General features: G+C 38.4%; 48 protein-coding genes (1 of these 48 running past the window's edge). 22 read left to right on the top strand and 26 right to left on the bottom strand.

The annotated features are described in order from the left end of the window. The 9 genes from V6260_RS14505 to dnaK all read right to left on the bottom strand — a co-directional run. Positions 1 to 635: the 5' portion of a sigma-54 dependent transcriptional regulator gene (locus tag V6260_RS14505; protein WP_341594858.1), read on the bottom strand. The gene continues 730 nt to the left of window position 1, outside the view; only the first 635 of its 1365 coding nucleotides appear in the window; it begins with the start codon at positions 633 to 635; its stop codon lies beyond the left edge, outside the window. Then, a complete protein-coding gene (locus tag V6260_RS14500) occupies positions 628 to 2364 on the bottom strand; it encodes an ATP-binding protein (protein WP_341594857.1) in 1737 nt (578 codons plus the stop codon). The genes V6260_RS14505 and V6260_RS14500 overlap by 8 nt, the downstream gene beginning before the upstream one ends. A gap of 192 nt (positions 2365 to 2556) precedes the next feature. Further along, complete coding sequence (locus tag V6260_RS14495) at positions 2557 to 2820, bottom strand: CBU_0592 family membrane protein (protein ID WP_341594856.1); 264 nt, start codon at positions 2818 to 2820, stop codon at positions 2557 to 2559. Between the two features lie 159 nt (positions 2821 to 2979). After that, positions 2980 to 3231, bottom strand: coding sequence for a hypothetical protein (locus tag V6260_RS14490; protein ID WP_341594855.1), 252 nt, complete (start codon positions 3229 to 3231; stop codon positions 2980 to 2982). 56 nt (positions 3232 to 3287) lie between these two features. Continuing rightward, positions 3288 to 3659 carry a response regulator gene (locus tag V6260_RS14485; protein WP_341594854.1) on the bottom strand — a complete coding sequence of 124 codons (372 nt, stop codon included), beginning with the start codon at positions 3657 to 3659 and terminating at the stop codon, positions 3288 to 3290. A gap of 137 nt (positions 3660 to 3796) precedes the next feature. Then, positions 3797 to 4201: a DUF1761 domain-containing protein gene (locus V6260_RS14480; RefSeq protein ID WP_341594853.1), complete on the bottom strand. Its 405-nt coding sequence runs from the start codon at positions 4199 to 4201 to the stop codon at positions 3797 to 3799. Between the two features lie 122 nt (positions 4202 to 4323). Then, positions 4324 to 4785: a Cys-tRNA(Pro) deacylase gene (ybaK, locus tag V6260_RS14475; RefSeq protein ID WP_341594852.1), complete on the bottom strand. Its 462-nt coding sequence runs from the start codon at positions 4783 to 4785 to the stop codon at positions 4324 to 4326. Between the two features lie 106 nt (positions 4786 to 4891). Then, a complete protein-coding gene (gene dnaJ / locus V6260_RS14470; protein ID WP_341594879.1) occupies positions 4892 to 6034 on the bottom strand; it encodes a molecular chaperone DnaJ in 1143 nt (380 codons plus the stop codon). A 188-nt stretch (positions 6035 to 6222) separates the two neighbouring features. Then, positions 6223 to 8142, bottom strand: a complete 1920-nt coding sequence (dnaK, locus tag V6260_RS14465; RefSeq protein WP_341594851.1) for a molecular chaperone DnaK — start codon at positions 8140 to 8142, stop codon at positions 6223 to 6225. 239 nt (positions 8143 to 8381) lie between these two features. On the opposite strand from dnaK, the gene V6260_RS14460 reads away from it, so the two are divergent. The 4 genes from V6260_RS14460 (at position 8382) to V6260_RS14445 (ending at position 12803) form a co-directional block, all read left to right on the top strand. Continuing rightward, positions 8382 to 9194 (top strand): thioesterase family protein, encoded by an 813-nt coding sequence (locus V6260_RS14460; protein WP_341594850.1) that lies wholly within the window; start codon positions 8382 to 8384, stop codon positions 9192 to 9194. A 119-nt stretch (positions 9195 to 9313) separates the two neighbouring features. Beyond that, complete coding sequence (locus tag V6260_RS14455) at positions 9314 to 10543, top strand: PqiA/YebS family transporter subunit (RefSeq protein ID WP_341594849.1); 1230 nt, start codon at positions 9314 to 9316, stop codon at positions 10541 to 10543. Beyond that, a complete protein-coding gene (gene pqiB / locus V6260_RS14450) occupies positions 10540 to 12195 on the top strand; it encodes an intermembrane transport protein PqiB (protein WP_341594848.1) in 1656 nt (551 codons plus the stop codon). The genes V6260_RS14455 and pqiB overlap by 4 nt, the downstream gene beginning before the upstream one ends. After that, positions 12195 to 12803 carry a PqiC family protein gene (locus V6260_RS14445; RefSeq protein ID WP_341594847.1) on the top strand — a complete coding sequence of 203 codons (609 nt, stop codon included), beginning with the start codon at positions 12195 to 12197 and terminating at the stop codon, positions 12801 to 12803. Before pqiB ends, V6260_RS14445 begins: the two co-directional genes overlap by 1 nt. Here V6260_RS14445 and V6260_RS14440 read toward each other — a convergent pair. Then, positions 12800 to 13237, bottom strand: a complete 438-nt coding sequence (locus tag V6260_RS14440; RefSeq protein ID WP_341594846.1) for a GNAT family N-acetyltransferase — start codon at positions 13235 to 13237, stop codon at positions 12800 to 12802. The two genes, V6260_RS14445 and V6260_RS14440, sit on opposite strands and share 4 nt — an antisense overlap. Before the next feature lie 379 nt (positions 13238 to 13616). Here V6260_RS14440 and V6260_RS14435 point away from each other — a divergent pair, with 379 nt between their 5' ends. Next, positions 13617 to 14999 carry a Na+/H+ antiporter NhaC family protein gene (locus V6260_RS14435; protein ID WP_341594845.1) on the top strand — a complete coding sequence of 461 codons (1383 nt, stop codon included), beginning with the start codon at positions 13617 to 13619 and terminating at the stop codon, positions 14997 to 14999. A gap of 70 nt (positions 15000 to 15069) precedes the next feature. Here V6260_RS14435 and V6260_RS14430 read toward each other — a convergent pair whose 3' ends face one another. Further along, positions 15070 to 17952 carry an insulinase family protein gene (locus tag V6260_RS14430; protein ID WP_341594844.1) on the bottom strand — a complete coding sequence of 961 codons (2883 nt, stop codon included), beginning with the start codon at positions 17950 to 17952 and terminating at the stop codon, positions 15070 to 15072. A gap of 238 nt (positions 17953 to 18190) precedes the next feature. Between V6260_RS14430 and V6260_RS14425 the strand changes: the two genes are divergently transcribed. Beyond that, positions 18191 to 18607, top strand: a complete 417-nt coding sequence (locus tag V6260_RS14425; protein ID WP_341594843.1) for an MAPEG family protein — start codon at positions 18191 to 18193, stop codon at positions 18605 to 18607. 70 nt (positions 18608 to 18677) lie between these two features. Here V6260_RS14425 and V6260_RS14420 read toward each other — a convergent pair whose 3' ends face one another. Then, positions 18678 to 19415, bottom strand: a complete 738-nt coding sequence (locus V6260_RS14420) for a peptidylprolyl isomerase (protein WP_341594842.1) — start codon at positions 19413 to 19415, stop codon at positions 18678 to 18680. Positions 19416 to 19663: 248 nt separating this feature from the next. On the opposite strand from V6260_RS14420, the gene V6260_RS14415 reads away from it, so the two are divergent. Then, positions 19664 to 19846 (top strand): hypothetical protein, encoded by a 183-nt coding sequence (locus tag V6260_RS14415; protein WP_341594841.1) that lies wholly within the window; start codon positions 19664 to 19666, stop codon positions 19844 to 19846. Positions 19847 to 19934: 88 nt separating this feature from the next. Then, positions 19935 to 21566 carry a bifunctional UDP-sugar hydrolase/5'-nucleotidase UshA gene (gene ushA, locus V6260_RS14410; RefSeq protein WP_341594840.1) on the top strand — a complete coding sequence of 544 codons (1632 nt, stop codon included), beginning with the start codon at positions 19935 to 19937 and terminating at the stop codon, positions 21564 to 21566. Positions 21567 to 21595: 29 nt separating this feature from the next. Here the strand turns inward: ushA and V6260_RS14405 are convergent, their stop codons facing one another. After that, a complete protein-coding gene (locus tag V6260_RS14405; protein ID WP_341594839.1) occupies positions 21596 to 22540 on the bottom strand; it encodes a hypothetical protein in 945 nt (314 codons plus the stop codon). Continuing rightward, positions 22533 to 23411: a hypothetical protein gene (locus V6260_RS14400; RefSeq protein ID WP_341594878.1), complete on the bottom strand. Its 879-nt coding sequence runs from the start codon at positions 23409 to 23411 to the stop codon at positions 22533 to 22535. Before V6260_RS14400 ends, V6260_RS14405 begins: the two co-directional genes overlap by 8 nt. 237 nt (positions 23412 to 23648) lie before the next feature. Between V6260_RS14400 and V6260_RS14395 the strand changes: the two genes are divergently transcribed. From V6260_RS14395 to V6260_RS14385, 3 genes are all read left to right on the top strand, one after another. Continuing rightward, positions 23649 to 24506, top strand: coding sequence for a S1/P1 nuclease (locus V6260_RS14395; RefSeq protein ID WP_341594838.1), 858 nt, complete (start codon positions 23649 to 23651; stop codon positions 24504 to 24506). Between the two features lie 171 nt (positions 24507 to 24677). Then, a complete protein-coding gene (locus tag V6260_RS14390; RefSeq protein ID WP_341594837.1) occupies positions 24678 to 27884 on the top strand; it encodes a TonB-dependent receptor in 3207 nt (1068 codons plus the stop codon). 332 nt (positions 27885 to 28216) lie between these two features. Beyond that, entirely contained in the window at positions 28217 to 31366 is a 3150-nt protein-coding gene (locus tag V6260_RS14385; protein ID WP_341594836.1) for a TonB-dependent receptor, read from the top strand. Positions 31367 to 31418: 52 nt separating this feature from the next. Here the strand turns inward: V6260_RS14385 and V6260_RS14380 are convergent, their stop codons facing one another. Then, on the bottom strand, positions 31419 to 31850 hold the full coding sequence (locus V6260_RS14380) for a MarR family transcriptional regulator (protein WP_341594835.1): 432 nt from the start codon (positions 31848 to 31850) through the stop codon (positions 31419 to 31421). A gap of 152 nt (positions 31851 to 32002) precedes the next feature. Between V6260_RS14380 and hmgA the strand changes: the two genes are divergently transcribed. Continuing rightward, the gene (gene hmgA, locus V6260_RS14375; protein ID WP_341594834.1) at positions 32003 to 33304 is read left to right on the top strand and encodes a homogentisate 1,2-dioxygenase; all 1302 of its coding nucleotides are present in this window, start codon (positions 32003 to 32005) and stop codon (positions 33302 to 33304) included. A gap of 2 nt (positions 33305 to 33306) precedes the next feature. After that, a complete protein-coding gene (gene maiA / locus V6260_RS14370; protein ID WP_341594833.1) occupies positions 33307 to 33936 on the top strand; it encodes a maleylacetoacetate isomerase in 630 nt (209 codons plus the stop codon). Positions 33937 to 33947: 11 nt separating this feature from the next. On the opposite strand, the gene V6260_RS14365 is transcribed toward maiA, so the two are convergent. After that, the gene (locus V6260_RS14365) at positions 33948 to 34181 is read right to left on the bottom strand and encodes a TIGR02647 family protein (RefSeq protein ID WP_341594832.1); all 234 of its coding nucleotides are present in this window, start codon (positions 34179 to 34181) and stop codon (positions 33948 to 33950) included. Between the two features lie 125 nt (positions 34182 to 34306). On the opposite strand from V6260_RS14365, the gene V6260_RS14360 reads away from it, so the two are divergent. Both V6260_RS14360 and V6260_RS14355 read left to right on the top strand, forming a co-directional pair. Continuing rightward, positions 34307 to 34609: a DUF1496 domain-containing protein gene (locus tag V6260_RS14360; protein ID WP_341594831.1), complete on the top strand. Its 303-nt coding sequence runs from the start codon at positions 34307 to 34309 to the stop codon at positions 34607 to 34609. Between the two features lie 54 nt (positions 34610 to 34663). Further along, positions 34664 to 34972 (top strand): VF530 family protein, encoded by a 309-nt coding sequence (locus tag V6260_RS14355; RefSeq protein ID WP_341594830.1) that lies wholly within the window; start codon positions 34664 to 34666, stop codon positions 34970 to 34972. Between the two features lie 50 nt (positions 34973 to 35022). Here the strand turns inward: V6260_RS14355 and V6260_RS14350 are convergent, their stop codons facing one another. Next, positions 35023 to 36642: a diacylglycerol kinase family protein gene (locus V6260_RS14350; protein WP_341594829.1), complete on the bottom strand. Its 1620-nt coding sequence runs from the start codon at positions 36640 to 36642 to the stop codon at positions 35023 to 35025. A 517-nt stretch (positions 36643 to 37159) separates the two neighbouring features. Between V6260_RS14350 and V6260_RS14345 the strand changes: the two genes are divergently transcribed. Further along, the gene (locus V6260_RS14345) at positions 37160 to 38272 is read left to right on the top strand and encodes a HupE/UreJ family protein (protein ID WP_341594828.1); all 1113 of its coding nucleotides are present in this window, start codon (positions 37160 to 37162) and stop codon (positions 38270 to 38272) included. A gap of 67 nt (positions 38273 to 38339) precedes the next feature. On the opposite strand, the gene V6260_RS14340 is transcribed toward V6260_RS14345, so the two are convergent. From V6260_RS14340 to V6260_RS14315, 6 genes are all read right to left on the bottom strand, one after another. Next, on the bottom strand, positions 38340 to 38966 hold the full coding sequence (locus V6260_RS14340; RefSeq protein ID WP_341594827.1) for a TetR/AcrR family transcriptional regulator: 627 nt from the start codon (positions 38964 to 38966) through the stop codon (positions 38340 to 38342). A gap of 96 nt (positions 38967 to 39062) precedes the next feature. Next, positions 39063 to 40481 carry an efflux transporter outer membrane subunit gene (locus tag V6260_RS14335; protein ID WP_341594826.1) on the bottom strand — a complete coding sequence of 473 codons (1419 nt, stop codon included), beginning with the start codon at positions 40479 to 40481 and terminating at the stop codon, positions 39063 to 39065. After that, a complete protein-coding gene (locus tag V6260_RS14330) occupies positions 40478 to 43612 on the bottom strand; it encodes an efflux RND transporter permease subunit (protein WP_341594825.1) in 3135 nt (1044 codons plus the stop codon). The genes V6260_RS14335 and V6260_RS14330 overlap by 4 nt, the downstream gene beginning before the upstream one ends. 12 nt (positions 43613 to 43624) lie before the next feature. Continuing rightward, positions 43625 to 44794: an efflux RND transporter periplasmic adaptor subunit gene (locus V6260_RS14325; RefSeq protein WP_341594824.1), complete on the bottom strand. Its 1170-nt coding sequence runs from the start codon at positions 44792 to 44794 to the stop codon at positions 43625 to 43627. Between the two features lie 281 nt (positions 44795 to 45075). After that, positions 45076 to 46377 (bottom strand): hemolysin family protein, encoded by a 1302-nt coding sequence (locus V6260_RS14320; protein ID WP_341594823.1) that lies wholly within the window; start codon positions 46375 to 46377, stop codon positions 45076 to 45078. Positions 46378 to 46655: 278 nt separating this feature from the next. Then, a complete protein-coding gene (locus V6260_RS14315; protein ID WP_341594822.1) occupies positions 46656 to 47765 on the bottom strand; it encodes an arginase family protein in 1110 nt (369 codons plus the stop codon). Between the two features lie 454 nt (positions 47766 to 48219). On the opposite strand from V6260_RS14315, the gene udp reads away from it, so the two are divergent. Beyond that, positions 48220 to 48975: a uridine phosphorylase gene (gene udp, locus V6260_RS14310; RefSeq protein ID WP_007375563.1), complete on the top strand. Its 756-nt coding sequence runs from the start codon at positions 48220 to 48222 to the stop codon at positions 48973 to 48975. Positions 48976 to 49073: 98 nt separating this feature from the next. Here udp and cdd read toward each other — a convergent pair whose 3' ends face one another. Beyond that, positions 49074 to 50000 (bottom strand): cytidine deaminase, encoded by a 927-nt coding sequence (gene cdd / locus V6260_RS14305; protein ID WP_341594821.1) that lies wholly within the window; start codon positions 49998 to 50000, stop codon positions 49074 to 49076. A 136-nt stretch (positions 50001 to 50136) separates the two neighbouring features. Then, complete coding sequence (gene ppc, locus V6260_RS14300) at positions 50137 to 52782, bottom strand: phosphoenolpyruvate carboxylase (protein WP_341594820.1); 2646 nt, start codon at positions 52780 to 52782, stop codon at positions 50137 to 50139. Positions 52783 to 52902: 120 nt separating this feature from the next. On the opposite strand from ppc, the gene V6260_RS14295 reads away from it, so the two are divergent. From V6260_RS14295 to V6260_RS14275, 5 genes are all read left to right on the top strand, one after another. Continuing rightward, a complete protein-coding gene (locus tag V6260_RS14295) occupies positions 52903 to 53301 on the top strand; it encodes a DUF393 domain-containing protein (RefSeq protein ID WP_341594819.1) in 399 nt (132 codons plus the stop codon). Then, positions 53298 to 54020, top strand: coding sequence for an SDR family NAD(P)-dependent oxidoreductase (locus V6260_RS14290; protein WP_341594818.1), 723 nt, complete (start codon positions 53298 to 53300; stop codon positions 54018 to 54020). The genes V6260_RS14295 and V6260_RS14290 overlap by 4 nt, the downstream gene beginning before the upstream one ends. A gap of 9 nt (positions 54021 to 54029) precedes the next feature. Beyond that, entirely contained in the window at positions 54030 to 54641 is a 612-nt protein-coding gene (locus tag V6260_RS14285) for a flavin reductase family protein (protein ID WP_341594817.1), read from the top strand. A gap of 73 nt (positions 54642 to 54714) precedes the next feature. Continuing rightward, complete coding sequence (locus tag V6260_RS14280) at positions 54715 to 55935, top strand: Xaa-Pro peptidase family protein (RefSeq protein WP_341594816.1); 1221 nt, start codon at positions 54715 to 54717, stop codon at positions 55933 to 55935. Positions 55936 to 56045: 110 nt separating this feature from the next. After that, positions 56046 to 56705 carry a DsbA family oxidoreductase gene (locus V6260_RS14275; protein ID WP_341594815.1) on the top strand — a complete coding sequence of 220 codons (660 nt, stop codon included), beginning with the start codon at positions 56046 to 56048 and terminating at the stop codon, positions 56703 to 56705. A 576-nt stretch (positions 56706 to 57281) separates the two neighbouring features. Here the strand turns inward: V6260_RS14275 and V6260_RS14270 are convergent. Next, positions 57282 to 57671 (bottom strand): hypothetical protein (locus tag V6260_RS14270; RefSeq protein WP_341594814.1); only part of this gene is annotated, 390 nt, incomplete at its 5' end.

Here is a 57671-nt window from a genome sequence, read left to right as displayed (position 1 = left end):
AACTGCTCAGGCACAGCGCCGCAATTTATAGCCACAAAATTACTTGCTGAGCGAATACTTTGATCGTGTAAGTAACGCGCTACTAGCTCTTTACCCGTGCCAGTTTCACCTTCAATCATTACATCAGCAGGGGTATCAATAACCGTATTGAGTAAATGCATCATATCTTGCATTTTAGGAGTATCACCCAGTATTCGTACACCCGGCGCTGAGGTTTTTTGTACCGCAAGTTTTAGTGCACGATTTTGAATCACTAAGCTACGCTTGTCACAGGCTCTTGCTATGCAATCAAGTAATGTTTCGTTTACTGGTTTTTCAAATAAGTCATACGCGCCTAATTGCATAGCTTTAACAGCAATAGTTACATCGGCGTACCCTGTTAAAAATATAACCGGCAGTTCACTATCAAATGCCGTGACTTGCTCAAGTAAAGTAAGCCCATCCATTGCAGGCATATTTATGTCACTCAGTACAACGCCCATAAAACGTCGATTAAGCTTTGTTAGTGCAGTACTTGCATCATTAAAACACTCAACTGTATAGCCTTCGAGAGTAAGTAATTGCTTTAATGAATCTCTGATCATCGCTTCATCATCAACTACAATGATGTTCTTACACGGTGAGTTTTCAATCATCTGTTTTATCCTGCGTGCTTGATAAACTGATTATAAACTCAGCCCCACCTTGCAGTCGATTGTGCGCACTTAAAGAGCCATTAAACGAATCGATAATTTGTTTTGAAATAGATAGCCCAAGGCCTAAGCCGTTACTCTCTTTAGTACTATAAAAAGGTTCGAAAATATTACCAAAAGCATGTTGCTCTATTCCAGGCCCTGTATCTAAAATTGAAAGTTTAACTCGGTTATCAAAGCACTCAACATTAAAACTTAATTTACGTATTATTGCGCGATTCATAGCTTGGCTCGCGTTGGTTATTAAGTTAACCAACACTTGCTCAAATTTAAGTGAATCAACCCACACTATTAACCCACTATCTAAATTAGGCTGCTCTACATGTACGTTATCTTGCTTTAGTTGTGAGCTGGCGATCATCAAGGCGTTATTTAATAAACCAGCTAACGGGTAAGGCCTTAACTGAGTTTGTGATGGCTTACTAAAGTGCTTTAGCTGACCAACTATTTTATGTACACGACCTACAAGCCCCTCAACCACAGTTATGCTTTCGGCCAATGCGGTGTAATTTTGTTTAGCGAGTAAACGTTTGGCGCTTGCTAGATAAGTATTCATAGCGCTAAGGGGCTGATTTATTTCATGATTAATACCTGCACTTAACTGCCCAATTGTTGCAAGTTTTGCAGATTGAACTAATGCAACTTGCGTTTTCTCAAGCTCTTGTGTGCGCTCAATCACTTTTCGCTCAAGACTATGCCTTGAGTAAACTAGCTTTTTATAACCTGCAAAACGAGCAAGTAAACTATAACCAACAATCATAGCTAAAGCATAAATACTAAATGCCCAAAACAAGCGTATTAATTGAGCTGAATTTACTTTTGTAATATCAACAAGTACGTTCATATGTGCACTAAAGTAACGCAGTGGTTTTGTCGCCCTCACATAAAGGTTTTTATTAATTTTAAAATGCGAAATACCCTGGCTCTTATATTGAAATTGCTTAATATATACAGGTTGATGCTCTAAATAAGCGCGGCGTAATTTTATATTACGTCGCTTTGCTATATCAAACTCACTGAAGCTATTTAAACGCCATGTTTGCATATCAGACATCGCAATTACATCATCACTAAGCTCTAAATAAAAGTGGCTACCTTTAGATGTATTTAAAAGCTCCCTGTCGTTTTCAAATTTGCTTACATTTACTTTTAGAACCACAACACCCACCGCTTTGTTGTCGTGATAAATAGCCTGCGAAAAATAAATACCGCGCTCTTTTGAACGCATACCTAGTGCAAAGTACGCAACTTTTTCACCTGCAAATGCACGTTTAAAGTAAGGCCTAAAGGCAAAATTACTACCTAAAAATGTGTAATCGGCTTGCCAGTTACTACTTGCTGTCACTGTACCTTGCGCATTAAGTACAAATATATCAGATGCACCACTGGCTTGTTGTATATCAGCTAAGTAGTTATTTATGGCGTTGTAATGGGCTTGATCGCCGTTTGCAAATTCAATCATTAACTGATTGTAAGTAAGTAGCTGAGGAATAGCTGAAAAACGAGCGAGTTCAGTATCAATATAATCGTTTAATTGAGTAACCTGACGCTGCGCTTGAACTGTTGCTTTTTCTACATCATGAGTGCGTCCAACCCAAAATGTAACAACTAAAACTAAAATTAAAACTAATAATAAACATAAAGTTATTATTTTTTTTGAAAACAAAAACATGGCCTGCCCGTAAAAATAGCCTAAATAATTTTAAGGGCGCTAGTGTAACCACTTATATGGTGTAGGGATATAAACTTCTTGTTAACAAATGCGTTTTATTTCGTTTATGACTTTAAATTAAATAAAAAACAAAAAACGCCGCAAACAGTGATGCTTGCAGCGCTTATTTAGCTTTAAAAAATTAATATGTTCTTAATTTACAGCTAATTCAGGTTTATTTTTGATATATTTGTATAAGCCAATTAATGATGCGGCTATCCAAAATATTTCAATTACGAAACTCGCTAAATTAAAGTTGTAACATAGGCTAATTAACAATAATATTGCCCCTGTTAAATTCATCATATTGTAAACTAAGCTGGTTGGAGATGTTTTACCAAGCTGAAGTAAAAAGAATGACCCAACTACTAAAAAAGTACCTGTCATACCTATGATGTCAAATAAGAGTGCTATCACGCAACGATCCTTTATCCGTTAAAAAACCCAAAAAACTGGCCCAATCCATGGGGAGGGTGTTTTTTCATTCATTGAAACAGCAAAACCGAGCGATCTTATCAATATGGTAAATTCTAACAAGGCCATATGTCCGTATGAAGAAGTTTTACTGTATTTGAGTTATTTAAAGGTTACTTTGCCACCAATGACTTTATAGGCTGGCGCACCACGAATAATCGCCTCTCGGGCAAAAGGCCGATTGCAGTTAGGGCAAATACAGGGCTCTTGTGTAAAATCCTGGCGAATACGCTCTTTAAAGCACTTAACTAATGCTCCCTTGCCTCCTTTTCTATATTTAAATAAAGGGGCTTTACAAGCAGAGCAAAAAATATCGACTGTTTTAGTAGGGCCTTTTTTATTAGGTTTTGCCATTACGTCCTGTGGTACAAATGATAAGGGAAGTATGTCTCTATTATAACTGCTAAAAATTACTCATCTCTAAAAAAGAAACGGCTTAGCTGAGATGATAATACATTCATATTAAAAGGCTTAACAATAAACCCTGATACTTTAGCTGCAATAACTTGTTTAACTGTATCTGCATTGTCCTCACAAGTAACCATTAAGACTGGAAGTTCGGCAAGATCTTTATCTTTGCGGATAGTATCAAGCAAATTAACACCGTCCATCTTTGGCATATGAAGGTCGGTAATAACTAAATCAAAATGCTGGCCTCGTAATAAATCCAATGCTTGTAGACCATTGGTTGCCTCAACGATATCGTTGTACTTTAGCTTTCTAAGCATATTAATTAGTACATGTCGCATAAGAGGCATATCATCAACAACTAATATCTTCATCAGTATTTTTACCAATTACTTAATGGGTTTATGTAAAGCTACCTTACTAATAAATAAGGATCAAATTTAACTTTCACGCTAATCAATGATACCTAACTTGAGCCGTGCTCAGTTGTTGTAAGCTAAAACAAGTCGGTTTAAGGCCACATACCTAAAATAAGCCCCATTAGCGAAAATTGTAAGACATGGTAACTACTGTTAATTAAAAATAGTTTTAAAGGTCGCTGCTCAAATATATAGCTCAGTCCCAAAGAACTACTAACCCAGAATAAGCCTATAGCAAAGCTAGTTCCTATACTCTCACCAACACCAACCTCTTGACCTAAAAATAGCGACAAAAAGAGCGCAGCTATAAATGATAGAAAAAAACTCCCCCCAAAGATAAGTTTAGGGTTCGCTGATTGTAAATCAAGATCTGTTAAACCAATGCTCTCTAACCAGGCATTTTTAAAAAGTAATTTTGAATACCAAATACCCCCAAGCATAAAAGAAGAAAGTGCAGCTATAAATATTGCAAAGTAATTTACGTCTGTAAAATTCATATGCGTAGCCACAATAGAAAGTATTTTAAGGTTTGTTTAATGTAGTTAATAATACTTAAAGCAGCAAACTCTTTCCTTGTGATTTCTATCTATTCCCTACATTTTTATTACCAAGTTTAAGCTTAAAAATCACCAAATTTAGCATTGGTTATCAATGCTAAATCACTAGGTGAAAGCATCAGTTCTAATCCCCGTTTTCCTGCGCTAACATAAATAGTGTCAAAGTCCAGCGCACTACTATGTATATATGTGGTAAGGCGCTTTTTCTGACCTAGAGGGCTTACTCCTCCTAAAATATAACCGGTACTTGCCTGTACTCTTTGCGCCATAGCCATAACTACTTTTTTAGTGCCGCAAAGTTTTGCTAATTGCTTTAAATTAACCTGCTGAGCAACAGGTGTAATTGCAACAATAAGTAGGTTTTCGTGTGTTTCAAGCACTAGAGTCTTATAAACTTGTATACTGCTGAGGTTAAGCTTTTCAACCGCTTCGCAGCCATAATTATTATTAGTAGTATCATGTTCGTAACTAAGTACATCAAATGCGATGTTTCGTTTTTTAAGTAACTCAATTGCGGGTGTCATAATATTAAATCAAATGAGTAATGGAGTTATAAACTAATACATTAAAAAGTGTTAAGCAAAAAAAACGACGCTAAAAAGCGCCGTTTTATAAACTACTTGCCGGTAACTATTTAGTTAAGTCATCAAAAAACTTTTTAACGCCATCAAAAAAGCCTTGCTCTTTTGGGCGGTTCTTTGAGCTATCTTTGCCCATACTTTCTTCTAATTCTTTAAGAAGTTCACGTTGACGCTCGTTTAAATTGACCGGCGTTTCAATCACAACTTTACAAATTAAATCGCCTTGAGCGCCACTGCGCACAGACTTAACACCTTTTCCACGCATACGGAACATTTTACCCGTTTGTGTTTCTGAAGGTATTTTAAGTTTTGCACGGCCATCAAGTGTAGGCACTTCAATTTCGCCACCAAGACCAGCCGTCGTAAAGCTAATTGGTACTTCGCAATATAAATTGTTAGCTTCACGCACAAATATTTTATGTTCACGTACTGATACTTGAACATACAAATCACCTGCAGGCGCACCATGCATGCCGGCCTCGCCTTCGCCAGTTAAACGAATACGGTCGCCTGTGTCTACGCCAGCTGGAATTTTAACCGAAAGCGTTTTAGTTTTCTCAACTCGTCCTTGACCATGACACTTATTACAAGGGTCAGAAATAATTTGACCTTGGCCCTGACACGTAGGACATGTCTGCTGAACAGCGAAAAAACCTTGGCGCATTTGAACTTGCCCTGCACCATGACATGTAGGACATGTTTTTGGTTTAGAACCTGCCTTTGCACCACTGCCATCACATGGTTCACAACTAACCCATGTAGGTACTTTAATTTCAACTTCTTTGCCACGAACGGCCTCTTCAAGGCTTAAGTCCATGTTGTAACGTAAATCAGATCCACGTTGTTGACGAGATTGACGTCGGCCACCGCCGCCACCAAAAATATCACCAAACACATCACCAAAAATATCACCAAAATCACCTTGACCACCACCGCCAAAGCCACCGTGACCGCCGCCACCGCCTTGTTCAAAGGCAGCATGGCCGTATTGGTCATACATTTGACGTTTCTGATCGTCAGTTAATATTTCGTACGCTTCTTTAACTTCTTTAAACTTGGTCTCAAGTTCTTTATCGCCTGCGGTACGGTCTGGATGATATTTCATCGCTAAGCGTTTATACGCTTTTTTTATGTCTCGCTCACTCGCATCTTTGCTTACGCCGAGGACTTCGTAATAATCGCGTTTTGACATATCTATCACACTACTCTTTTCTGTTTGCAGCTAGGCTGCTTGATAAACCGATAAATCGTATCGATTTACCATCTAATTTACATGCAAAAGGCGCGTCAAGCTTTAGCCTGCGCGCCTCAATTGTTCATCCTAACTTAAACACTTAACTGAGTCATGGTATTTAAGTTAGCTAGAAGCTCAGCAAACAATTACTTGTCGTCTTTTACTTCTTCGAACTCTGCATCAACTACGTCGTCATCTTGCTGCGTAGATTGTTGCTGTTGCTCGCCAGCGTCTGCGCCGCCTTGTTGAGCTTTAGCTTGTGCAATTTCCATAAGCTTTTGAGACTTTTCAGCAAGTGCTTGAGTTTTAGCTTCAATTTCAGCTTTATCATCGCTCTTAATTGCAGCTTCAAGGTCAACAACAGCCGCTTCAATTGCTTCTTTGTCTTCACTTGGAAGTGCATCACCCGCTTCTTCAATTTGCTTACGTGTGCCGTGAACCATTGCATCAGCTTGGTTACGAGCAGCTACTAGCTCTTCAAATTTCTTATCGTCTTCAGCATGAGCTTCTGCGTCACGAACCATTTGTTCAACTTCTTCATCACTTAAGCCTGAAGACGCTTGAATCGTGATTTTTTGCTCTTTACCTGTATCTTTATCTTTAGCTGATACATGTAAGATACCATCAGCATCAACATCAAATGTTACTTCGATTTGAGGTGTACCACGTTGTGCAGGACGAATACCTTCTAGGTTAAATTGACCTAGAGATTTGTTATCGCTTGAACGCTTACGCTCACCTTGTAACACATGAATTGTTACCGCAGACTGATTATCTTCTGCTGTTGAGAAAGTTTGCGATTTCTTAGTAGGAATCGTTGTGTTTTTCTCAATTAGCGCAGTCATTACTGAGCCCATTGTCTCGATACCTAGAGATAATGGAGAAACGTCTAGTAATAGTACGTCTTTAACGTCACCCGCTAAAACACCACCTTGAATTGCCGCGCCTACTGCAACTGCTTCATCAGGGTTAACGTCTTTACGCGGCTCTTTACCAAAGAATTCAGATACTGTTTTTTGCACTAGTGGCATACGTGTTTGACCACCCACTAGAATAATATCGTTGATATCGTTTACTGATAAATCAGCATCAGCTAGCGCACGTTTAAGAGGCTCAATTGACTTAAGAACTAAATCTTCTACAAGTGACTCAAGCTTAGCACGTGTCAATTTCACGTTCATGTGCTTAGGACCTGTTGCATCAGCAGTTACGTACGGAAGGTTAACTTCTGTAGATTGTGCAGATGAAAGTTCAATTTTTGCTTTTTCAGCAGCTTCTTTAACACGTTGCATTGCAAGAGGATCAGTTTTTAAGTCTAAACCTTGATCTTTCTTGAACTCAGCTACTAGGTAGTTGATTACACGGTTATCGAAATCTTCACCACCTAGGTGAGTGTCGCCGTTTGTAGCAAGTACTTCAAATGTGTGTTCGCCTTCGACTTCATCAATTTCAATGATTGATAAATCGAAAGTACCGCCACCTAAGTCATATACTGCAACAATGTTTTCGCCTTTGTTTTTGTCCATGCCGTAAGCAAGAGCAGCAGCAGTTGGCTCATTGATGATACGTTTAACTTCAAGGCCCGCAATACGACCAGCATCTTTCGTTGCTTGACGCTGTGAATCGTTAAAGTATGCTGGTACTGTGATTACAGCTTCAGTTACTTCTTCACCTAAGAAGTCTTCAGCAGTTTTTTTCATTTTTTTCAGTACTTCAGCAGAAATTTGTGGTGCAGCGCGTTTTTCGCCGCCCGCTTCTACCCATGCATCGCCGTTATCAGCTTTGATGATTTTAAACGGCATAATACCGATGTCACGCTGTACTTCTTCGTCTTCAAAGCGACGACCAATTAAGCGTTTAATTGCAAATAATGTATTTGTTGGGTTAGTAACCGCTTGACGTTTAGCTGGTTGACCTACTAAAGTTTCACCGTCTTGCGTATAAGCAATGATAGACGGGGTTGTGCGATCGCCTTCCGCATTTTCAATTACGCGTGCTTTGTCACCATCAAGTACTGCAATACAAGAGTTTGTAGTACCTAAATCTATTCCAATAATTTTACCCATGAAATTTCTCCAACTTCTTATTCGTTAATACGTTCGATGACTAGTAAATAGGGATGCGCCAAACTTAATTCAACTGTAAAAATGAAAATAATTTCATTTTTTGTGATTTATTTAACAAATAACCCTATTTTTTATAAGGAATGGTGATTTTTGCGCCGCTGATGGTGGTTTTAAATACTGGTCTGACAAGTTTAGGTGTGTTATAAATTTATTAAATTGCACTATTTAAGGACTTCTTCATGCATTTTGAGCAATTACTTAGCCAAGCAACACACCTTGGCAAATCACAATCAGATAAAAACAACCAAACAATGCAGTTTCCGGCAAATTGGTGCCAAGGTCGTACGGCGTTTGGTGGACTTTCTGCAGCGCTTTTATATCAAGCAATCAGAGGGCAAGTAAATAAAGAGCGCCGTTTACTTTCATTAAGCACTAATTTTGTTGGTCCGTTACTAGCCGATACTCCATTCTCTTTATCTGTTGAAATACTCCGAGAAGGAAAAAACAGTACTCAAGTACTTGCAAAAGCTATTCAAAACGAACAAGTGTGTGTAATAGTACAAGCATGTTTTGCAAAAAACAGAGAATCGGCCGTTAATGTACCTGTGTCAAAGTCTTTAAGTTTAAAGCCAGCTGACGAACGTCATACACTACCATTTATAAAAGGTCAGATGCCTGAATTCTTCCAACATGTTGATTTATGCCCGCAGCAAGGTGCCATGCCATTTAGTGGAGCAGAAACTTCTCACTTAGGTGGTTGGATGCGTTTTAAACATACCCCAGAGCAAATAACAGAAGCACATGTAATTGCTCTTACCGATGCATGGCCACCCACATTATTACAAATGTTTAAACAACCCGCACCAGCAAGCAGTATGTCGTGGTATTTAGAATTTGTTCAATCACCGAATTTAGAACCTGGTGAATGGCTGGGTTTTGAGGCTATTACTCATCACTCAAAAGGTGGTTACGGATTAGAAGATGGCTGTATTTGGTCGCAATCAGGAGAGTTAATAGCCCTTACACGCCAAACTGTAGCTTTGTTTGATTAAAAACACTGCCAAACAATATTAAATTGTTTGGCCGCTAAAGCGCTTATTATCAGAACGCGTTGTATTAATGTACTAAATATAGCAAAATTGAAGAAATATTCTTCTAGCTTGGTATTAAATTGCAAACTGTATGCCCCTGTTGCGACCTAATCATCGATATACCTCGCATAGTCGCAAAACAAATGGCTATTTGCCCTCATTGCCAACATAAACTTTGCGAAGCTGACGTTAATCACGACAATCGTATCGTTGCACTGAGCTTTAGCGCTTTGCTAATGCTGCTTAGCAGCATGTTTTATCCTTTTATTTCATTTAGCAGTAGCGGAATTACCCAAACGATCACTCTGCCCGACGCTGCACGCATCTTATTTAATTACGACAGTGAGCTGCTGGGTTTATTTATTGATTTGAGCATTATTGCGCTACCAATGAGTTTACTTGTAGTCTTGATCCCTCTGCATTTAGGCGTTTTAAAAACGCTCCCTGAAGGCATTGCTAGGCGGTTACTAAAAGTGACCCTTTCACTTGAGCCTTGGATTATGAGTGAAATATTTTTAATTGGCGTACTTGTCAGTATGGTTAAAATTATGTCGCTGGCAGATATTAGTTTTGGAACAAGCTTTTGGGCATATGTAGGGTTTGTAATTTTATATATAGCAGCGCTCGCTCATTTAAATAGACCCAGGCTTTGGGCTCAAATAAAACCTGCTAAAGAACTCAAAGGTGCTGAGCATGCTAAACGCGCAATAGACGAAAATATAAAAGCGTGTCATGTGTGCCATCAACTATGTACTGGCGATGTATGCCAGCGCTGCCATACAAAAACACACGTAAGAAACCCCTATAGTGTACAAAAAGCCACGGCTTGGCTAATAACATCAGTAGTTTGTTATATTCCAGCCAATGTATTACCTATTATGCATACTACCAGCCTGGGTGATGAATCACCTTCGACCTTAATTGGTGGTGTTATTACGCTTTGGGGAAGTGGCTCATACCCTATTGCTGCTATTATCTTTTTAGCCAGTGTAGTTGTCCCTCTTGCAAAAGCATTTGTGCTTAGCTTTTTATGTTTTATGGTTGCAAGGCCCGCAAATTGCCATACAAAACGCTATACAAAAATTTACCAACTAACTGAATTTATTGGCAAATGGTCAATGATAGATGTATTTGTTGTTGCTATACTGGTTGCATTAGTGCAATTAGGTAACTTAATGTCGGTCACTCCTGGGCTTGGCATCGTATTTTTTACAGTTATGGTAATATGCCAAATGATGGCAGCTCACGCATTTGATCCTCGTTTATTGTGGGATTCACCTAAAAATAAAACTTCAGAGACAAAAGTATGACAGAGATGGCAAACGTTACAAAAGAACCGAAAATTTCCGCCATCTGGATTATTCCGGTTATTGCGCTGCTTGTTGGTATGTGGATGCTTTATCAATATCAGGTAAATAAAGGCTCTACTATTTATATAAAAATGCCTCAAGCAGAAGGTATTATTGCAGGTAAAACTGAAATAAAAGTACGCAGTGTAAAAATAGGTCAAATAGATCACATTCGACTTTCTGATACACAAGACAGCGTTATTGCCCGCGCCCAAATAGATAAAAACTACGATTCATTACTCACTGAAGATGCCAAAATATGGGTAGTAAAACCCCGCATTGATGAAACAGGAATAAGCGGTATGAGTACACTACTTTCGGGGGTGTATTTAGAGTTTTCACCTGGTGAAAGTGAAGAACTAAAAGAACGATTTGAACTGCAAGACGAACCCGCTTTAATTGGTAAAGATGTTAAAGGGGGGCGGTTTAAGTTAATGAGTTACAACGCTGAAGTACTTGAAGTAGGCACTGGTATATTTTTCAAAAATTATAAAATAGGACAAGTAGAAACTGCCACATTTGACTGGAAAAACCAAGCAATGAAATACGGTATTTTTATTAAAGAACCCTATCAAAACTTGATAACTATGAACTCTATTTTTTGGGTTAACGCTGGCATAGAAATCGATCTTTCTGCTGATGGTATTAATATAAACACAGGCTCTTTGAGCAAGCTTTTAAAAGGCGGTATATCAGTTGGTTTACCTGAACAGCAAACTCCCGGTGAAATAGCGCATGATGGGCATAGTTTTTCGCTAAGCCAAAGCTACAAAGATGCTCTAGAAGAGCGTTTTTATGATTTTGATTACTATATTATTAATTTTGAACAGTCTATTCGCGGTCTTCGTCCAGGTGCACCAGTTGAGTACCGTGGCACACGCATTGGTACCGTAGTCGAAGCACCTGCTAATGTAATAGTAAATGGTAAGCCTGCTCATTTTAAAAACCACAACACAGCGGTTCCAGTACTTATTAAAATTGAATACGGTCGTTTATATTACGATAGCACTGCAGCTAAAGAGTTTTGGCAAAGCAGCCTAAGCGGATGGATAAAAAGTGGTATGCGCGCCTCTTTAAAACCAGGTAATTTATTGACAGGTGCTGTGTACGTCGATTTTGATATTTACCCCGATGCACCTAAAGCTAACCTAAATAAGCTTGCACAATATGATGTATTTCCGAGCATATCTAGCGGTATTACAGTACTTGCAGACCAAGTATCTGATGTATTGAATAAGGTAAATAGCTTAAAAATTGAGGATAGCTTAGCGCAAATGCAAGCAACATTTAGTGACTACCAATCGCTTGCCAATGAAATGCGCGAACTGTTGAGCCAAAAAGACACACAAAACTTACCTGGCGATTTTAACCGTAACTTTGAAAAAATGACTAAAAGTATGGAGCAGTTTGAAGTAACTATGCGCCAATTTGATAAAACGATGGCCAGTTACCAATCAGGCTCAGAACTTCATCATCAAATTCAACAAACACTCAAAGAGTTTAAACGTTTAAGTGAAGGTCTGCAGCCACTCACTCGTGGTTTAAACGAGCAACCTAACATGCTTATTTTTGACAAGTCGCTACCCGCTGACCCACAACCAAGGAAGCAATAATGAAATCGTTATTTTTAACTGCAAGTTTATTATTACTATTGGCAGGTTGTAGTTCATCAATACAAACTGCAACACAGTATTATCAATTTGAGCAGCCCATTGGTGCATCGTCTCGAAATGTAATGGCCACAGATGCACAGCTTAGAGTACAAACCGTTGTACTTAGAGGAGCGCTAAATAATTTGGGCATTGCTATGAAAATAAATAACAACCAAATTCATGCTGCTAATTACAACTTATGGGGCGAGTCGCCTGATTCAATGCTAACTGCAAGTGCACAGCAGACCTTGTTTAATGCCATGCCTAATTGGATGGTGATAAAAGGGTTGCCTGTAATTACAGAGCTTGATCAACAAACATTTTATGAACTTGAATACGAAGTTCATCATTTTAATGGTGACTTACAAGGTAATGCTGACATTTCAGGACTTTGGCGCTTATATTACACTCATCCAGAAACCGGACGACGTTTAATTAGTATTCATAATTTTTCAAACGTAGTCCCCATAGAACACAACGGCTACGATGGCTTAGTCGCCACACTTGAACAGACTTGGCAGAACATAAATTTAGATGTGGCTAAAGCGATAGAGCAAGCACGACTTTAATAACAATATATATCAAAGGCGGTTTTATCCTCATTAATAACCGCCTTGCCTACCTTTTTAAAGCCTAAGTTTAATAGCATATTTTGTGAACCTTTATTATTAGCCGCAGTTATAGCACTTACCTGATTTATACCAAGTGTGTGCTTATTTACTAATAAGGCTTTAGCCGCTTCAAAAATATAGCCATGCTTTTTATAACCGGATAGAAGTGCAAAGCCTAAGTCGGGATGTTGAAGTGCTGAGCGTTTATAAAAACCAACTATTCCCACTACCTCGCCGCTACTCAAAGCAATAATATAAGGGCCAAACCCTTGATGTTTACGAGGTGCCGTAAACGACTGCTCAATATAGCTTTTGGCATCACTAAGCGTATAAATGGCTTTATCGCCAATATACTTGATAAAATTAGACTGATTAACCAAAGTAAGTAGCATGGCTGCATCGTGCTAATTTGCGTAGCGTAGCAATAAACGTTTTGTTTTAAGTACGGCGCTCATTCAAAGTATCCATAAAAAAGTTATTTATGCACATAAATTTTTATTGACTGAAATTAAAAAGCAGATTAATTTTGCGCTGATGTTTTTACAGGCACAACAATAGCGGTTTGCACTCCTTGCACCGTCTGGCGCCAAAGCCAACGCGTTTCATTAAAACGGCAATTTAACATAACCATTTAGTGACCCTCCCGCGCGTACAAAAGCAGTGACTTGGAAAATGATTTATTAACAAACTTATTATTTTCTTTGTTTTTGTATAAGCAGCTTGAAAATTAATTAAATTTTTATCCGTGCTTTTAATTTTGTGAATACTTAAATGCTTGAACCTTCTGCGTTAAGTTTACTGCCACCGTTGGTGGTAGTTGTATTGGCTGTTGTATTACGCCGCCCTATTTTATCTTTACTTATTGGTGCTTTAGTTGGTTTAGTTATAGCCTCCCCTGCACAAGTACTTACTAACTTTGCGAGTACATCGCTAAAAGTGATGACAGACGAAACCATCGGCTGGCTAATACTTGTATGTGGTGGCTTCGGCGCTTTAATCGCGCTATTAGTGCGCACAGGTGGCGCATCGGCTTTTGGCAAGTTAGCCCTTAAACACACTAAAGGTAAACGCTCATCTTTGTTTATGACCTTTTGCTTAGGTGTAGTTATTTTTATTGATGACTACTTAAATGCGCTTACCGTGGGTGAAACCATGAAACGCATTACCGATAAATTTAAAGTCAGCCGTGAGATGCTTGCCTATGTTGTTGACTCTACTGCTGCACCAATTTGTGTACTTGTCCCTTTATCTACCTGGGCGGTATTTTTTGGTGGCTTATTGGTAGATAACGGTATTGCTGAAGAAGGCAAAGGTATTGCTGTTTATATTCAAGCTATTCCGTACATGTTTTACGCGTGGTTTGCAGTACTTGTTGTTTTACTTGTTGTGCTGGGTGTTATTCCTGCTATTGGTCCGATGAAAAAAGCTGAAAAAATGGCGAAAATTGAGCAAGCTCAAGTCGACCCGGCCCAATACTGTGATGTTCAAACAGCAGATGAATACGCAGTAAAAGCCGTAGAAGAGAGCTTTGAAGATGCCGACCCTAAAGGTAAATTACGCAACTTTTTAGTACCGATTATTCTACTGGTTGCATTTACTGTTTACTTTGAAATAGACGTATACAAAGGCTTACTAGCAACAATGGCGGTCACTCTCCCATTTTATGCGCTACAAAAGTTAATGAGCGTAAGTGAAATGATTGAACGTATGCTTGATGGCTTTAAAAGTATGATCCCCGCTATTGGTACTGTTATAGCGGCGTTTATATTCAAAGATGTATGCGACTTAATTGGTTTACCTCAATTTGTTATTGGCAGTTTAAGCCCTTATATGACCGCTGCATATTTACCTGCTGTGGTATTTATTTCGATGGCTATTTTAGCGTTTGCAACAGGGTCTAGTTGGGGTATTTTTGCTGTATCAATTCCGATTGTTATGCCACTGGCAAATGCGGTTGATGCAAACATACCTTTGGTTATTGGTGCGCTCTTGTCTGCTTCTTCTTTTGGTAGCCAAGCGTGTTTTTACTCAGATTCAACCGTACTCGCAGCGCAAGGTTCTGGTTGTAACTTAATGAGCCATGCCGTTACACAATTGCCATATACACTGATTGCTGCGGCACTTGCCGTAATAGGCTTTTTAATAATGGCTTAAATTAGCTTAAAAAATAAAAACCCCAATGTAGTAATACATTGGGGTTTATTTTTAGCTGCATAAATAAAGCTTATTTTTGTAGTTTAATACCATTGTAATAGGCATCAAGCGTTGTGATTTTAGTTTGATTTGGTAAATCAGCAAAGTCACTTTCTATAAACTTAGTCCCGCGTAACTGCACATTTAAACGTGCTGCATTAGGGTTAAGCATTGTTTGCTTGTAGTAGTCTTTTATATCTGCAAGCGTTACTTTTTCAACTTCATCAATCAGCTTTTGCTTAGAATCAAAGGTAAAGTTTTCACGATACCAATCGCTTATAAGTGGGCTCATTTCGTCGCTTAAGTTTTTAGGCTGCTCTTTAAGTGATACAAGGGTTGAATTTTTAAGTTGCTCAAACGTCTCTTCGCTCATGTTATCAAGTTCAACTGCGTATTCTTTTTTAAACTTATCAAAACGAGCTTGTATTTCTTTAGGTCCTTTAACTGGTGTTTGTATAAACAAACCAATTGCAGAGTAATCTTCAATTGGACGAGCTAACGCGCCTACTGCGTATGCAAGCTGCTCCTCAGTACGCATTTTATCAAACGCAACAGTTCTAAAGTGACTTTGTAATACAGCTGCTTCTGCTTTTTGCTTGTAACCCGCAACTGGATGAACGGTCATATCAACCACAGCTACATCGGCTACATCAATATCTTTTTGCAGTACCAGCGTTTCGCCCGGTTGTGGCAACCATGCTTTGCTTCGCGCAAATTCACTGCGCTTATGATTACTTGGTAGTACTGCGCTTAGCTCTTCTGCAATTGCGTCTATATCTTGTTGATTGTAGTTACCGTAACTAAATACGCGTAAATCGTTTTGTGCAAACGTAGCTGTTTTTAATTGTGCTAAGTCGGCAACACTCAATGAGTCAGCGGCTTTAATAAGCGCATCTGTATCAAAGCCACCTGTACGAGTTAGTTTTGAATACTCGCCAAATGCTTGTGCGTACGGAAACTGTTTTTGCTGGTTTAGTAAATTACGTTTAAAACGATCTACTGCTTGGCTAAATGCTTGTGCTGTTTCATCGGCTTTTAATCCGGTTAAAGCTTGTTTAAGCAATACATCTTGTTTATCTGTAAAACCACTCATAGATAAAACAAGCCCATTACTTGGTGCTAAGCTTACACTCATACCCGCGACTGCTGCCTCAGTACTTAACTGACTTTGTTGAGTATTGTATAAATCAGCCCAAACAGAGTATAAAACTTCTGCTTTAATATCGTTTAAACCTGGTTGAGTATTTATATAAACTTCAACAAGCCCTTTTGGTTGCTCTGCAAATTTTTGACTTGCTTGGCGCCATACTTTTACACCCTTTTTATCGTAAGCAAGTTCTGGGTGTTTTTGCTCTTTAAATGCTTGAGTTTTTATTGCAAAATTTTCAGGCAATAAATTATTTACTGTTGGTAGTGCTAACTTAAATTCGCTTGGTTTTTTCCAGCTTGCAATCTCTTGTTCATTAATGTCACTGATGCGGTATTTACCGTCGTAAAAGTGTAGTTGTGAGTCTGTCTCTTCTTGCTGCGATACATACCAAATACGAAGGGTATCGGCATTTAACTGCTCAAGTACATTATTTACAGCATCAGCGTCAAACTTTGCATAATAATAAGGTGCATTAATGGCGTGATTTAACGGATAGTCTTGCATGCTTTGCGTAAGCGAGCTTACATAATTAAACTCATCACCTTTTTCTAAAAACTTAAACTGGTTATTAAGAGAAGTACGAATTTCGTTGAAGTACTTGCTATCAACGCCTTCTTTTTTAATTAAATCGATGTACTGCATAATAGTCGCAACTATTTCGTTACGATTTTTCATGCCTTCATCTGTAAGCTCTACATTTACATTTAACGAACCGTAGTTGCCATATTGATTTGGTGCAGCTGAAGCTGAAAGCTGAGACACCCACCCTTTATCACGAAGAAGTTGCGCTGGGCTGCCCGGCATTTCATTGCTTAGTAAATACGCTACAAACCGGTTTGGTTTAAGTGCAAATTCGCTATTATTATTAGCAATGGTGAAATCAAGTTGCAGCTGTTTTACATCTTCATTTGGTGCGTAAAACACACGCTTTGCGCCAGCATTATCAAAATCAAGTTTTGCAGTCACGGTAGGTTTTTCGATGTTTTTATTTTTTATATCAGCAAAGTATTTTTGCGCTTTTTTCTGCATTTCAGCAATCGATAAATTAGAAATAAGCGCAACTTTCATAATATTTGAAGAGTAATATTTATTATAAAAATCAACTGTTTCTTTATGAAGTGAACTGTTTTCTTTATCGCCAAGTGTTTCTAGGTTACCGATTAAAAAACGATTAGCAGGATGATCGCCCATCATTTTACGCGCGAGTTTAAATTGACCAAAAAAGTCCATTTCGCGGCGCATTGACCACTCTGCGTTTACTGCATTTTTTTCTTTGTCTGTGTACTCAGGGTATAACTTAGGCGCTTTAAAAAAGTCAGCAAAGCGGTCTAGCCCTTCATCAAACGCGTCGTTATTAATTTTAAACATGTAGTTGGTAATATCGAGCCACGTGTAAGCATTGTGCGCGCCACCATTTTTGGTCATAAAATCAGAATACCCTTTTGTGTCTGGGTAGCGATCTGTGCCTAAAAACAGCATGTGCTCTAAATAATGCGCCATACCTTGTTGCGACATTGGGTCGTGTAGTAAACCAACACCAACGCTTAGCGCCGCTGCTGATTTTTCAGCGCTCGGATCTGACACTAAAATGACTTCAATGTCGTTTGCCAGCTTAAGTGTTTTATATTCGCGGTTATCGTTAGGGCTTACAACTAACGTATCTGATAGTAAAGAGGCCTGAGGCGCCACTGAAACCGAAGCTGTATTTGAACAACCACTTAAAACTGCAAGTGCGATAGCACTAAAACCAATAATCTTTTTCATTTTTGTTTTCCATTAAAAAGTATTACGCAAAATAGCATGCGCCAATTCAAAGCAATATAGTTAAGCTAAATTAACATTTTCAATTAATAACTTTCTACAAAATAACGCTATTTTGTGTAACACATTGTGAAAAATGTCTTCATAATCGGCTATTAGTTGGGAGTCTGCCAACATTGCGAGATTAAAAATCATTCAATATCAAAAATACACAACCCCTAAACAATAATAAGGAAAAACAATGGAAAAAATCATCATACTTGCCATGTTTGCACAAGTTACGCTTTCACTGGTTGTCATGCTCATTATGGGTAAAAGACGCTTTGCCGCAGCTAAAAACAAACAACTAGATTTAAGCGATTTTAAAACAATGCAGTTAGATAAGGCGGGCGACACTATTAGAGTTGCAGATAGAAACTTTTCGAATCAGTTTGAAATACCTGTGCTTTTTTACGCAGGATGTTTACTTGCACTACAACTAAATAGCGCCAGTACACTTGTGGCTATACTGGCCTGTTTATTTGTAGCAACACGTATTGTGCATAGTGTTATTCATTTAGGTGAAAATAACGTACGCGCACGTTTTAAAGTGTTTTTATTTGGGTGTATTTGTGTGTTTACAATTTGGCTTTCGATGGTTTGGCGAGTATTATTTTAAACAGCAAAGTTTAATAATAGTAATGTGGGCGGCTGGTTTACACCATCCACATTACCGTTAATTTTAATTATTAGGAACGTTTTAAACGAGGTACCGCAAGTAAAAAAGCACTTAAAAGCCAAATTAACCCGCCGCCAGAACTGCTACTCGAATCTGTTGATGTGTCAGAATCAATTAGCGTATTTTCAGTAACAGTAAGGCCTGCTGCTGAATTAGGATCATCATCTATTACCGCTACATTTTGAATAGTCACTAAATTAGCACTGCTAATTGTTACATCAGTGCTTGCACATTGCTCAGCAGTAATATCAACCACTGGTGTTTCATCACAGTGTACTAACGCTGCAATTTTATCTAAAGTTGATTGGCTTGCTGCAGTAATTTGTCCAAATACAGTAAAGCCACCGTTTTGCGTATCAAGTGCTGCACTATTATCTGTAATATTAAAAAACCACTGACTTGTTGCGCTATTAGCATCACCCGATAATTTAGCCATCGCAATGGTACCCTTAACATTAGAAAAAACGGGCTCATTTTCTACAGCAGGCTTTGTAGTAATGGCATCTAGCGAATCAGAAAATGTAAAACCACCACCTTGAATAACAAAGTTACTAACAGAGCGGTGAATTACTGTTTCGTTATATGAATCGTCTTGAACGTAACTTAAAAAATTTGCGACTGTTTTCGGGGTTTGTTGATCAAACAGATTAATCTCTATGACACCTTGGCTCGTGTTCATTTCAACTACAGTAGCGGTGCTTGTAAAACTTGCTGCAGCAAGTGCTGAGCCAAGTAAAAGTTTTTTCATATTTCATTCCTGTTGTTATTTTTTAAACAATGAGTTATTGCGTTAACACATTAATCCTATCGGCGACTAAAATCGATTCTAAAATGTGAGTTGATACAATTAAGACCGCATTGATAACAAATTAATTACATATACCGTTATTTATATTCTTTTTTACTATATAAATTTAACTATTTAAAATTAAATCATCTTAAAAGTGTGGCCACTTATTTGTTACCTTAAAAGAACACAAACAACAGGAGCAGACAATGCCATACACTGAACATACAATTTGCGACTTTGGGTTACACAAAGGTGAACCATACACAAAACTACCGGCAAGTTTTCTTACCTGGATGATAGGTACTAATCATAATAAGCGAGAATACGCGGATGCAGAATTAAAGCGCCGCCAACATGCCGCAACAAAATTAACAACACCTTCTAAATAAAAATGTAAATAAGTACGTTTTTTTAGGATTAAACTAGTTTAAACTACTCGCTCAATAAATTAAGTAGGCCTTAATCCATAGGTATTTTATGCGTATAATTATTTTATTTTCGGTTATTTTTAGTGTGCTTGGATGCACATCTCCTGCTCCTCAATCCATTTCTAACAGTACTCATACTGAATATTTAACTGTTCTTCATACTAATGATAATCACGGCCGTTTTTGGCAAAACGAAAAAGGCGAATACGGTATGGCCGCTCGCAAAACATTAGTTGACTCTTTACGTAATGAAGCTAAAAAGCAGGGTCATGCCGTTTTACTTCTCTCTGGCGGTGACATCAATACAGGTATTCCTGAATCTGATTTACAAAAAGCAGAACCTGATTTTAAGGGCATGTCTTTAATTGGTTACGATGCAATGGCATTGGGTAATCATGAATTCGACAACCCTATTGATGTTTTGAAGCAACAGCAAAAATGGGTGAATTTCCCTTTTTTATCAGCCAATATATTTGAAAAAGAATCAGGCGAACATGCGTTTGATAGCTATAAAATATTCAAAAAAAATGGCTTAACTATTGCTGTTATTGGCTTAACAACAACCGACACAGCTAAAATTGGTAATCCTCAGTATATTGGGCACTTAGAGTTTAAAGACCCTGTTGACGTTACCGCAAAACTAGCTAAAGAAATAAAAGCTAAGTACAACCCTGATATTACAATCGCCCTGACTCATATGGGTCATTATGTTGATGCTAGCTTCGGCATTAATGCACCAGGTGATGTTACGCTTGCTCGCTCACTCCCTGCAAACACGCTAGATATGATCATTGGCGGTCACTCACAAGAACCTGTGTGTATGAGTGATACAAATGTAAATGACGACAACTTTAAACCTGGCCTTGCCTGTAAACCAGACCAGCAAAACGGTACTTACATTATGCAAGCCCATGAATGGGGTAAGTATGTTGGTAAAGCTGAGTTTAAACTTGAAAACGGAAAATTAACGTTACTAGACTACAAACTTATGCCAGTTAATTTGTATGTAGATAAAGTCCAAGCTGATGGCTCTACTAAAGAAGTATTAGCAAACGAGTACATTAAACCAGACCCTAAACTTGAATCTTATTTAGCGGTATACCAAGCTAAAGGTGCTAAACAAATTGAAGGTACCATTGGTGAAGTGGATGCACGCTTAGAAGGCGACAGAAACAAAGTTCGTTACCAACAAACAAACCTTGCACGTGTAATTATTCAAGCTCAAATGGATGTAGTAAATGCAGACTTTGGATTAATAAGTGGCGGTGGTATTCGCAGCTCAATAGAGGCAGGTAAAGTAAGTTATAAAGATATTTTAAAAGTACACCCTTTCAAAAATCGTATTACTTATATGGATTGGCAAGGTAGTGATTTATGGGATTACTTAAATACAGTAACGAGCTTCCCACCGGATGCTGGTGCTTATTTGCAATACCATAAAATAGCGTTTGAGCGTAAAAATAATCAGTTGGTTAATGTTTTTATCAATGGCAAACCGCTTAATAAAAATAAAACATACAGAATGAGCCTAAATAGCTATAACGCATCAGGCGGTGATGGTTATCCTGCGCTTACAAATAAAAAGGGCTTTGTAAGTACAGACGAAACAGATGCTAAAGCACTTCAAGACTTTATATCAAAAAATAGTCCTCTTAAAGCGGCTGAATTTACCCCTAAATAACCTCTAAGAATAAGAGGAATGTAATCTAGTTACTTTCCTCTTATTTCAATATTACCTTTTTTAATATTTGCCAGCCCATAACTATGCAAACGAGAACGAGAGCCTTCTCCATAGGCTTTAGGTGGGTAATATAGCTCTTTTTCTTCAGGATATTCACTAAGTACTTCATCTAACGCCGCACGTATTTCACTCAAGGTTTTTTCTAGGCTATTATTAAAATTAGGTCTTTTTCTAACCGTATGGCCGAGTTCAATCAACCTATAAAAATACTTATTAGCGAGCTCTAGAAGTTCCTCTGGTACATCTTTATTATGTCTAAGCGCTACATCATCGTTATTTGTACAATACTCTACAAGTGCCAAATAAAAGCACAGTGGTTTATTAGCTAAACACGTTTTTTGATCAGTGTTAAAGTTGTTTGAAAGCGTTTTATTATTAAGATCAATAATAAGTACAAGTGGTAAAACTTCCACAATCTGCGTTTCATGAGTGCCTATTCTCTGAACATTAGAGTGTTTAGTTAAAACATACTTACCCCAAAAACTCATCAAAACACTTATAAGTAACAAGACAAAGTGAAGCGTTATACTTTTCGTGTCCAAATATATCTTTTTTATACTAAAAACAACAGCCACTGGGCCACTGTTGCTATTTAGACTATGACTAAACTCATCCGCCTTCAATGGTAAAGTTAACTCATTCGTGGGTGTAATAGCTATAACTTTAAGTCGGCTACTATTTATATAAGCATTCAATTTACTTATATAGCTATTAACTGCATCTTTATTGCCAGAGTGTTTCAATAACTCGTTGGAAAGATCTAGTAAAGGTAAGTCGAGTGCTATTTGCTTTTCTATTTGTGTTATTTTTTGCTTTAAAGCTTGCTGATTTTTTTGATTAATCGATATATAAAGCACAATTGATAACATTAAAAACAAACCTAGAGCTATGAGTGGTAATTTGAGTTTACTCATCCTTTAACTCTCCTATAAAACTAGCCGAACCAGCTCCGCAGTCCCAATAAGGCTTCACTTTTTGATAATAATGTAAAGTTTGATCTTTTGACATATTGAGCAGGTGGGACTGAACTGCACACAATAAATCGGTATTGTTCTGCTGCATTTTTAAATACCAATGTGTCCCGCTAATATTACTGCTTAAAGGTGTAATATAGTTTTTTGAAAAACGCTCTGCATCACTTTGTTTCCAGAATGAAGCAATAATATCAACTTCACCATTAGCAAGTAAATCACGTAATTCATTATGAGAACTAGCATAAGTGATTTTTAAATTAGCTAAATTAATATCAAGCTCTTTAAACGTCTGCTTTGGTAAAATATGCCCTGACCTACTTGTTGGATAATCAAGCAGACCTATGCGCTTATCTAGAAAGTATTGTTTAGTAATTCGAGGTTTTTCTTTAGAAGATATAAAAAAAGCCGTGTAGTCAGAAAAACCAACAACGGGCTGGTAGTTATAGGTGGACTCTGCCTTAAAAGCCGCCATGATATTATTTTTGGCCAAAATTAAGTCCGCAATACCTTTGCCTACAAATTCTACACTATCGGCTGTTCTGTAACCCCAATAACCAATTACTGAGCCATATTGTTTAGCTACTACGTTATCATTGCACAAATTCTGTGTTAATAATTTGGCTGTTTTTTTTGATGGTGTAAAGATTATAAGAGCACTTTTATTACTTATTGCCGATGTTTGACATGTTGTTGAAGTTTTAATCATTATTGGAAAGTGTAAATCCTTGTTATCTACAATTAATTGACCACAGATCCACGTGACAACCACCAACAGAAACAAAAATGCAACAATTGAACTATTTTGCAACATAATACTTTTTAAATTCAAAATAAAATCATCTAAAAATAAACTATCTCTGTATTTGAACAATTTTACTTACTTATTACAATAGGTAATTTTACTTGTTCAAAGTAACTTGTTGATTAAAAAGGGATAGCAATAAGAAAGTATGAATGTTATTGAGTCCTTCCTTTTGAGTGGAAAAATAAGGACAATTGACCGCATTAGATGTAGCAGCAAATTAAAATAAACATTTAGGAAATTTTAATGAATAGCGATATAAAATACTCGGTTTTTTCAGCACTGTTCATTAGTGCAATTTTCACAAGCAGTAATTCATATGCTTGGGGTCAAAATGGTCATCGTATAGTTGGAGAAATTGCTGAATTCCATATAACAGAAACCACTAAAGCAGCAATACAGCCATACCTTGATGGTGAATCACTTGCACAAGTATCTACTTGGCCTGATGAAATGCGCTCAGCCCCTGGCGAGTTTTGGCAAAAAAAATCTTCTCGTTGGCATTATATTAATGCAGCACCGGGCAAATCTTTCAGCATCAATCACGAACATACTAAAAACAAGGAATCTGTAAGCAATATCCTTGAAGGCATTCACTATTCGATGCAAACTCTCACCGATAAAAATAGTACCTTAGACGCTAAACAGTTCAGTTTGCGGTTTTTGGTACATTTGGTAGGCGACAGCCATCAACCATTTCATGCAGGTAGAAGTGAAGACAGAGGTGGAAACCGTATTAAGGTTTCATTTTTTAACGAAGAAACAAACCTTCATAGCCTTTGGGATACAAAGTTAGTTGAGAACGAGAACTTGTCATTTACTGAGTACGCACAATTTATTGATACAAATAATAGCGAGTTAATTGCTGAGTATTTACAAAGCTCACCTAAAACGTGGGTTGAAGAGTCTCATAACTTAGCGACAAAGATTTATAAATATACCAATGACGAAATTGGCTACAGCTATATATATAACAACACCCCTATTGTGAAAACACGTCTTCAACAAGCGGGTATTCGTTTAGCTGGGTTATTAAACGCACTGTTTGACCCTTCTGCAAAAGAGTTAGAAACGGCTTTAGCTTTTAAAAACGAAAAAAATTAACTAGATGTGTTTCATCTTAATGTAACACTGAGAAAGTAAAATCAAAAAAATATGATTAAAAAATAATATACAATTTAAATACTGTAAAGCTTGTAAAGGGCTACTAATGAGTTCTTTAATAGGTACATTTAAAAATATAATTTGATATTAATAACACGGGAAATCAACATTATGACTAAGCTTCGCCTTTCGAAATTAACTGGAGCAGTAATTTTAGCTCTAGGTGTTTCAACTAGCGCAATGGCTGCTGATACTTCATCAGCAATGCGCGGTAAAATCACTACACCTTCAGGTGGCAGTGCTGCAAATGTAAAAATTAAAGTTGTTCACCAACCTACGGGAACTATTAGTGAACTAACTACAAACGAAAGTGGTACCTTTATCGCTAACGGTTTACGTGTAGGTGGTCCTTACATGGTTATCATTGATTCTGATAAGTTCAATGACACTACAGTTGAAAACATCTATCTAAACCTTGGTGAAACATACCGTCTAAGTTCGCAGTTATCACCATTAAACATAGAAAAGATTGAAGTTTCTGGCTATAAAATAGTTCAACAATCAGGTGGCTCTAGTAGCACTTTTGGTTCTGATACTATTGAGAACATGCCAAGCTTTAACCGTGATATTAAAGACATTGCGCGTTTAAATCCACTAGCCAGCATTAATGGTAATGGTGAACTAACGTTTGCAGGTAGTAACCCTCGCTCAAACGGCTTAACTGTTGATGGTATTGGTCAAAATGATGACTTTGGTTTAAGTTACGGTGGCTACCCTACTTCGCAACCTCCTGTAGCACTTGATGCAATTGAGCAAATCTCTGTAGATGTGTCTCCGTTCTCAGCCTCTAAAGGTAACTTTGGTGGCGGTACTATTAATGCTGTTACAAAGTCTGGTACAAATGAGTTTAAATTTTCAGGCTTTTATGAAACCTCTACACCAGATATTGCAGGTGATGTAGATAGTATTTCTCAAGTATATGCTGATGGTAGCCCAGTTTTAGATGAAGATGGACACCGCACATACGTTGTTGATCAAGTAGAACCAATTCAAACTGAGAAACGTTATGGGTTTAATGTTGGCGGCCCATTAATCGACGATACTTTGTTTTACTTTGTTAACTACAACAAATGGACAAGTGAACTTGATTTAGATTACGGTTTTGAAGGCTCAGGCGCTACAAATGAATACGATGTAACGGAAGATAGTTACAATAACTTTCTAAATATTTTAAGCAATGAATACGGATTAACCGATTCTCTAGGTGGTGACCCTAAAGATACAAACGAATCATTACTTGTTAAATTAAGTTGGAATATTAATGATGACCACCGTTTAGATTTTACTTACCAATGGCAAGATGATAAAGACGAAACTAACGTTGGTACTGGTGGAAGCACAGTAAGCTTAGCTTCAAGCCGTTATACTTATGCTACTAAATTTAATAATTTTGCGACTAAGTTATATTCAGATTGGAATGAAAACTTCTCTACTGAAATTGGCATTGCTTATAAAGATGTATCGTCAAGAAGCTTAACTAACTCTGATATCGGTTTTGTGAAAGTTGAAGAATACTTCCGTGGTCCTGCTTTCGAATTTGGTACAGATGAATTTCGTCATGCGAATAGCTCATCGACTGAAAACCTAACACTTACTTTCGATGCAACCTACTTAATGGATGACCACGAAATTAACTTTGGTATGCAGTATGAGTCACTAAATTTATATAACTTATTTGCATCTAACTCATTGGGTTCTTGGGAATTTGATGACTTCGAAGGTTTTGCAAACCGTGAAGTGGGTAACTTTAGAGATACATACGACTTTTCTTACAGTAATGCGTACACAAACAACCCAAATGACACTGCATACGATGCAACACGTAACCAGTTAGCACTTTATATTGAAGATACTTTTTATGTTGGTGACGATTTAGAAGTAACCGCTGGCGTTCGTTATGAGCGTTTATCATCAGATAATAAACCAACTTTAAACGAAAGCTTTTTAAATACTTACGGCTTTAGCAATCAAGAAAATCTTGATGGTTTAGACATAATTTTACCGCGTATTGGCTTTAAATATTATGCAACTGAAGCATTAACCATTAATGGTGGTATAGGTCGATTCCAAGGTGGTATTCCAAACGTTTGGTACAATAACTCTTTCCAAAATGACGGTATTACATTTGTTGAAGCACCTCAAAGTGCTATTAATGATTATTACGCCAACAACCAAGCCGATATTACGCAAGTACCTGACGCTATTAAAAATACGTTAGTTCAAGGTGCCGGTAGCACAAACTATGTAGATCCTGATTTTGAGCTTCCATCAAGTATTCGAGCTCAAGTTGGTTTTGAATACGAGTTTGACTCGGAACTACTTGGCGAAGGCTTTAAATGGCAGGCTGAAATTGCTTACCATAAAAAAGAAAACGAAGCTGTATGGCATAATACTGCTATTCAACCAATTGGCTTAGCTGCTGATGGTGAGCGTGTAATTAACGAAAGTATTTATACTGGCGACCTAGCTGATAACTTTGATATTGCAATGACTAACTCATCTGATGACGGACGTTCAATTATTATCTCTACCGGCATTGCAAAAGAATTTGAAAATGGCCTGTATGTTTCTGCAAGTTATGCACATCAAGACGTAACTGAGGCTTCATCGGGGTCATCTTCTCGTGCTCAAAGTAACTACCAGTACAACATTACACGTAACCGTAATGAAGATTTTGCGGATCGTGGTTCATACGAAGTAGAACACAGCTTTAAAGTAAATCTAGCGTATAACACTGAATTTTTCAGTGGCTATGCAACTAAGTTTAATGTGTATTTTGAGCGCCGTTCTGGCCGTCCATTTAGCTACACTATGGGTATGTTTAGCGACGGTGACTTAGGCGATACACGTGACTTTTACTCAAGCTCTGCTTATTTAGCTTATATTCCAACTGGTGCTGATGATCCAAATGTAAATTGGGATGAGTCAGGTTTATCTTGGAATGAATTAGAAACCCTTCTAAATCGTGCTGGTATTTCTGAACGTGGTGAAATTTTAGGTCGTAACTCAGGAACTCAACCTTGGGTAACTACTATGGATGTTAGCATTAAGCAAGAAATCCCTGGTTTTGCTGAAGGTCACAGTGGTGAGGTTTACTTCATGGTTGATAACTTTGCAAATTTACTAAACAGTGATTGGGGTGTTGAAAAACGCTTAGGTTTCTCTGACCAAGCTGTTTATGACTTTGGTGGGTTAGATGATGAAGGCCGTTATATAATTGATGGCAAATTTAATGGTGCTGATGTTCGTAATTACAGCCAGTACGTTACTAGCTCTTCTGCATGGCAGGCTAAAATTGGTATCAGCTATAAGTTCTAAGTTTTGAATACTAGATTTATAACCTACTAAGTTATTATTAAAAAACCCATTACAATTTTGTAATGGGTTTTTTTATTTTATATACAACAGTTTCATATGCTTGTCATAAAGCCCTCATAAAATAAGCTTTATATAGAGCTATTACTCAATAATAAACAAACAGTGTCCACTTTATTAAAAATATATTGCAGTTGTATTTTATTTGTAATGAATAAATGATGTACACTAATAACGGATTTTGAATAAATGAACTTCAACTGTTTATTTTACAAAATTTAAAATAAAAATATAAAAATATAAAAATTTAATTAATAACTACACGGGAAAATTAAATGAAAACTCAATTACGCAAAACAGCTCTTTCACTTGCTATCGCAGCATGTGTTGGTGTGAGTGGCGCAGCAATGGCTAACGAAACGACCTCAGCTATTAAAGGTCAAGTAACTGGCCCTAACGGTAATCCTGCTGCAGGTACTAAGGTAACAATTTTACATGTTCCTTCTGGCTCAGTTAAAACAACTGAAGTAAATGACGCTGGTTACTTTACTGCTAAAGGCTTACGTGTTGGTGGCCCTTATAAAGTAGTTGTAGATTCTGATGTGTATGCAGATCAAGAATTTAATAACATCATATTAAACATCGGTAATGATTATCCAGTAAATGTGTCTCTTGAATCACAATCAAGCATGGAACAAATTGTAGTAACAGGTGCACCAATCAGCTCTATGTCGGGTGGAACTGGTCCAGCGTCTACATTCACGCTAACTGATCTTGAAAATACGCCTGCAATTAACCGTGATTTAAAAGATATCATCCGTATTGACCCGCGTATTACAATTGATGATAGCCGTGGCTCAATTAACTGTGGTGGCGGTAACCCTCGTTTCAACAGCTTAACGCTAGATGGCGTTCGTATGAACGATAACTTCGGCTTAAGCTCAAATGGTTACCCGACAATCCGTGCACCTTTTTCTTTTGATTCAATTGAGCAAGTATCTGCCGAATTAGCACCATTTGACGTTCAGTACGGTGGTTTTACATCGTGTAACATCAACGCAGTAACTAAGTCTGGTGGCAATGAAGTTCACGGTGGAATCTTCTACGACTTCACAAGTGATTCATTCAAAGGCGACGAGATTGAAGGCGATGATGTAGATAACGGTAATTACACCGAAAAACGTTACGGTTTTAACGTTGGTCTACCATTAATCGAAGATAAACTATTCTTATTTACTTCATACGAAAAACTTGAAGGTGTACAACAATTTAACTACGACGGTTTAAACAGCGGCAGTGTAACTGCTGATGATATCTCGCGTATCACAAGTATCGCGCAAACTGTATATGGTTACGATGTAGGCGGCATGCCTTCAAGTATGCCTGTTGAAGATGAAAAAATCTTAGTTAAACTAGATTGGAACATCAACGAAGATCACCGTGCAAACTTAATCTATAACTACAACGATGGTAATACTGTTTCACAGTCTGACACGGGCTCTAACACTGTATCGCTATCTAATCACTTTTATAGCGATAGTGTAGAGTTCACATCAATTATCGGTTCTGTTTACTCAGATTGGTCAGATGACTTCTCTACTGAAATACGCTTTGGTAAATCTGAAGTTGATAAGACTTCTCAATCACTAGATGCTGCAAGTAGCTTTGGTGAGATGCAAATTCGTACCGCTAATGGCGGTACAGTTTACATTGGTCCAGATGACTCTCGTCAATCAAACGATTTAGATTACGATACGACTACATTTAAAGTGGCCGGTACTTACTACTTAGATCAACACACTTTCACGGCTGGTTATGAATATGAAAATTTGAGTATTTTCAATTTATTCGTACAGCATACTGAAGGTGAATATCGCATTGGCTCTATTGATGAGTTTGAATCGGGGATAGCTGACCGTATCTACTATAACAACTCAATAGGAACAAACGATCCAACTGATTCAGGTGCTAGCTTTGAGTATGCTCAACACACGTTCTATGTACAAGATGAGTATGCATTTACTGATTTAGATGCAACTATTCAGTTTGGTTTACGTTACGATAAGTACACAAGTGACGATGTACCAAACGCTAATGCAAACTTCGCTAGTCGATATGGTTTTAGCAACCAAGCTACATTTGATGGTATTGACTTACTACAACCACGCGTTGGTTTTCAGTGGTATGCAACAGATGAACTTGAGGTACGTGCTGGCGTAGGCTTATTCTCTGGTGGTAATCCTAATGTATGGCTTTCTAACTCTTACTCAAATGACGGTTTTACGCAAATTGCCACAAGAGAGAATCAACTAAGCAATTATGATTCGGATTCAGAAACTATCGATTTATTTAGTACGCCAAATGTAAATGGCGGCACTCCTGGTTTTGAAGTTCCACAAGAACTATTCGACATTATTGGTAACACAGAAATAGGCTCTGGTGATGGTACAGTTAATGCTGTAGATCCTAATTTTGAAATTCCTTCAGAGTGGAAATACTCAATTGGTGCAACATACACAACTGAAAACGAGTATGTTATTTCACTTGATTACCTATATTCTAAGAAGAAAGATGCTGCAATACTTCGTGATATCTCAATTCAAAATAGCGGTGTGAGCACATTTGATGGTCGCCCAATTTATGAAGAAATTGATGGACGTAATGGCGATCTTTTACTTACGAATGTAAGTGGTGATAGCGGCGACTCTTCAGTTATCTCATTAGCTGTTAGCAAAATGTTTGACAATGGTGTTAGCGTAAACTTTGGTTACGCGTACACAGATTCAGACGATGTCAACCCGATGACTAGCTCTACAGCAAGTTCTAACTACGGTAATATTGCACTGACTGATCCAAATAATCCAGGTGTTGCATCATCAGATTACGAAATTCCGCATCGTTTTACTATGACGCTTGGCTACTCACATGAGTTTGTAGATGGTTTTGCTACTCGCTTTAACCTTTACGGTGAAGCATATAAAGGCTTACCATACAGCTTCACATTTGATGGCAGCGACGAAGATACATTCGGTGATATTAATTCAAATGATTCTCGTCAGTTACTTTATGTACCACTTGAAAACGATCCCAACGTTGTTTATGACATGAGTGCAGACGAAATTAACGCGTTTAACGACTTTATTGCTTCTAACGGTTTAGAGCGTGGTGAAATCACTAGTCGTAATGCTGAAAACTCAGATTGGTTTGTTAAATTTAACTTTAAAGTTACTCAAGAATTACCTGGCTTTATGGAAGGTCATAAAGGTGAAGCATTCTTCGTAATTGATAACTTAACTAACCTATTAAACGATGATTGGGGCGTACTTAAAAAAGGTCCTTTCGTTGGCGCTCGCATGATTTCGACATCAATTGATGATCAAGGCCGTTACGTTTACTCTGACTTTAACGAAAACAACGCAAATACATCAGTGCAATCTGATGCGTCTTTATGGCAAATGCGTGTAGGTGTTCGTTACACTTTCTAATTTAGAACTGTAACCTAAAACAACATTTAAAAGCCCACTTTGGTGGGCTTTTTTATGCCTTTAATTTATTATTTAACTTTTCAAAAATACTCACTAACACTTCGTATTCTTCGTTGGTTAAAGTCCTCAGTAATTGTTTTTCCCAACTCAGCGCATCGGGTGCTATTTGCTCATATAAGCTTTGACCTGCTTTGCTCAGCACAAGTAATGCTGCGCGTTTGTCTTGCTTATTTAGCTCACTTCTCACTAAACCTTTATCAATTAATACTTTTACCGCGCGTGAAACAGTCGACTTGTCCATATTTGCTTGCGTGCATAAATCCTTTGCGTTGCTTTGACCATATTGCGCTAAGTTAGCAAGTATTCGCCACTGGGGAATATTTAAACCGTATTTAGTTTGATACACCTCGGCAAAGTCATTACTTACACGTGTTGCTACATTCGTTAATTGATAAGGTAAGAACGTTGCTAAATCAATTTTCATTTTTGGTTATCCCAGCTTTATAAGGCTTACTTTGGTGTTCATTAATATTTACACAGGTGCGTAGTTGCACATTTGATATTAGTCTCACTTGAGAGTATCTTAACTGAAATAATAATAATATTAAACCGCCCCCCCTCTCACAGGAGTCAGTAATGGCGACACAATTAAGTTATATGACAGGTTTTGGTAATGAATTTGAAACACAAGCGCTACCTGATGCATTGCCAATAGGACAATTTAGCCCACAAAAGGTTAAATACGATTTATACACCGAGCAATTTAGTTCTACTGCATTTACGGCTCCTCGCGCTTCAAATCGTCGCACTTGGTTTTACCGCCTTCGTCCGTCTGTAGTACAAGGTGATTACCAAGCAATTAATAACGCCCTAATAAGGACAGCCCCAATCACTGAAGCCGTAACACCACCAACAATGCTACGCTGGAATCCTATTGATATTCCAGCAAAGCCCACAGATTTTATTGATGGGTTGGTAACTATGGCAGCTAATGGCAGTGCCAATGGGCAATCAGGTATTGGCATTCATGTATATGTCGCTAATCAGTCAATGAAAGGACGTTACTTTTGTAATGCCGATGGCGAAATGTTGTTTGTACCTCAGCAAGGTGAGTTATTAATTCACACCGAGTGCGGTAAGCTAAGCATTAAATCAGGTGAAATTGCTGTGATTCCCAGAGGAATTAAGTTCTCTGTGGATTTAATTGACGGTACAGCCCGTGGTTATATTTGTGAAAATTATGGTCATGCGCTAGAGCTTACAGAGCGAGGACCTGTTGGTGCCAACGGTTATGCCAATGACAGAGACTTTCAATACCCTGTAGCGGCCTTTGAAGATAAAGAGGGTGACTTTGAGCTTGTCTCTAAATTCAACGGCAATTTATTTAGCTGTGGAATTAAGCATTCTCCTTTTGATGTGGTTGCATGGACGGGTAATAGTGCGCCCTATAAATACGACTTATCGCGTTTTAATGTGATGAATACAGTGAGCTTTGATCACCCCGACCCTTCTATATTTACCGTACTAACCTCTCCTTCTGCTACTGAGGGTATGGCAAATGTCGATTTTGTGATATTTCCACCACGTTGGATGGTAGCCGAAAATACATTCCGCCCGCCGTATTATCACCGCAATATCATGAGTGAGTTTATGGGCTTGATTGAAGGTGTATATGATGCAAAAGAGCATGGGTTCGTACCTGGTGGCGCAAGTTTACACAATTGTATGTCGCCACATGGACCTGAAGCCGACGTATTTGAAAAAGCCTCAAACGCTGAGCTTACACCACAAAAATACGAAAGCACGTTGGCCTTTATGTTTGAGTCGCGCTATATAATTTCACCGACAAAATATGCATTAGAAGGTAAAGAGCGCCAACAAAATTACACTGATTGCTGGCGTACTATTAAAAAACAATTTACAGGTTCACAGGATTAATTATGAAATTATACAGCTACTTTCGCTCATCAGCGGCTTATAGAGTGCGTATAGCGCTTAACTTAAAAGCAATCGATCATGAACTTGCTATTGTTAACCTTTTAAAATCGGAGCAACTTGGGGAAGAATACTTAGCGACTAATCCACAAGGGTTACTACCGGCACTTGAAACCGATGATGGTGTTTTAGCACAATCGCTTGCAATACTGGAGTGGCTAGATGAAACTTATCCGCAATCGCCATTAATTACGGGAACTGCGTGGCAAAAGTCGCAAATAAGAAATTTAAGCTTTGCCATTGCTTGCGATATTCATCCTGTTAATAATTTACGGGTGCTGAAGTATTTATCAAATGAATTAGGTCTTGATGACGAGGCTAAAAATAAATGGTATCGACATTGGATAGAAGTTGGTTTTGAAAAAATAGAACTGATGCTGAACGAAAATGATGACTACTGTTTTGGTAACCAGCCAACACTTGCTGACATTTGTTTAGTGCCTCAAGTATTTAATGCAATTCGTTTTAACGTAGATATGAGCGCTTATCCAAAAGTTGCAGCTATTTACCAACACTGTAATAAATTAGCTGCATTTAATGATGCTGCACCGCAAAATCAACCCGATGCAAATTAAGCTAATTTAGATTAACTTTGTAGCGCACTATGAATGACCGCCACGTGCTCAATTAAATCTAAGCCCAGATCGGTTAAATATCCGCCATCTGGGCTATCTATAATCCCTTTCTCAAATAAACGCTGTGCTGCACTAAGTATGCTTGGCTCTGCGTCTGAGTGTAATTTAATACCCTGCATTTTACTGTCGCGAGGGAACTTTGCTAATAGTGTGAATTCTTCGATCATTGTTTGATTAAATTGCATTGTGTGTACCTTTTATTGTTCTGTGTATGATTAAGTTTATAATAAAAATCACTTTGTGTACTTTACACTAGCACGTTTTTTAGCTTAATGTATTATTTTTAACCCTACCTATTTAAAGGTCTCTAATGCGCAACTTTTTAATTCTATGTTTTTGTTTTAGCAGCTTATCCTACTCAATACTAAGTAAAGCAACAACAGTTAAAACCCACTCAATTATTGATGCAAACCAGTTTGTAAATGCAGAACCTAGTTGCTGGTACGATAATAAACGCTATAGCGAAGGTGCATTAATACAAATCCACTCTTTTACACTCTTATGTGGTGCTAAAACGCCACAGTACAATAACAGCCAACTCATTTGGCTTAAAATAGATAAACAAGGTAACGCCATTTATCCTACTAAACCAAAAAAAATTACCGTCAATTAGCGCTAAAAGCTGATTTGAGCTACAATATGCGCAGTTTAAATAAGTAGTATGGCTATGGATAATCAACCTAAAAACCCTTTACATGGGGTAACGTTAGAACAAATACTTGTTGAGTTAGAACAGCGACTTGGCTGGCGAACACTTGGCGAGCAAGTAAAAATTAAGTGTTTTACTGATCAACCGAGCATTAAATCGAGTTTAAAGTTTTTGCGTAAAACACCTTGGGCTCGCGATAAAGTGGAAGCTCTTTATATTCACACTATAAATAATAAACCTATTCGTAGACCAAAAGTTGCACCGAGAGGAGCGTCCTCTAAAGCGCCGGATACAACAGGGTTTGTTTGGCCATCAATTAAAAAATGATATAAAAAAGGAGCTAATTTAGCTCCTTTTTTAATTATAACTAGCGCGACTTATTGCTCTTTACAAATTACATTTAATGAAGCTGGTTCAATAGTAATAACAAGTTTCTCAGCAGTTTTAATTTCACCATCAAGTACGTACTTAAGCTCTCCTTCGCCTGTAACCTCGACTCTTTTAGCATTGGTGTGATGAGAGTTTATAGCTAAATGTGTTTGCGTTAAGCTACTAAACATCAACTCTGCAATACTCAATATTGTGGTTGATTTTTCGTCACTTGGTGTTAGCCAATTTATATCGAGTAGTCCGTCACTATGATCTGGCTGCCCACCACCTTGAGCTAATAACGTTGTAAAAGGCGCAGCATTAGCCACAATAAAGCTATTTGTACATATTTCTTTCGGCTCATTATCATCGAGTTTTACGCTAAGTAGCTGTGATTTTTGCTCACTAAAAGCTTCAAAAAAACCATTTAAATAAGCAAGCTGACCTGATTTATTTTTAGACTCTCTATCTGCTTTTTCAATCATTGATTGCTCAAAGCCAATACCCGCTAATAAAAGCACTAACTCACTGTTACAATATGCTGTATCTATTGTGCTTGTTTGGCCGTCTATAATTAAGTCACAGGCTTGTTCAACAGGAATAATTTTAGAACTTATGCCCATTAATACATGCGCAAGTGCATTTGCAGTTCCCATTGGAATAATGCCTAATTTACATTGTGTATTTACAAGTACGCTTGCAACCTCGGCCACTGTACCATCTCCCCCACATGCGATAATAATGTCCGGATTTCGCGCAACTTCCTGTTTAGCAAGCTCTATGCCGTTAACCTCTTTTGAAGTAGTGAGTACCTTCAAATCGTAATACTCCGAAAGACGAGCAACTATTAAATGCTCTTTTTCTTCCCACAAGCGCGTACCCGATACCGGATTCGCAATTAATACGGCTTTATTTTTAATAATTAATTCGCCTTTTTTGTGGCGTTTGGCTAAATGGCGTAACTGGTGTTTATTTAAGTTAGCGGTTTCACGGGTTTCTTTTATTTGTGCAAGTACTTCATGAACATCTGCATTTCTGTTTTGGCTAAGCAAGTAAGCAGCCATAACAAATACCGATCTTCCACGACCCAATGCACAATGCACAACTACTCGACGGTTCTCTTTTATGTGGTGATGAATCCAATTAATAGCTTGATTTAACTGTGAATGGGTAGGAATACTATGATCGAGCACAGGAATGTTTAAGTAATTAATACTCTCTTGTGTAGAGCTCCATTCGAGCCCATCAAATTCACACGTAACATCCAAGATAGCCGTTATGCCATTGCTTTTTAGAGTATCGATGTCTGAAGGAAACAGTCGACAAGCTAAAAATAAATTTTCGTTTATTTGTTGTATTGGTGGTACTTTATCACGCTTACGAGACCAAGCATTATAAATTTGCACACCAAATAAAAATGGCACAAACGCCCAACGTATATAAAAAGGGATTACCCCGTTTTCACGTTTTCTGAATATTTTTGCAGCATTAAAAATATACGCAGTACTTACTAATAAAAGTGACAGTGCAGTCCAATAAAAAATAATAGAAAAATAAACAAAATTTACTTCCCAACCAATAAAGGTAAGTAGTAATGCTAAAATTAAGTAGCTGATTGCTGCCCACATAGGTTTTCCTTTTCGCTAATTTCTATTACCTTTGTAGCAAATTACGCACCAACAAATCTTGAATGTAAGGTACTGATTTTAAATTGATCCAGATATAATGACGTTAGTAACACCTTACTTTTTTAGTAAAATTTACACTTTAGTGAATAAATTGTTCTCATACCAACTCATTTAGTTCACTGTTCTATTTTAAGGCAAGAAAGTCATGTCGATAACAAGGCAAAATTTCGTTATTTAGTCTTCTATATCAGAAATTTTTGACGAAGCTAGCGTCTGGCTTAATCCTTAAAATTGATTAGGTATCATTGCAAGTTGCTATCAACCTGAATTCAAGGTAATAAACTTATTTACGCATTAAACAATGACCATGATATTTTTATACAGAACTTTATTATTTTAACGAACAACCCAATTGCGAAAAAGCACTTTACTGGACTCATATTAACTGGCAACAGGCTAAAATGAGCACCGATGAGCAATTACTTATTAAAGCAAAAGCGATGCAACGAGATACACTATGAAAACGCCTTATCTATTTATACTCACTTTAATGCTGTGCATTTTTTCAACTTACAGCTTTGCCCATCAACTAAGTACAAGTTATATAACCCTAAATAGCGAGAACAATAACGACACCAACAAAAGCCAATACACGGGCAACTGGCAAATTAATATAGCCGACTTAGAGCACGCAGTGCCTTTGGATTTAGATAAAGACGGGCAAATTTCGTGGGCAGAAATAAAAGCAAAGCGCAGCTCAATTAATAACTTCATTGAAGATAATCTAAATATCACGCAAAACGCACAAGTATGCCCTTTAACAAGTGAAGGTATCTATCAGCTAGATAACCATTTTAGTCAGCCTTATTTGGTTATTCCGCTGCTGTTTAGCTGTGATGACAATGAAGCAATCTTCCTCTCCTATTCTGCTTTTTTTAAAACCGATACTAATCATAAGTCTATCGTAAATATAAACGGTGTATCTCGTGTCTTTAATATCAACGAGGCACAACAAACGTTTAGCTTTGAAAAATCTAGTTATTTAAGTACGTTTAATCAATACGTGTATCAGGGTGTTTTACATATTTGGATTGGTATTGATCATATTTTATTTTTAATCGCTTTGTTACTTACCTGTGTTTTAAAACGCAGCGATAAAGCATGGCAAGGTATTAGTTCTAAAAAACAAATTATTAAACACACAGCATGGATAGTCACCGCGTTTACGCTTGCGCACTCTATTACGCTTACAGCCACCGCTATGAACTTAGTCTCACCAAATAGTCGTTGGGTTGAGCTTGGAATTGCTATATCGGTTTTATTTGCAGCGTTAAATAATGTGTGGCCCTTGGTACTTCGTTTAGGTTGGCTAACTTTTGCTTTTGGTTTACTACATGGGATGGGATTTGCGAGCGTACTTGGCGAGCTTGGCTTGTCGAGCGACTATCAACTGCTTAGCATATTGGCGTTTAATTTAGGCGTCGAAATCGGTCAACTTAGTATTTTACTAGTAGCCTTACCAATACTCATGTATGTACGAAACTACACGTGGTATAAAAAGTGGGTAATGCCAATGGGCTCCGTTGCTATCGCAATTGTTGCACTTCAGTGGTCAATCGAGCGATTTTAAACAAACTAAAATAAAAAAGCTAGCCAAAGTATTGGCTAGCTTACTTTTTAGATATCTATTTTGAGCGTTACTGCGCTTTATCAAATGGCATCAGTAACGTTTTCATCGCAGGGCGAAGCGCTATCAGTACCGTTTCTTCAGTTAGCTCAGGGTAGAGTAACTTTCTAAGTAATAACCCTGCCATCATCGAAAAAATTACATTAATTCGGCTTTCAAGTTCAAGCTCATCAATATCTTTAAGCGTACTTCGCTCACTTGTTAAAAGTTGCCTCATACGTCCGCGTGCTTGAGTATCCATATCACGTAGCAATGAAGCTACTTTAACATTTCGACCTGCTTCAGCCATCATATCTAAGTCAACTACACATGCCCCGGTGTCCATATGCCTTTGAACACCAATATTTAAGCCATCAATAAGCGCTTGAAGTACATCACCAGGATGATCTTCAAACTTTTGAAAGATAGAGAACATTTCTTCCATGTCTTTTTCAATAATGCTTTCTATAATGGCTTCTTTGCTTTCAAAGTAATTATAAATATGGCCAGCACTCATCCCTGCCGTTTTAGATATTTCTGCCATACCTGCACCGTGGTAACCTTTACGGCGAAAACACTCTGCAGCAGCTGTTAATACTTGCTCACGCCTAGCCAGTGCTATCGCGGGATCTGTTTGCCTTTTTGCTTTAGGCTTCATGTTCAACTCCACTACCAAGTCATAAACTCAGTAAAGCAAGAGCTATAAATAGTCTCGCCATATAAATATGTAATGCGGCTTTAAAAGCCGCAAATATTATTTCTCTACCTGAGCTGTTTCACTGGCTGCATTCCATCCGCCACCAAGCGCTTTGTACAAGTTAATTTGACTCGCAAGATACGCTTGCTGACCCGCAATTAACTGCTGTTGCGCACCGTACCACGTACGTTGAGCATCAAGTACTTGCAAGTAGCTATCTGCGCCTTTTTCGTAACGCATTTTAGATAAATCAAACGTGGTTTGTCGGCTACTTATAAGCATATCAAGCGCACTTAACTGCTCTTGATAACCTTCTCTATCAGCAAGTGCATCGGCAACTTCGCGAAACGCATTTTGAATTTTTTGCTGATACGTTGCCACTGCAATTTCTTGATCTGCTTTTGCTACATCAAGATTTGCTTGGTTACGTCCCATATTAAAAATAGGTAGGCTAATAGTTGGCACAAAACTCCATGTACCTGAGCCTGAATCAAACAAGCCACTTAAATCACTTGAAGCAGACCCCGCATTGGCTGTTAAGCTTATGCTTGGATAAAACGCCGCACGTGCAATACCAATATTGGCATTTGCAGCAAGCATTAAATGCTCAGCGGCTTTAATATCCGGACGCTGCGATAAAAGATCCGACGGTAAACCTACGGGTACTTCTGGCATGCTGATCAAGTTAGTCAGGTCTTTATTCGGCAGTAAATCAGCTGAAACAGATTTACCGACTAATAAATCAAGCGCGCTTTTATCTCGCTTTAACAAACGTTTATACGTTGCTATATCAACTTTTGCCGTGGCAACTGTACTTTTAAGCTGCTCAAGGGTTATTGAAGACGTCGCACCTAAATCAAAGCTTTTTTGCGTGAGTGATAATGACTCTTGCTGGGAGGTAAGCGTTTCTTTCGCAAGCTCAAGCAGTTGTAAGTCTGTTGCATAATTAAGCCACGCATTTGCAACTTCTGAAATTAAAGACACCTGCGTGCTGTATTGGCTAAGCTCTGTAGAGTATAAATTTTGCAGTGCTTGCGCTGATTGATTGCGTACTTTGCCCCAAATATCTAGCTCGTAAGAGGTAATACCCACTGTTGCACTGTATTGCGAGTTAATAGCTGCATCGCCAGTACCAGACAAATCAGCCGGTAAACGCTGGCGCGTACCAGATGCGTTTAAATCAAACGATGGATACAAAGCAGAATCTTCAATTTGATAAAGCCCACGTACTCGCTGCACGTTAAGCACTGCAATTTGCATGTCTTTGTTATGCTCAAGGCTTTGACTAATCAACGTTTGTAGTTTTTCATCATTAAAAAACTTCTGCCAATTTAATTGCTGCGCAGCGCTTTGCTCAGTACCTGATGCAAAAGCATCAGGTACTGGTAGAGCAAGGTCTTTTTGCTCTGGCGCTAATTGACAACCACTTAGAACCAATAGAGCAATTGCACTTAGGCTGAATGTTTTAATGCTCATTCTGCGCTCTCCTTGGTTGTTTCTTTAGCTTTGCCAGAAAATACACGGCGAACTAACACAAAGAACAGCGGTACAAATACAACAACTAATATTGATGATGCAAGTGTGCCGCCAATAATTGAAATACCTAATGCATTTTGCGCTCCAGAGCCTGCGCTTGAGGCGATAGCGAGTGGGATTACACCACAAATAAACGCCATCGAAGTCATTAAAATTGGGCGTAAACGAAGGCGCACAGCAGCAACTGCTGCATCAACTAACCCTAGCCCTTCATCCATTTTATGAATCGCAAATTCAACAATCAGTATCGCATTTTTAGAGGCTAAACCAATAGTGGTCAACAAGCCTACCTGCAAGTAAATATCGTTAGATAAGCCACCACTAAGCGCTGCCATAATTGCACCAAATATACCCAGTGGCACAATCATCATTACCGCAAACGGTACTGACCAACTTTCATAAAGTGCGGCTAAACATAAAAATACAAACAACAGCGATAAACCATATAATAAAGGTGCTTGACCGCTACTAGAGCGCTCTTGGAATGAAATACCAGTCCATTCAGACGAAATACCGTTAGGTAATTGTTTAACTAAACGTTCCATTTCATCCATTGCTTGGCCGGTACTGTAACCTGGCGCTGCACTACCTTGAATTTCCATTGCTGAAAAACCATTATAGCGCTCTAAACGAGGTGACCCATAAGTCCAGTAAGCACTAGCAAACGCAGAAAACGGTACCATGTCGCCATTTTTGTTGCGCACATACCATTTACTCAGATCCTCTGGCACCATGCGGGAATCTTTATCACCTTGTAGGTATACTTTTTTAACTCGGCCACGGTCAATAAAATCATTCACATAACTACTACCCCATGCTGTCGAAAGCGTACTGTTAATATCGTTTTGCGACACGCCAAGCGCTTCGGCTTTTGCAAGATCTGTATCAAGTTGTAGCTCTGGCATATCTTCTTGTCCATTTGGACGCACACCCGCTAAAATTGGACTTTGACTTGCTAAACCTAATAATTGATTTCGTGCAGCTAATAACTCATCGTGGCCTAAGCCTACACGGTCTTGTAAAAAAATATTGAAGCCATTAGCAGTACCCAGCTCAACAATTGCAGGTGGCGGAAAGGCAAACACAAACGCTTCTTTTATTGTTGAAAAGTAGCCCATCGCTTTACCTGCAACACCTTGAACAGATAGATCGTCACGTTGACGTTCATCCCAATGTTTAAGGTTAACAAAAGCAATTGCTGAGTTTTGACCAGAACCTGCAAAACTAAAACCAGTCACGGTAAAAATACCGTTTACTGCTTCAGATTGATCGTTTAAAAAGTGATTTTCTACCTTTTTAACAACCTCAAGCGTTTGCTGTGTTGTAGAGCCCGCCGGTAATGATACTTGGTTAAACAAAATACCTTGATCTTCGTCTGGTAAAAATGCCGTTGGTAAATGTGAAAACACATAAACCATGCCACCCACTATCACTGCGTAAATAAGTATGTAACGCTTAGAGTGATTGATCATTCGGCTTACAAAGCCTTGTGCACCGCGATTCGTTTTATCAAAACCTCGGTTAAATCCAGAGAAAAACTTACCAATAAACGAGCTATCGTCATGAACATGGCTAGGTTTTAATAACGTAGCGCACAATGCTGGTGTTAAAATAAGGGCAACCAATACCGAAAGTCCCATTGCCGAAACCAATGTAATAGAGAACTGACGATAAATAATACCCGTCGAGCCACTAAAAAATGCCATTGGAATAAATACCGCAGAAAGCACCATGGCTATACCTACCAGCGCGCCTTTAATTTCATCCATAGATTTACGCGTAGCTTCGAGCGCTGAGAGTTTTTCCTCGGTCATTAATCGCTCTACGTTTTCTACAACAACGATTGCATCATCTACCAATAATCCTATGGCAAGTACCATCGCAAACATTGTTAGCGTATTTATTGAATAACCAAAAGTGTATAAAATAGCAAACGTACCAAGTAAAACCACAGGTACAGCAATAGTAGGAATAAGCGTTGCTCTAAAGTTTTGTAGGAACAAATACATAACTACAAAAACAAGTACAACAGCTTCTATTAAGGTGTGAATAACTTTTTCAATAGATAACGATACAAACGGTGTTGTATCGTAAGGTATTACGGCATCTAACCCTTCAGGGAAAAACGGTTTTAGCTCTTCAATTGCTTTTTTAACGCCCTCTGCGGTATCAAGTGCGTTAGCTCCACTGGCTAATTTAATACCTAACCCTGATGCAGGTTGCCCATCGTAACGAGCAACAACGCGGTAGCTTTCACCGCCAAGCTCCACGCTAGCAACGTCCTCTAGACGTACAAAAGAGCCATCTGGATTGGTTTTAACTAAAATCTGTTCAAATTGCTCTGGCGTTTGTAATCGACTTTGCGCTGTTACTGTTGCATTAAGTTGCTGACCATCAACGGCTGGCATACCACCAAGTTGACCAGCAGATACTTGTGCATTTTGTGCAGAAATAGAAGCGCTAATATCAGCTGGTGTAAGCTTATAATTTTGTAACTTTGCAGGGTCTAACCAAATACGCATCGCATACTGAGACCCAAACAACTGTACTTCACCCACGCCTTCAACACGCGATACAATATCTTGCACGTTCGATGAAACATAATCACCAATATCAATATTGGTCATGCTGCCATCTTTAGACACAAAAGCATAAACCATTAAAAAGTTACGCGCTGACTTTGCAACTACAACACCTTGCCTTTGTACAGCTTCTGGTAAGAGTGGGGTTGCTGTTGCTAGTTTATTTTGCACTTGAACTTGTGCAATATCAGGGTCTGTTTCGGCGCTAAACGAAAGTGTAAGCGTAGCAGAACCACTCGACTCAGACGTAGATGACATATAAAGCAAGCCATCAAGCCCTTTCATTTTTTGCTCAATAACTTGCGTTACCGTATCTTCAAGTGTTCGTGCAGATGCACCAGGGTACGTTGCAGTAATACTCACTGCAGGTGGTGCAATTGAAGGATACTGCGAAATAGGTAAACTCCTAATCGCCAAAATACCTGCAAGCATCACTACAATAGCGAGTACCCAAGCAAATATCGGTCTATCGATAAAAAATCGTGACATTAAAACTCTCCGTTATTGCGCTTGATCGGCTTTAGCAGACGATTGAATTTCAGATGGATTCACAGGTACACCAGGGCGGATTTTTTGTAAACCTTCAACTATTAATTTATCGCCATCAATTAGGCCATCAGTAACAAGCCAATCAGAACCAATAGTTCTATCTACTTTTAATACGCGGCTTTCTACTGTGTTCTCTTTACTGACTACCATTGCTGTTGGTTCGCCTTTTGAATTACGGCTAACACCACGTTGCGGAACTAAAATAGCATCCGACTTAACACCTTCTACAATAGAAGCACGGGCATACATGCCAGGCAGTAATAATTTTTCTGGGTTTGAAAATTTAGCGCGCAGTGTTACTGAGCCAGTACTTGGATCAACGGTCACTTCGGAGAACTGTAATGTGCCTTTATGTGGATAAACAGAACCATCTTCCATAGTAAGTTCGACGTCAGTTTGGTTAGTCGAATTAACGCTTAGAGCACCTGATGATATTGCTTTTTTAAGTTGGGTAAGCTCATTACTTGATTGTGTTAAATCGATATAAATTGGATCTAGCTGAGTTACTGTAGCAAGTGCTGTACTTTGATTAGCACTGACTAGTGCACCCACTGTTACGCTTGATTTACTAATTTGACCACTAATAGGAGAAGATACATGGCTGTAATCAAGATTAATTTGCGCCGATTTTAACTGCGCTTTAGCCGTTAATAATTCAGCTTTTGCTTGCTTATATGCAGCATCTGCTTCATCAAAATCTTGTTGGCTCACGGCTTTAATTTTTAAAAGCTCTTTATAACGCGATGCTTTTGATTTAGAGCTGGCAATGCTTGCCTCTGCGCGCGCTACGCTTGCTTCACTTGCTGCTAAGTCTGCTTCAAATGTAGCTGGGTCTATTTGATACAGTGCTTGGCCTTGTTCAACCTCTTTACCTTCAACAAATAAACGAGATTGTACAATACCACTTACTTGAGGGCGTATTTCAGCAATTTGAAATGCACTAATACGACCAGGAAGTTCTTTTTTGAGAGTAATCGCTTGGCTTTTTACTGTTAGTACACCCACTGGGACAGCTTGAGGAGCTGAAGCTTGTGATTGCTCAGCTGCCTGATCACAACCAGTTAAAGCAACAGAACCGACGAGGGCTGACAATACAAATAAAGCGATGCGGGAACGCTGCATGTTAAATACCTTTTAGTTTAGAGTGAACGATCATTCTAAATTAAAAGAAGCTGATAATGAATCTTAATTAGGAAAAATTTACACAAACTTACACTATTGAGTGCAATATACGCCTTAGGTTGCACCTAATGTTAATTAGATGGAAATATAATCAAATCTATTTGAAAATAAAGCAATTAAGTACATTGAAATAATCTCTAATTTTAGTAACGATGTTTTTTACAAGCGTAAAAAAAGCCAAGCAAATACAGCTTGGCTATTTATATAAACGACTACTATTTTTAAAGGGGAGTATCGCTCTGTAGACTAATAATCCTTGAAACTAGTAACTGCTCTACCCTAATGCCTTCAACATCAACTACTTCAAACTTAAAGCCTGAAAAAGTTAAATGCTCAGCGCGTTTAGGGATTCGCTTCATATTGTAAATTAAAAAGCCAGCGACAGTTTCATAATGCATCTGATCAGGAAACTCCTCTATATCAAGTACCTTTGCTAAATCAGTAATTGGAGTTAAGCCATCTACAAGCCATGAGTTTCTATCGCGCTCTACAATTAATTCATCGCCTTGATGAGTAATTAAATCACCCATAAAGCCTTTCATTAAATCTTTTACCGTAACGATACCGACCGATAAAGCGTATTCATTAACAACAACGGCAAACGGTTTGGCTGCACTTTTAAAGGCATTTAATGCTTCTGATAGGCTTAATGTTTCCGGTAAGTAAAAAACATCTTTATCAATCAACTCATCATTTATATTGGCTGCTTCACCTTTTAATACTTGTCGTAAAATATCTTTAGATTCAACAGAGCCATGTAACTTATCTAAATTTCCTGACACCACTAAAAAGTGATTATGTGGATGGTCAATAATTTTAGTCGCAATATCATAGCTAGGTTCGTTTAAATCAAAATACACAATTTGGTCGCGTGGCGTCATTACGCTTGATAAAAACCGTGCTTCTAGGTCAAATACATTGCCAATTAATTCATACTCTTGCTTTTGTAAACTACCATATGCAGCACCCGCTTCCATCATGGCAACAATGTCCTCAGTTGTAACGTTGTCTTCTCGCTCAGCAGGCACTTTAAATAAGCGCAGGACAAAGTTAGTAACACCATTAAAAAACATCACTAGCGGAGTTAAGGCAAAAGTTACCCAGCGCATTATTGTAACGACTCTAACTGCGACTGCTTCTGGCATGATCATAGCTAAACGCTTTGGCATTAAATCGGCGAACAATATAAACAGAGATGTAATAGTAAAAAATGAGAATAAAAAGCTAATTTTTTCTAAATGTGCACCTTGATAAAAAAGCACTAAAACACTTTCAACATAGGGCGATAAAGCCTGTTCGCCCACAATACCACCCAATATCGCAATCGCGTTGAGTGCTATTTGGATCATGGCAAAAAAAGCCCCTGGATTTTCTTGTAGCTTTAATACCGCTGCTGCTTTTATATTTCCTTCATCTGCCATTACTCGCAGTTTAATTTTACGCGACGCTGCAATTGCTATTTCTGACATAGCAAACAACGCACTGATCAAGATCAATAAGCTAATCCCGATTAAATCACCCATTTAACGCTCCAATAAGTTAGCGCTTTTTTAAACAAAAAGCAGCTGGATTATAATCGGTTTTTTAAACGCAGCAATTTATATTTATTAAATACATATAAGTCTTTATATTTCAAAGTTTTTACAACTTTAATTGAAGGTTAAAAACGAGTGATTTATGCTAAAATATAGGAACAGGAGAAAGTTAATTATTTATAAAGGCTAAAGCAGTAAAAACTAGCCCTGATAAGTCTACAAGGCTAGCTATAGACGCTATTGCAACGTCGCTCTATTAAGTAGTATTACTTATTCATTGCACTAATTAAAAAGGCTGAAATTTTAGCGCCTTCTCTAAGTGTCGTTTCTGAGCTTGATTGTCCCACTAAAGAGCTGTCGGTAAATGGCGCTATCTCCATCATGTCTGCGCCAGTAATAGGAAATTCATCGGCTATAGCTGATAAAATATCAAGTGCGTGCTGCGGGGTTAAACCATTATCTTCGGGCGTGCCTGTAGCTGATGCAAACTCAGCATCAAGTGCATCTATATCAAAACTTACGTAGACTTCATCTACGTTATCTGCTTTTAGTTGTGCAATAGCGTCGGCAGCAACCGCTTTAGCACCACGTTCTATAATTTCAGCAGCCCAATGCTGCTTTATACCAAAAGTGCTTTCCCAATGCGCTTTTGGTTTACCGCTTGAACGAATACCAAATTGAATTAAATGATGTGGCGCCGGTAAAAATTCTAAAATATGTGTACACCACGAGCCAAAACATAAATCAATACCTAAGCGCTCCACAAGTAAATCGGTATGTGCGTCAAAGTGAATAATAGCCGTTCGCTTACCTTGCTCACGTTTTGCTTTTAAGTACGCTTTAGTAAGTGGATAACTAATTGAATGATCGCCACCAATACCAAACAACCCTTTGTCTTTAAACGTTGCGTAAAAACTGTTGCACACATCTTCAGTGATTGATAACGGGCTTACGTAATAGTCATTACCTTCATTACCATACAAAGCTTTTTGGCAATTAGAAATGGTTGCATCGTTTAGGTATTTATCATGAAGTAAATGTGGGATTACACGTACATCGCCTAAATCAAACGAATGACACTGTGGATGCTGATCAATTAAAGCTGAGCGAACAAACAGTGGCCCCCAGTTTGCACCACGTAAAATACCACCGCCACAATCTGAACTAATACCTAACATAACGGCTTTATGTGAAGAATTTGGCAATTCATTTAAAGACTCGCGCCACAAATTATCAACGTTTTCAGTTTGTCCATATAGTTTATTACGCAGTGCAGCTTTTCGCTCTTTTGCAGTATTTACTGTGTATACGCCATCACCCGGTGCGCACAAACAGTGCTCAACTTTGTTTTTAAATGCTTCAAATTGTATGCTCATAATAAACTCCTTCGCTTTTTATTCTGTACGTAGCTAATTACTTTTGATTAGTTATGCAAAACCATTAAAAATGCCTAAACTTCTAATGAATGCCACTTTGCTAAATAAGTCAGTGCCTAATATAAATAAGCATGTTAGCTTTTGCGTGTTCTACAAAAGACTAAGCCATTGAATTTATATGACATTAATGACATTTTGTAATCATCGATTTAATTATAGTTACGCGCTTGAGTGATACTTATTATGTCTGCTTGAACATGTCAACAGCGCAACAAGGCTACGTATATAAGTACTTGAGTGAATATTCATAGTTGATGAATAAATCAAATTTACCCTCAAAATTATTAAGGTTTTATTGGAAGAGTTAAGATAAAACGGACAATCGTCCTGTACTTGGCAAACGTTTCTAGCAATCATGCTAGATTGACAACAAATTATTATAAAAGGCTTAGCTATGGAAAAGGTATTTCACTTAGGACTATGTATTGATGATCTTAAAGGTGCAAAACTTGCGATTGTACCGGGCGACCCAGATCGTGCAGCACGTATTTCACAATTCCTAGACAACCCAACCTGCCTAGCTCAAACTCGCGAGTTTCATGTTTATTTAGGTCAATTAAACGGCCACTCTGTGGTTATATGTTCTACGGGTATTGGTGGTCCATCTACGTCGATTGCAGTAGAAGAATTAGCACAACTTGGCGTGCGTAAATTTTTACGTATTGGTACAACCGGTGCAATTCAGCCACACATTAACGAAGGTGAAATTTTAATTAGCCAAGCGTCTGTACGTTTAGACGGAGCTAGCCAACATTTTGCACCACTTAGCTATCCTGCTGTATCTGACTTTTATGCAACACAAGCTATGGTACAAGCATGTAAAAACCTAAATATCGATTTCCATATTGGTATTACTGCATCAAGCGATACATTCTACCCAGGGCAAGAGCGTTACGATACGCACTCTGGTTACGTTCCTAAATCACTACAAGGTAGCTGCGAAGAGTGGCAAAAACTGGGCGTGATGAACTACGAAATGGAGTCAGCAACATTATTTACTATGTGTGCAGCCCTTGGATTACAAGCAGCATGTGTAGCAGGCGTACTTGTTAACCGTACTCGCCAAGAAATACCAAATGTAGACCATGGTGAAATTGAGCGTAAATCTGTAGCAGTAGTATTAGAAGCAGCTAAAGTATTACTTGATTAATACAGATTATAGCACTTAGTTAGTGAGTTATTTAATTCGATAGAATGACTCGCTTTAATAAAGCACAGCTCCGGCTGTGCTTTATTGTATGCAAGCCACTATTTAAGTGGTGCGCTAATTACTTTAAGTGCTGGTAAATGCGTAAAACTAGCAAGCACAGCTTTTGCCACTTGCGACTGGTTTTCATGACCTGCTGTTTCTAGTAATGTTATTCCCTTCACCGTACTTTCGTTAAAGCTAAGCCCAGCTAAAAAGAACTGACTTACTGCACTTTGTAGTGGCGATAAACTTGGGCTGTAAGCTGCATTTTCGGCGTAACTTCCGTAAAAATCACCATCACTAAATGTACTTATTTTTACGGCGCTAAAGTTTTGGCTGTAAGGCACGTACGCATTAAGTGCAAAACGCGCAAGGGTTTCATCAAGGCCATCAAAGCTAAACTTTCCTTGCTGTGGTTTTGGGTTAAATAAGCTAAATTCGTTACCTAAATCTGTAGGTCCAAATGAATGCGGCAGTAATTCTGCAAGTTTAAATTGCTGAGTAGGAAGTAAAATATCAAACTCTTTCGCATCCGCTAATTCGTTCATAAACTGGCGGCAATATCCACACGGTGCATCGCTAATTGCTATTTTAACTATTTTTTTAGCGCCGTTTAACCAGGCGTTATTTATAGCCGATTGCTCTGCATGAACCACTAAACTCAATGCTTGATGATCAAATTCTACATTTGCACCAAAGTAAAAGTTTACCTCACCATTTTCATCAAGTGCTTTAACAATTGCGCCTACGTGAAAATCTGATACCGGCGCGACGGCATACTCAGAAGCTAAAGGCACTAAACCTTGTAGTAATACATCATCAGACACATTAAGCTGCGCGCATAAAGCTTTAATATTATTAGAATTTAATATGCCACGTTGTGATTTTAATTGACTACGTAATGACGCTGTTTGCGCTACGTTTAATGTGATGTGCGAATTTGTAAGTGCTGTATCTTGCTGTACAGTAAAAGTTGCTGAAGCCATAACATTTTTTAATTATTCAATGGCTCAGTAGTTTAAAAGGTTAGGATGTTAAATACCAGCCTATTTAACGCAAAAAAAGGGAGCACATCGCGTGCTCCCTTTTAATACCAATAGGTATACCTAACAAAATAAAGTATTAGCCGGTATTACGCATACCTGCAGCTATACCTGTCATCGTGATCATTAATGCATTATCAATGTCACCTTCGTTGCGTTTTTCCTCTGAGCGAGCACGGCGTAAAAGCTCAACCTGTAATAGGTTAAGTGGATCAGTGTACGGGTTACGTAAACTAATCGACTCTTTTATCCAAGGTTGTTCGGCTAGTAGGCTTTTTTGCGGGCTAAGTGATTGCACCAAGCCAATTGCTTCTTGAAGCTCTTTACGAAGTGTTGCACCCAATGGTTTGTACATATCTTCCACTAGCGCATTATCGTAATGCTCACTCAACCAGCAGTCGGCTTTACTAAATACCATTTCGAGCATTTCTAGGCGCGATCTAAAAAATGGCCACTGTAAGCTCATTTCGTTTAGAGTTTCTACACCATATTGATCAAGTGCAGCTTTTAAGCCGGTTAGCGCGCCTAACCATGCAGGAAGCATTAAACGGTTTTGGCTCCATGCAAAAATCCATGGAATAGCACGCAGGCTTTCAACCCCCCCATTAGGGTTACGTTTTGCAGGGCGTGAACCTAATGGTAACTTAGACAACTCAAGCTCAGGTGTGGCCATTCTAAAATAAGGTACAAAGTTTTCATCGTGACGAACTACATTACGGTAGTGCTCACACGACTCCTCACTTATTAGCTTCATTACTTCGCGCCATTGTGATTTTGGCTCCGGCGGCGGTAATAAGTTACTTTGCAGTACTGCGCCTGCGTAAATATTTAAGCTTTGCAGTGCTACATCGGGTAAACCAAATTTAAAGCGGATCATCTCGCCTTGTTCGGTTACACGCAACCCACCTTTTAACGAACCTGGCGGTTGTGAATGCAGCGCTTGTGCAGCAGGTGCACCACCACGCCCTACTGTGCCACCACGTCCGTGGAATAAAATAAGTTCAATACCACGCTCATCAGCAAGTTGTACTAGTTTATCCATTGCTTCGTACTGCGCCCAACCTGCTGCCATCATGCCGGCATCTTTAGCAGAATCTGAATAACCAATCATAACATTTTGGGTGTTTTTAATGTGCCCGCGATACCAAACATTATCAAGTAATGTAGTAATTACATCACTGCCTGCGTTTAAATCGTCAAGTGTTTCAAACAATGGTGCTACTGGTAAATCAAAGCTACAACCGCTTTCTTTAAGAAGTAGTTGTACTGCTAAAATGTCTGATGCTGTTCGCGCCATCGAAATAATATACAAGCCAAATGTTTGTTCGTCTTGCTTAGCAATAACATCAAAGGTATCAAGCACTTCTCGAACATCTGGGCTTGGCTGCCAATGTTTTGGAATAAGCGGTCTGCGAGAGTTAAGCTCCGCAAGTAAAAATGCTTGCTTGTCTTGCTCTTGCCATTGGTTATAGTCACCTAAACCTAAATAACGAGTCAGCTCAGAAAAAACATCGCTGTGACGAGACGAATCTTGGCGCACATCGAGTTTAGCTAAACGCAAGCCAAAGCTATTAATACGATACAGTAAATCAAGCAATAAGCCATCAGCAACTACTTTCATATTACACTTTAATAACGAGCGATAGCAGACCTCTACAGGGTGTTTAAGCTGATTAATATCGGTGATTAAATCTTGTGAATCGCTACGCTTATTTTTAATTTTAGCGCCCAAGTGAGCCACGGTCTCTGCAACTTGATTTTTAAGCTTTTTGATCACTGCTCTATATGGTTCAAACTCTTGCCCTGCAAGCTCAACAAGCTCATCACTGGCATCTGACATAGATAATTCAGCGCATAACGTTTTTAAGTCTTGGATGTATAAGTTAAGTGCCATCCAACGACCATGGTCAAGCACCTCTGCTGTTACCTGCGATGTTACAAATGGATTACCATCACGGTCTCCACCCATCCAAGATGTAAACTCAATTGGGCTGTAGTCTATTGGTAATTCTAAGCTTAATTGCTCTTTAACATTGGCTGAAAACTCACGTAAAAAACGTGGAACAGCATGCCAAAGACTGTTTTCGATTACCGCATAACCCCATTTGGCTTCATCTACTGGCGTTGGGCGAGAGCGACGAATATCGTCGGTATGCCAAGCTTGGCTAATCAGCTGTTCAATGCGGTTTAAAATGTTGTCACGCTCTTGCGGTAAATTATCTTTTCGCTCAAGCGATGCTAAACAATCACTTAGTTCAACGTGCTTATTAATAATAGTACGGCGCGTCACCTCAGTTGGATGAGCGGTCAATACTAAGTTTATGTGGAGTTTTGAGAGTGTTTCGGCCAAATGATTACTGTCTAACTGGCCTTGTTCTGCTTTTGTAACTAACGTTTTTAATGTTTGAGTGAGAGGATTTTGTTGACCAAAGCCAACGTCATTAAAACGCGAAACAGTATGAAATTGCTCTGCTACATTAGCAAGGTTTAAAAAATGATTAAATGAACGGGCAACCGGCAAAAGCTCTTCGTCACTAAGCGCATGGAGTACTTCTATTAGCGCTTGTCTGTCGTCTTCGTTACCACTGCGAGATGACTTTGATAAAGCTCGAATTTCTTCTACTTTATCTAAAATCGCTTGGCCTTGAGCATCTTTAATTGTTTGTCCTAGAAGTTGCCCTAGTAAATTTACATTTCCTCGCAAGGCGGCATATTGTTCACTCATTTCTCAGTCTCCTTTGTTTCGTGGAGTGCTATTAATATCATCATGAGCGCATATTTAATAGATCCATTTGCAATGCTATGTCGTAAAAAAGTATATGAAAAATAAACGCTAAGCTATTTTATGATCATTTTTTACGATGGTAATTGCCCATTATGTAGCACCGAAATGACTAAACTTAAACAGGCTGATACCGATAACAACATCAAACTTGAAGACCTAAATGCGCCCGATTTTAGTGAGCGTTATTCATATGTTGATAAAGATAAAGCAATGACTCATTTACAAGCACAAACAAATTCTGGTGAAATGATATATGGCCTTGATGTTACTTACCAAGCATGGAAAGCGGTTGGCAAATATACATGGTTGAAAATTTTTCGCTTGCCAGTAATTCGTTTTTTCGCAGACTGCGGATATTTATTCTTTGCAAGGTACAGGCACCCGCTTAGCCGTTTATTAATGCCTAATACTCAGTGCACTAACGGCCAATGCAGTATCAAATCGAAAGGTGCTAAATGAATATGATTGTTTTATTTGGCGCAAGCAGCGCCATAGCAAATGCATATATAGAGCATCTACAAATAAACACGCCTACTCACCAAGTCGTTTGTATTAGTTCAAAAAGTATTGAATCTGAGGGAAGCATTGTTCATTTTCAAACCGATTACACAACACAAAGCTTAGCGCGCGTAACTGCTTACTTAAAAGAGCAAAATGCTAATATACAACAAGTTGTTATATTTAACGGTACGCTGCATAACAAAACCCACATGCCCGAAAAAAAACTTGAAGATATAGACGCTGAGTATTTCAACCAACTTCTAAACTCAAACACGCTAACCCCTCTGCTTTGCCTGCAAAGTATTTTGCCACTTTTAACACACAAAACGCAGTGCACTATTACCGCACTTAGTGCGCGTGTAGGCAGCATTAACGACAACAAATTAGGCGGTTGGTATACGTATCGCGCCTCTAAATCAGCACTTAACATGCTATTTAAAACAGCAGCGGTTGAGCTTGCACGTCGCGCTAAAAATACTAAGCTCGTTTTATTTCACCCAGGAACTACCGATACAGCGCTTTCAAAGCCATTTCAAAAAAATGTACCCGCAGGAAAACTTTTTACAGCTGAATTTGTAGCAAAACAACTTTTTACATTTACGTTTAATAACCCCCATTTAGAACTCAATGGTGAACCGGCCTACTTAGATTGGCAAGGCGAAACCATACCGTGGTAAGGACCTTTAATGCATTTTACTAAAGAGCGCATAAACGCACTTGAAAAACACACCCGTACTCATTTAATTAACTCGCTTTCGGGTTTTAAAAGCGCCAACTTAATTGGCACGCAAGATAAACAAGGCAACACCAACCTTGCCATTGTTAGTTCGGTCATTCATTTAGGCGCTCACCCACCGCTAGTAGGTATGATAATGCGCCCCAATAGTGTGCCGCGCCATACATTTGAAAACATAATCGACACCGGTAGTTACACTATTAACCAAGTTAACAAAGCTATTTATAAACAAGCGCATCAGACATCGGCTCGATATGATAAAGGCGAATCGGAATTTGATGCGACCGGTTTAACGCCAGAATACCTAAATGAATTCACAGCCCCATTTGTGCAAGAATCGCGATTAAAATATGCGGTAAATTACGTTGAGCACCAACACTTAGCTGTAAATGGTACAGAGCTTGTTATAGGTGAAATTACAGATGTGTACTTAGACGAGATAGCACTTCAAAGTGATGGTTTTTTAGATTTACAAGCTATTGAGACTGTGGCTGTAACGGGGCTTGATAGTTATCATACTAGTAATAAATTAATGCGCCTGCCTTATGCAAAAAAACCTTAGCGTGCATGTTGTCGCATTATATTGAATTACCTCTTCACATTACGCACAATGCCTAAAAACCAAGGAGATATTTATGGCCACACTAGGCGTTGGTACGCAAACAAGTGAACAAGCACTAGCAAGTTTAAGTAATATGACTTGCAAGGTAGCACCCATACAAGTAGATGAATATTTACAGCGTATTGCTAAAGCTCAAGCTTATATGCAAGCAAATAATATTGATGCTATTTATCTAAACGCAGGTACAAACCTTACTTATTTTACAGGCATGAAATGGTACGCCAGTGAGCGTATGGTTGGGGCTATTTTACCTGCAATAGGCGATGTACAATACATTGCCCCTTATTTTGAAATAGGCACACTAAACGGTTTTAAAGTGGTTGAAGGTCCTATTCATGGATGGCAAGAGCACGAAAACCCTTATGCACTCTTTGTTAGCGTATTAAAGCAACTAAACATTAATGACAATGCCACCATAGGCATTGATGAAAGTGCGCAGTTTTTTATATTTGATGGTATTAACAAAGCGCAAAAAGGCTTAAACATAATCAATGCACAAAGCGTTACTGCACATTGTAGAATGCATAAATCAGTAAACGAATTATCGCTTATGCAATGCGCAATGGACATGACCTTAGCTGTACACCAAGCAACTGCTAGCATGCTTTACGAAGGTATTACCACCACAGAAGTGGAAGCCTTTATTAAAAAAGCGCATCAAAAGGTAGGTGCACCAGGTAACTATTTTTGTATTGTTTTATTTGGTGTTGCAACGTCTTTTCCGCACGGTGTTAAAGACCCTCAAGTACTTAAAAAAGGCGATATGGTACTAATTGATACCGGCTGCAAAGTACACGATTACCTATCGGATATTACCCGTACTTATGTATTTGGCGAACCAACAATGCGCCAACGCATGTTTTGGGATCATGAAAAAGCAGCGCAAATGGCGGCATTTAATGCCGCTAAAATTGATGCTACGTGCGAAGACGTAGACGCTGGCGCACGTACTTATTTAGCGGCGCAAGGTTTAGGCCCACAGTATCAAACACCCGGTTGCCCGCATCGTACTGGCCATGGTATTGGCTTAGATATTCACGAATGGCCCTACCTAGTAGGTGGAGACAAAACCCCACTCGCACCTGGCATGTGTTTTAGTAACGAGCCAATGCTAGTAATACCCGATGAATTTGGCGTACGTTTAGAGGATCACTTTTATATGACCGACAACGGCCCTCATTGGTTTACACAGCCAAGTTATAGTATTGACGACCCGTTTGGGCTTAACGCTTAAACCCCTTATAAAGAGCAGCCATTAGCTGCTCTTTTTAGTTTGAGGATTGATAAAGTGCAGTTCATCCCAATATCGTTTGTTATACCAAAGCAATCCTCAAAAGGATAAATATGAAAAACTTTAAAATTGATATAGTTTCAGACGTAATGTGCCCATGGTGCGTGGTAGGTTATAAAAACCTAGAAACTGCACTAGAGCAACTTAAAGACGAAATGAGCGCAGATATTACGTGGCATCCTTTTGAACTAAATCCAGATATGCCAATTGAAGGTCAAGACTTAAACGAACACTTAATGCAAAAGTACAACCTAAGTGAAGAGCAAGGCGACGAAAATCGTAAAAACATGTTCGAAGCCGGTCAACGTGCTGGATTCACCTTTAATTTTGACGGCAAACGCATCATGATCAATAGCTTTGATTTGCATCGTTTATTAATGTGGGCACGTGAAGAAGGTAAGCAAACCGAGTTAAAACTCGCCTTTTTTGAAGCGCACTTCACCGATTTAAAATACTTAAATCAAGAAGAAGCACTGCTCGACGTTGTTGAAAAGGTAGGTCTTGATAAAGAAACTGCACGCAGTATTCTACATTCAGACAAATACGTACAAGACGTACGCCAAGAGCAAGACCGCTTTAAACAAATGGGTATTACGTCAGTACCTACGTTTATCATCAACGATAAATATGCACTTACTGGCGGACAACCAAGCGACTCATTCATTCAAGCACTAAAACAAATTAGTGAAGAAGAAGCCAAGCAAGACGCTTAACGAGTTAAATAGTTGTTTAACACTTAAAAAGGCTGCACATTGCAGCTTTTTTATTGCGTATAAGTAAGCGAACAATAATCACTTTACTATAAATTTATTAGATATTTTATCGTCAACATACAGCACTGAATGCGTGTGGTTATTCGAAACATCACAAGCGATTTATCTCTAACACAACCTCTAAGATTCTCGTAAATGAACTTCACTGTATAAAAATCAGGATGTGTATCTGTAGTGGTCAACTAATTTCAGCTGATGAGCAGAACGCTCAGGCAACGCGATTTTCGTCTGCGTAAAAATTTAAGTTAAACACGTAGGTGAGTAGAGCGTAGCGAAACCCAACGAATATTCAATATTAGACAACTAGCCTGGCAGAGAGGGGAGAAGGTAACCACCACTCTTCAAATATATTTAAAAACGGTGGTCGGATAAGCAAAGCGCCATCCGACACAGTAACTTATTTGAGTGTCGACGCACATAAATAGCTAATTTATATAGCAAGAAAAAGTAAGACAGGCATCTTAATTGAACAAGCAAAGCTATCCCAATATAAGATGGGTGTCACGTTAATTTTTTTTATATGCCAACTACTAACCAACTGTAAATTATAAACAAACATACACCATAACCAGGTATACAAAAAGCTAAAGGTATACCCCAATGATAAATTCTTTGACTAGGAAGTTTGTCTTGAAACACAAATGCTATGGAAAAAGTGATTGTGCCAATTATGGTGATAATGAATAAGCCTAATGCGCCAAAGGCTAGAAATAGAGCGGCTACAAAAGCTCCTGCATTTCCTGAAGCTGAATCCATTTTAGGCATAAAATCTAAATAGTAAAATACTGAAACAATTACGCTTAATAATGTTAAAAACAATAATGTTTGATAAGTACGCTTCATGATGACTTTGGCATATAGACATAATGACTCCCACACGGTGTTAGCCTCCGCTTTTCGTGGGTT

The organism is Pseudoalteromonas aliena (assembly GCF_038155085.1).
GTDB lineage: Bacteria > Pseudomonadota > Gammaproteobacteria > Enterobacterales > Alteromonadaceae > Pseudoalteromonas > Pseudoalteromonas aliena_A.
Note: the sequence above shows the minus strand (reverse complement) of the source record. Positions and strands in the feature narration are given on the sequence as shown.

Bases quoted from the DNA above. Each gene is read 5' to 3' on its own strand.
- V6260_RS14395 (WP_341594838.1), top strand. From the start codon at position 23,649: ATGAATAGCGATATAAAATACTCGGTTTTTTCAGCACTGTTCATTAGT.
- V6260_RS14290 (WP_341594818.1), top strand. From the start codon at position 53,298: ATGAATATGATTGTTTTATTTGGCGCAAGCAGCGCCATAGCAAATGCA.
- V6260_RS14425 (WP_341594843.1), top strand. From the start codon at position 18,191: ATGGAAAAAATCATCATACTTGCCATGTTTGCACAAGTTACGCTTTCA.
- V6260_RS14430 (WP_341594844.1), bottom strand. From the start codon at position 17,952: ATGAAAAAGATTATTGGTTTTAGTGCTATCGCACTTGCAGTTTTAAGT.
- V6260_RS14415 (WP_341594841.1), top strand. From the start codon at position 19,664: ATGCCATACACTGAACATACAATTTGCGACTTTGGGTTACACAAAGGT.
- cdd (WP_341594821.1), bottom strand. From the start codon at position 50,000: ATGGCTTCAGCAACTTTTACTGTACAGCAAGATACAGCACTTACAAAT.
- V6260_RS14380 (WP_341594835.1), bottom strand. From the start codon at position 31,850: ATGAAAATTGATTTAGCAACGTTCTTACCTTATCAATTAACGAATGTA.
- V6260_RS14350 (WP_341594829.1), bottom strand. From the start codon at position 36,642: ATGTGGGCAGCAATCAGCTACTTAATTTTAGCATTACTACTTACCTTT.
- V6260_RS14435 (WP_341594845.1), top strand. From the start codon at position 13,617: ATGCTTGAACCTTCTGCGTTAAGTTTACTGCCACCGTTGGTGGTAGTT.
- V6260_RS14445 (WP_341594847.1), top strand. From the start codon at position 12,195: ATGAAATCGTTATTTTTAACTGCAAGTTTATTATTACTATTGGCAGGT.
- V6260_RS14365 (WP_341594832.1), bottom strand. From the start codon at position 34,181: ATGCAATTTAATCAAACAATGATCGAAGAATTCACACTATTAGCAAAG.
- V6260_RS14405 (WP_341594839.1), bottom strand. From the start codon at position 22,540: ATGAGTAAACTCAAATTACCACTCATAGCTCTAGGTTTGTTTTTAATG.
- V6260_RS14500 (WP_341594857.1), bottom strand. From the start codon at position 2,364: ATGTTTTTGTTTTCAAAAAAAATAATAACTTTATGTTTATTATTAGTT.
- hmgA (WP_341594834.1), top strand. From the start codon at position 32,003: ATGGCGACACAATTAAGTTATATGACAGGTTTTGGTAATGAATTTGAA.
- maiA (WP_341594833.1), top strand. From the start codon at position 33,307: ATGAAATTATACAGCTACTTTCGCTCATCAGCGGCTTATAGAGTGCGT.
- V6260_RS14485 (WP_341594854.1), bottom strand. From the start codon at position 3,659: ATGAAGATATTAGTTGTTGATGATATGCCTCTTATGCGACATGTACTA.
- V6260_RS14325 (WP_341594824.1), bottom strand. From the start codon at position 44,794: ATGCAGCGTTCCCGCATCGCTTTATTTGTATTGTCAGCCCTCGTCGGT.
- udp (WP_007375563.1), top strand. From the start codon at position 48,220: ATGGAAAAGGTATTTCACTTAGGACTATGTATTGATGATCTTAAAGGT.
- V6260_RS14295 (WP_341594819.1), top strand. From the start codon at position 52,903: ATGATCATTTTTTACGATGGTAATTGCCCATTATGTAGCACCGAAATG.
- V6260_RS14345 (WP_341594828.1), top strand. From the start codon at position 37,160: ATGAAAACGCCTTATCTATTTATACTCACTTTAATGCTGTGCATTTTT.
- V6260_RS14320 (WP_341594823.1), bottom strand. From the start codon at position 46,377: ATGGGTGATTTAATCGGGATTAGCTTATTGATCTTGATCAGTGCGTTG.
- V6260_RS14420 (WP_341594842.1), bottom strand. From the start codon at position 19,415: ATGAAAAAACTTTTACTTGGCTCAGCACTTGCTGCAGCAAGTTTTACA.
- V6260_RS14440 (WP_341594846.1), bottom strand. From the start codon at position 13,237: ATGCTACTTACTTTGGTTAATCAGTCTAATTTTATCAAGTATATTGGC.
- ybaK (WP_341594852.1), bottom strand. From the start codon at position 4,785: ATGACACCCGCAATTGAGTTACTTAAAAAACGAAACATCGCATTTGAT.
- dnaJ (WP_341594879.1), bottom strand. From the start codon at position 6,034: ATGTCAAAACGCGATTATTACGAAGTCCTCGGCGTAAGCAAAGATGCG.
- V6260_RS14360 (WP_341594831.1), top strand. From the start codon at position 34,307: ATGCGCAACTTTTTAATTCTATGTTTTTGTTTTAGCAGCTTATCCTAC.
- V6260_RS14340 (WP_341594827.1), bottom strand. From the start codon at position 38,966: ATGAAGCCTAAAGCAAAAAGGCAAACAGATCCCGCGATAGCACTGGCT.
- V6260_RS14280 (WP_341594816.1), top strand. From the start codon at position 54,715: ATGGCCACACTAGGCGTTGGTACGCAAACAAGTGAACAAGCACTAGCA.
- V6260_RS14480 (WP_341594853.1), bottom strand. From the start codon at position 4,201: ATGAATTTTACAGACGTAAATTACTTTGCAATATTTATAGCTGCACTT.
- V6260_RS14330 (WP_341594825.1), bottom strand. From the start codon at position 43,612: ATGTCACGATTTTTTATCGATAGACCGATATTTGCTTGGGTACTCGCT.
- V6260_RS14355 (WP_341594830.1), top strand. From the start codon at position 34,664: ATGGATAATCAACCTAAAAACCCTTTACATGGGGTAACGTTAGAACAA.
- ushA (WP_341594840.1), top strand. From the start codon at position 19,935: ATGCGTATAATTATTTTATTTTCGGTTATTTTTAGTGTGCTTGGATGC.
- ppc (WP_341594820.1), bottom strand. From the start codon at position 52,782: ATGAGTGAACAATATGCCGCCTTGCGAGGAAATGTAAATTTACTAGGG.
- V6260_RS14490 (WP_341594855.1), bottom strand. From the start codon at position 3,231: ATGGCAAAACCTAATAAAAAAGGCCCTACTAAAACAGTCGATATTTTT.
- V6260_RS14275 (WP_341594815.1), top strand. From the start codon at position 56,046: ATGAAAAACTTTAAAATTGATATAGTTTCAGACGTAATGTGCCCATGG.
- V6260_RS14460 (WP_341594850.1), top strand. From the start codon at position 8,382: ATGCATTTTGAGCAATTACTTAGCCAAGCAACACACCTTGGCAAATCA.
- V6260_RS14390 (WP_341594837.1), top strand. From the start codon at position 24,678: ATGACTAAGCTTCGCCTTTCGAAATTAACTGGAGCAGTAATTTTAGCT.
- V6260_RS14385 (WP_341594836.1), top strand. From the start codon at position 28,217: ATGAAAACTCAATTACGCAAAACAGCTCTTTCACTTGCTATCGCAGCA.
- V6260_RS14335 (WP_341594826.1), bottom strand. From the start codon at position 40,481: ATGAGCATTAAAACATTCAGCCTAAGTGCAATTGCTCTATTGGTTCTA.
- V6260_RS14285 (WP_341594817.1), top strand. From the start codon at position 54,030: ATGCATTTTACTAAAGAGCGCATAAACGCACTTGAAAAACACACCCGT.
- V6260_RS14400 (WP_341594878.1), bottom strand. From the start codon at position 23,411: ATGTTGCAAAATAGTTCAATTGTTGCATTTTTGTTTCTGTTGGTGGTT.
- dnaK (WP_341594851.1), bottom strand. From the start codon at position 8,142: ATGGGTAAAATTATTGGAATAGATTTAGGTACTACAAACTCTTGTATT.
- V6260_RS14315 (WP_341594822.1), bottom strand. From the start codon at position 47,765: ATGAGCATACAATTTGAAGCATTTAAAAACAAAGTTGAGCACTGTTTG.
- pqiB (WP_341594848.1), top strand. From the start codon at position 10,540: ATGACAGAGATGGCAAACGTTACAAAAGAACCGAAAATTTCCGCCATC.